Source organism: Bacteroides sp. Phil13, from assembly GCF_001940965.1.
Classification (GTDB): domain Bacteria; phylum Bacteroidota; class Bacteroidia; order Bacteroidales; family Bacteroidaceae; genus Bacteroides; species Bacteroides intestinalis.
On the sequence record NZ_MSHA01000043.1, the window covers coordinates 1 to 43,196 of the forward strand.

Sequence of the window (43,196 nt, forward strand, 5' to 3'; positions counted from 1 at the left end):
AATTACACTCTTTTCGTAACTTCCTTATACAAATTACATGTATATCCTGCACCATCATAAACATTACCTGAAGAAAAAATGGAAGAGTAAACGCCATAATTAGTACGTGCATCCTGATAAGAGTTAAAGCCATGATTTCTTCCAAACTGATAATAGCTACCGTCATCATAAATCGATGCAGCAAATTCATTTGTCACAGAAGCACCAGATGTACCGGCTGTTCTTTGCAAGTTTGTTTTCGCCCACTTCAGCAATGGATTCTTACTATGATCCACCACTTCTTCCTTTCCTGCCTGCGTAAACGTAATTTGCACAAATTCATCCGTATCGTCTTTTTCTAACTTATTTACGGCTTTTATTGTTACGCTTTTGACAGCATCCGTTTCATTAGCGGAGATAGTCAGTGTCCAGTAAGACTTTTCCCATAGGTATTCCGTTCTGGTGGAGACAGGTTCCGTTATCGTCCAGCCATCAGGCAATTCGCCCCATGAAGTCACAGCTTCGATGTTGGCACTCCCTACATAGATTTTATAAGTCTTGGTATCGTCAGCTGCCAATTCCACAGTTACGGTCTTGGATTCATCCGTAGGATATACAGCAATGGCAGTCGACTCAGCAGAGAGTTGCCCATCAACTTCTTCTGTAGCCGTCAGCTTCAACTCTTCGCCTGCTTGCAAATTTCCCGATGCCTCACCTGTACTCCAGTCGCTAACGGTGACGGTCGCTTCTGCGGAATAGAATCCATCAATACGGGCGATCTTCACAGTATAGCGATGGTTGCGCTCAATGGGAATGCCATCTGCATAGGTTTCATTCGTGAAAGGCACAACGAAAGTAACCTCTTTCGTCACTTCACCCGCCTGCACGCTACCGCTGACTTCCACTTTCGTCACCACGCCTCCGGGCGTTTCATAAGGGTAAAGGAGCGAAGTGTAGGCGGTGTTCCCACCTGTATCAGTGCTACCTTCGCCTGCCGTTCCGGTAAGTTCCACAACACCTTCACTGGTATACGGTGCATCGTTAGGGAAAAAATAGGAATTGGCACGGCTTTTCATCTTAATATCTTTGACGGTGAATGTCAGCCCTGCCTGTGGCGCAACCACAAGGTCGATGCGGGCAGACACACGCTTCAGTTGCACGCCTTCTATTTGGGCATTGTTTACTCCATCGGTCCACTCCTTCAGTTCGGCTTCCGCCGTCATAGTCAAGGGTGTAGCGGGATTTTCCTTCATCTCATTCATCAGCAGATCTTTGAAGTCAGCTTCAGAAATATCAGCAGCTACATTGGCAAGTGCAGTGATACCTCCACCGTTGGCCACAAAGTACACCTTCTTGGCTCCACGCTTCGCAATACCGGTCAGGGCAACAGTATGGATAGCATCTTTAGCGTTCCAAGTCAAATTATTGTAAACTTTCTCCAATTGGTAGGCATCTTCTTCATCTTTATCGAAGAGATAAGCACTGAGGCTTTCTACGTTAGATTCTCCGTCGGAAGCTATCTGCATGCGCGTAGTTGCACCGACGTCGGTGGTCTGTAAATTGACGGACAATGTGTTTCCGTCCGTTCGGAGTCCCGTCAGGACATCCGTTTCGTTGGAGCAAGCCGTTGCCAGGCAGACGGCCAATGCTCCAATCAGCATTCTGGAAATCTGTTTTTTTCTCATCATGTCGATTAGTTGTTTAAATAGTTGAATTTGTTACTCCCAGGGGACTACCTCAAAACTGGAACTGTACCCCTCTTCTACATTCACTGTGATTACTTCCACTGCTGGCGGAACATAGCTTTCAGATTCTTCTTTTTCCATAAATAAACTGAATTTGTAAGCCTTCCCAGTTCCTTCCGGGCTTGTGATTTGTTTAAACAACGAAGCGTGGAACTGCTGTGCCGTCTTCAGACTAAGAATGAACCGGAGTTCTTTCTTCATACAGTAAACGGTCAGCAGCCCCACGCTTCTCGGCATGAGAATCAGCAGTGCCATTTCTATATGTGTTCGTTTTGAAAATTTCCTAGGTTTTCTTTAAACAAGAATAGAGCACAACGCTTCGATAAATATGGTTTTTAATCTTATTTTTTTCTGTTTTCCTCCTTTTTTTATTTCGGTCTTCTTGCAGTTCCGGGGTAAGACCAACACTTTTTTTGTTGACGTATGGATACAAAGAAGCGTGGAACTGCGTGTCATTTAACTATAAAGAAGGCCCTAGGAAGCCCGAACACAGCTTAAACGAACAGCAGACCCACGCCTTATAGACGTGAGAAATCCACTGTGCCATCATTTCGCTGTATTCATTTAGAAAATTTCCTAGGTTTTCTTTATAATACCGAAGACACAACGCTTCTATCAATTATATTAGTTGCAAACGCTATTGCAGGTTATTATGATACAAAAGTAAGAAATTATTTTGAATTATATAAATGTATATACTATTTTTTTCTAAACGCTCCGCACGGTACCAAATTCTTCTTTACCTTCCCTTGATCACATATCCGGCTGAACATGTGTTTCATATTATCCGACTTTTAGACCAACCATATAAAGCCCCCGTATCAAGGCCGTATCAAAGCCGTACCAAGGCCGTACCAAATTCGGTTGTATAGATACGGAGATGGTACGGACCGGGTACAGTTTTGATACAGTTCAAAACAGAAGAAGAAAGAAAAAAGGAACAAAAAAGAGTAGCTTACTCCTTATCAAGCATTCATTTACCTAAATAATCCTGTATTAAATTTGCAGATTCACTTTTTTGCAGTAGATTTGCATAAAACAATATCTGATATGATAGAAAGAATATTAAAGACCAGACTATTGGAGCTAACGAAAAAGTATCCGATTGTTACCCTAACGGGACCACGACAATCGGGTAAATCAACGTTACTCAAAACATCATTTCCGGAATATAAATACGTATCATTAGAAAACCCAGATATGAGATTGTTCGCAACCGAAGATCCAAGAGGCTTTCTTGCTACATATTCTGATAAAACAATTATTGATGAGGCGCAAAGAATACCATCTATATTTTCCTATATTCAGACTCATACCGATAAAGAGAATAGAGAAGGAATGTACCTGCTTGCGGGTTCTCATAATTTTCTTTTAATGGAGAGCATCAACCAATCACTTGCAGGTAGAACAGCTATTCTTCGGCTATTACCTTTTTCTCATCTAGAAATGAAAGAAGGTAATATACTTCCCCCTACTGTGAATGAAGAAATTTTCAAAGGTGCGTATCCTCGTCTTTATGATAAAGACATTACCCCTACCGATTACTATCCGTTCTATATCCAGACCTACGTAGAACGTGATGTACGCTTGATGCGGAATATTGGAGACTTGAGTAAATTCATTCGTTTTTTGAAATTGTGTGCGGGACGCATAGGACAACTTCTCAATGTTTCGTCATTGGCCAATGAATGTGGAGTATCTGTTACCACAGCAACCTCATGGATTTCTATTTTGGAGGCAAGTTACATCTGCTATTTATTAAAACCTGATTATAATAACTATGCCAAGCGGCTGGTAAAAGCCCCAAAACTCTATTTCTATGATACAGGATTGGCATGTTCACTGCTTGACATAAGAAACGCTGACCAAACAGCAACTCATTTTCTTCGTGGAGGTTTATTTGAGAATCTTGTTATTAATGAATTTATCAAAGAAGCGTATAACAAAGGAGAAGAGCCCAATCTTTCATTTTGGAGAGATAGTACAGGCAATGAGGTTGACTTATTACGCACAGTAGAAGGCAACCAATATGCATACGAAATTAAATCAGGAGCCACATACTCTTCTGACTTTTTCAAAGGTATCTCTAAATGGGCAAAGCTATCGGGTGCAACACCTGAACAATGTTTTGCCATTTACAATGGTGATAAAAATATGAAAACTTCGCAAGGGGAAGTTATTTCTTGGAAAATCTGTAAATGTATGGCTATCCATACCAGATAGACAGAGCATTATTATGGCTTAGCAGGTGTTCCAATAAAAGCGAATAAATCAACCATATAAAATTGAAAAAAATAATATGGAAATTAAATTAAGATTGGAAGAAGAAAAAGACTATCGGCAAGTTGAAGAAGTAACCCGCGAAGCATTCTGGAATGTTTATGCCCCCGGATGCGACGACCATTTGCTTGTTCATAAACTAAGGGAAAATCCGCAGTTTATTAAAGCGCTCGATTACGTGGCCACCCATGACGATAAAATCGTGGGACATATCATTTATGTGGAAAGTAAAATAATCGCTAACGATGGCACAGAGCATAAAACAGCTGCTTTCGGCCCTATAAGCGTGTTGCCCGAATATCAACATAAAGGTGTCGGCAGTAAATTGATAACCCACACCGCAAAACTGGCAAAGGAGATGGGCTATCCGGCCATAGTGATATATGGCGAACCTGAATATTACAAACGATTCGGATTCAAATTGTCGAAAGAGTATAAGATAACCAATCAGGACAAGAAATATCCGGCTGCCATGCAGGTATGGGAATTGTACCCCAATGCCCTGAAAGGAATTGAAGGAACATATGACGAAGGCGGTATTTACGAAACAGATCCCGCAGAGTTGCTGGAATTCGAAAAAGGATTTCCTGTGAAAGAAAAGAAACATACAAAGACACAGGAAAGATTTTTGGAGATGGTGAGCAAGTTCATATAATCACAATCCTGGAATAAAACGAAAAGAGCCTTTTTGCTGTAAAGTGAATGGCTCTTTCTCAATGTCCGTACAGAAACGGGGGTTAACTGCTAATAAATCACTACCTTTGTACCATTATGAATGCAGATATCCGGACATTTGAATTTAAAGCCCTTCCCATTGAGATCGAGGTTAAAGACCTGAGGTTTGCCAAAGAATTACCCAAACTGCTCGGACAACCCCATAAAGCCACCTTCTACCAAATCATCTGGATTACAGAAGGCGAAGCTACATTCCGTATTGACCTCCGGGATATAACCATACAGTCAAATGAAATCCTGATAATATCGGCAGGTCAGGTCTGCGAATTCGACACAAAATCAAACTATTCCGGTAAACTAATCCTATTCACAGGAACGTTCTTTACGATGACCGAACTCGATTCCAATTTCTTGCATACCGCAGAAATACTTAATCCCGTCAGTCTGAATAAAACAGTTTCCATTTGTCCGCAACTTGCCGAAAACCTCACCGCACTGTTGGATGAAGAACTGAAACACCCTGTCGATAAATTCCAGGCAGGCATCGCCCAAAGTTTCCTACGTGTTTTGTTGCTTGAAACAGAGAGGCAACTGGCAGCAAATCCTTCTTCTTTATCTAACAACATTGGACGTAAATTCTACAATGCGGTGGAACAGCACTTTAAAGAAAACCGCAATACTGAATTTTATGTCAATCTGTTAGGAGTAAATGAAAAAGCCCTATCAAAAAAAGTGAAAGCCCTTACAGGGAACACACCAAAAATCTACATAGATTCGCGTACCATACTCGAAGCCAAGCGGCTATTATCGTACAGTAGCCTATCAATAAAAGAAGTAGGCTTCGAACTTGGTTTTGACGAGCCAACCAACTTCAACAAATATTTCCGTAAGCATACAGGTGTAACACCCGCACAGTTCAAAGATTCCACGAAGAAATAACCCACTAGCGGAGATTTACCATTATACGACGCTGATGTATTATAAACCGCTCTGAACAATCCCGTACCTTTGCATTGTTAAACATTAAAACCAATTTAAAAAGTATAACAATGAAAAAGATTGTATTAATAGGAGCAAGCGGATTCGTAGGTTCTGCTATCCTGAATGAAGCATTAAACAGAGGTATTAAAGTTACAGCAGTAGTCCGTAACCCTGAAAACGTAAAAATCTCAAATCCTGACGTAACTATCGTTAAAGCCGATGTATCGGATGCCGATAAGGTAGCCGAACTATGCAAAGGTGCTGATGCTGTTATCAGCGCATACAATCCGGGATGGACAAATCCTGATATTTACCACCTGACATTGAAAGTATATCCCCAAATTCTTGCAGGCGCTAAGAAAGCAGGTATAAAAAGATTGCTTATCGTAGGTGGAGCAGGTACATTGTTCGTTGCTCCCGGACTTCGTGTAGTAGATTCAGGAGCTATCCCTGCCGAAATTATGGACGGTGTAAAATCACTCGGCGAATTTTATCTCAATACGTTGATGAACGAAAAAGACATCGACTGGGTATTCTTCTCCCCGGCAGGCTCATTGGAACCGGGCGAACGTACCGGCAACTACCGCCTAGGTAAAGATGACCTGATTGTAAACGACAAAGGCGAAAGTAAAATTTCCGTTCAGGATTATGCCAAAGCAATGGTAGATGAACTGGAGGATCCTGCGCATCACAACGAACGTTTCACTATCGGTTATTAATCTATTAAGCACTAATTGAAATACCGGGAAACATATAGTTTTAATGTCTCTTTGCGTTGCAGCCTTCGTTTTTACGGGCTGCAACGGAAGTATCCACAAGGCGGATACGGGACAGCAAGAAAGTACTCAGGTTAAATTGAGCAGTGAAGGAATAAAAGCTGCTTCGTTTAATGACCTGTTCAAAACAATAGATGCAAAGGAAATAAAGGAAGATATCTTTACCCTTATAAACAAAGACTTCTCGTAAGTAATGATAAAATGACCACTACTTCCCTAACTGCGGTACAAACGCCTTCGGGTAATATGACCTATAAGCAAGCCAAACTTATCATAGAACTTGATTTATTTGAAGTTACCGTTTTTGTCCGGTATGGAATCGGTAACGATTTAGGAACAGATTTGTGTCTTTTGAGATCTTTTTGGTGTCTTTTGCACTGGACAAAAAACAAATAAAAAGCCTACAAATCATTGACTTGTAGGCTTTTGTCCAATTACCGTCCGGCGTGGTCTGTCGGTTTCTGCGGAGAGACAGGGAACGATTAACTTTCATATCCCCTACTCATTATCAGCATCTTACCAGAAGACTCTACTCCTATGACACCGAATAATTCACCGCATATATGCTGCAACTTTCTTCCTGTTACACTCTTACTTTTGCAAAAGTAGTAAAAAAGTGGCATAAATACAAATCAAACGCTTGATTTAACGAACATAACTCACGGCTTTTTCATTTAAGAAATATTGTTCATCGCTTGTAGTTGTAGTAAAAATGCTTATATTCGTGCACAGCGATGCGGAAGCACCGCCTTAGGTGTTTCTTCTTATCGTTCATTTTTATTTTTTTTATAGGCGGAATTCAATAGGATATGATGTTGATATTGTCTTCCGCCTTTGTTTTTGCGATAGCAAAAATACGATTTATCTCTTTGATATACAACTTTTTACATATAATACTACTAAAGAAGAAACATTTTGACTGTCTTCGTGGTAGCATCATGACTCATTTGAGAAAATTTGTATCCTCAGTCCCTGAATACCGCAGAACAAGCAGGGGAAACTTCAAACACAAACTTGAAGATATACTCATGCTTGTAATATTGGGCAGGCTCAGTAAGTGTATTACCAGAGCTGAAATACTTCAATTTGGCAAACGTCACTTGAAACGCCTGCAGGCGAAAGGGTTATTTCCCTATGGGTTACCCTCAGAAGCTACGCTTTGCCGTGTGTTTCAAAGCATAGACGATGAAAAGATGGCTGATCGCATGTCTGCTTTTGCCGACGTTTTCCGCAAGGAAATATCCGCTTCGGCAACTGACATCATTTGCATTGATGGCAAGGCCATGCGAGGTACCTTGTACGACAACGGACGTAACCCTGATATCGTATCTGCATATTCACTCCGTTCGGGCTTTACTTTGGCTACTGATGTTTGCAAAGAGAAAAGTAATGAAATCAAATCCGTGCCCCGGCTATTGGACAAACTAGACGTGTCAGGATGTGTAGTCACCGCAGATGCCATGTCATGCCAAAAGGTGATAATAGACAAGATTAGAGATAAAGGAGCAGACTTCGTGATCGAACTCAAGGCGAATCAAAGATCTTTGCGTTATGGGCTTGAAGACTCTATAAAGACCGCTACCCCAACTGATATCTATAAGGAAGGTCCATACTTGGAACACGGCAGGATTGAGTCAAGGATATGCCGTATATACCGTGGGGAAGAACTGATTGCCGACAGGGAAAAATGGAATGGCAATTTGACAGTTATAGAAATACTCACATCTACGGAGAAAAAATCTGATGGCAGGAGTACATCTGAACAGCGACTGTACATTTCAAGTTTGGATAGCAGTGCAGAGCGGCTTAGTCAGATAACCAAACAGCATTGGGCTATTGAAAGCATGCACTGGGATCTTGACCGCAACCTCCGGCAGGACAGCATAAAGCGTAAGGCTGAACGGGCGGCTAGGAACCTAGACACAATTCAAAAAATGGTGTTGGCACTGATTGCCGTTTGGAAGAACAGAAGGAAAAAAATATCAGATAAGCAAAAGGGGACGGCGCAGATAATAAGGGAGCTAGCGGTAAGCTTCACTAACGTGTTGCATTTTATGGCTCAAAAATGAGAAAAAATCAGATTTGATATATTCGTAACGTATTAATTACCAATAACGGTATTCCCGCCCATGCCGCACTGGCATGGGGAGGGGAATGGTACGCCCAATTCAAAGCTTAAATGAAAAAGCCGTGAACATAACTTCTATAATTTTCCTCCAATAACAATTGCAATTTTGAAAGAGGATAAAGAAATTTACCACCTATAGCAGTATAAGCTATCCCCTTTTCATCACGCAATTTTTGCAAAGTTCTGCTTGATATATGCAGCATGCCACATACCTGTTCACCAGTCATATAGACCTCATTAGCTATGGGAACAGGCAAATCCTGAATTGCAAAAATCTCCTTAGAGCATTTCTTGAGCATCTCCATCATCATGATATACTCTTCTGACTGTTTTGTGATTACCCCATCCATATCCTATTTGCCTCTTTGAGTTAATATCCTAGCCAAATCACTTTCCTTGTATACATATTTTCCGCCTATGAAAGAACACGGAATAATGCCATACTCCCTATAACTTTGCAAACTCCGCTTGGAGATATTCAGAACCAGACAGACTTCCTGGGCATCCATTCATTTTTCCTTTTCAACAGATCCAAATTTCTTTTTAACGGCTTCAATCTGTGTGGATAAATCTTCAACCTGCTGTTTTAACCGCAAATACGCATTTTTTTCAATTACAACTAATTCCATAACAAATTTGATTTATGATTTTAATATTTGTGAAGCAAAGTAAGGCACATTTCCACATCCGACAAAACTTCCAGAATCAAAGTCACCCATTGGCGTGTATTGTCCTCCCAAACATACCCGGAAATATTGCCATGTCTTTTCTTTCCCCATATTTACTCAAAGTAAAAACTTTTAGAACCCCGATATAAAAATGAAAGGCACATCACCAACATCCGCCGACAATGCACTTTCCAACCCTCACTTGTTTTCCGTTATCCTTTACATCTTTATACTTTTACTGTTCCGTAAAACTTCTTTTTCCTTTATTTCCACCTTCTGCCGTGTATCTGGAAAATGCTCCTTCAACAGCTTCCCCGCAAGTCTTTTCGCCTTTTCCTGCATCTCATCATACACATCCCATCTGTTCCGGCCCAGCAGCTTGTTTTCAATCCTTTCAAACTTCTCATGAAAACTGAAATTGTCCGGGTACTCGTCTGTCAGTCCGTCCCTCGGATAACCCTTGTCCATGATATAAAGCAGGGTCATCCGGTCATAATTATCCACGCTCCGGGCTAAGCCAAGCCCTTGCTCATTGTCCGTCAGCCGGGCATAATTCTCCCATGTGGGCGAAAGGTCATACACCTCTTTGTCCGTAACGCTTTTCAAAGCCGATTTATCCAGAAAAGCATCCGCCGGAATCTTCTTCAATGGCAACAGGTCATCGTAATTATCATAACAGCGGTTTATCTTCCCCACCATCAGCGAAGGCCACCCCCGAAGCTCATACACCGTCAGCGACTTGCCTTCAAAGTCCGGCTCAAAGAAACGCCTCTCGATATTCGCTTCCATAAAGGCACCGTATTGGCTGTTTCCCTTGTAGTCCCGGCTGAAAAGCAACACCCCCTTATCTGTCTCAACACCCGTATAATACGTGTTTCCGTGCTTCAAGTCATCCAGCATATCCGCCACCACTACGGGTGATGCCTTTATTTCCGCCCATATTTTCGGCGTAAGCCAGCGGGTATAAGTCTCATCCCTCGAGAACGGGTCTATTTCATTTCACAGGCAATACACTACTTCCGACAGACGCTGGTATCTCTGCAACTCTATCCCATGTTCGTCCATCGTCTTTTCTAGCCTTTTCAGATAATCCGCATTGTTTCCTTCCTGCAAGGGAGGTACGATACCCATATCGGGCACATTATAATACATCAGGCCCATAGCCGGCATTTCCCCGCTTTTCAATGCCTTTTCCACATCTTCCTGCATGAATTCCTGATAGCCTTCCTCACCCGTACCTTTCATGCTGATATGCATGGGATTGAAAAATTTGTCCACCGTTATATATACACTGCCGCCTTTTATCGTTCCGTTCTGTTCATTTCCCATATATCAAAGAATTAAATGTTTATACCCTGTCCTTTCTTTTTAAACGGTATCCTCGTCTTCACTTCCGTCTCCGGGAACCGGGCATTATCCGGCCGTGTAACCAGCAGCGAGACAATCCGTTCCTGCTCCTTTGAGAGTGGCGCACGCATCAGTTGCAGGTTTCTCAGCCGGTTGAAGTTTCTCAGTGTGGGTGCCATGTCACAGCGTTTCGTACAAATCCCGTATCGAAGTATGTCCGGTGAGGCAATCTTGCTGTCTCCAATCTCTGCCCTGTACTTTGCATCCAACGGTGCCACCTCATGGAATCTCAATTCCTCCGGTTTTCATTTCCCGTCGAAAAAGTGTCCGGTTAAATCGTTCAGGAACTCTTCCAATACCTTGTCCCCTTTGTCCGTTTTCCCCAGCAACAATACCTTCTGTCCGTATTCCACCGCCGTACACGTAGGAAAAGCCGCCAGTCCGTTCTTTATCACATCCCCGTCCATTCCGAAACGGTGTCCCAAGTGCTTGTAATCATCATTCTCCAATAAAGCCGTATGTTCCGCCGATGATGATAACTGCACGATACCCCTTTCCTCACAGAATGCCGCATCCCTCAGCCTTACCACACCCGAAGGATGAATCCTTTCCTGCTCCAGAACCGGGCACAGCCGTTCCAGATAATCCGCATTGTCCGTTCCGAGTATGGCCGGAATCATGTTCTTCTCCCTAAAATCGAAACGGAACATTCAGTGGTCGGGTACAAACTCCCTGCCTGCGGTATGAAACCGCACGTTATTGCTGATATATCGGGAGAACCCTTCTTCTCCCTGTCCCCGCATACATAAATAAACGGGGCGGTAAAAAGCATCCAGCGTCATGTACAGACTGCTGCTTTCCGCCGCTTGCATTTTCTTCTCTTCCATAAATTCTATATGATTAGTTGTTTCTTTTCCTTTTTATCCGGAATAATGGAGGCCACATGCTTTGCCTGCCGTTGACCGTTACCCCGTTTCTGAGCAGGAGCTTCCCGTATAAGACCTGCATCGGATGATTTACCTGTCTTTTGTTCCTTAGAATACTGATAAGAAGCAGTTTGCATTCTTTCTGTTTTTTCCACCCGGTTGATACTTCTGCCCAACCTGAACTCCCCGTCCGCTATATGGAACTCCGATTGCAGAATATCCCTTGCCATGACCTTCGCTTCCATCTGCAAGGCCCCATAGCCGAAGTCATGTGACGACATCGGCGCCTCTCGTCTGGCATTCGTACTGTCCTTCAGTTTGTCCGCCAGTTCCTTGAATTCATGCTGGTAACTGAATGGATGAAAATATTCAGCCGCAGCAAGTCCGGCATATCCATTCTCCGAAATATAAAGTAACGCAACAACATCGTAATTACACGGGGAAATACCCAAACCGAAATCTTTGGTCAGCCGGTCAAAGTTGTTGAAGTCAGGCCGCAGGTCATATTTATCAGTACAGACAGCACCCACCAGCATCTCCTTCTCCACCATTTTTTCAGAAGTAAAACTGCATACTGACTTCTTCAGCAGAGTATTGTCATTACGCAAATCCGATTTTGAGAGTTTGTCGATACAGGTGTCCGCCAGTGCTATCATTTGCCGCATAGGAATTTCAATTTCATACAATTTCAACGTTTCCACCGTTTTTGTAAAATTGAAGAAACCGTCCGCCAAATGTTGAAGGTAGGTATTACGGGCCTTTAGTCCTTTCGGAGTGTCGGAGAAGAACAGTACACCTTCATCAGTCGCCGCTGCGAACATACGTTTTCTTCCTCCCTTATTTACTGTAGAGGATATATTATCAGTACCACTTCCGGTGCGTTTCAACCATCGGTCAATCAAATCATTCAGTAGTCCCATAAAACATTTTACATGATTAATTGACACAAAGAAAATGTATTGTCTTTTTATCTGCAATAGACATGTAATACAAGTCACCTGTTGTCAGCTTTTGGCGTATTCACTTACATCATCAAGCGCTTTTCCAACATCCGGTTATAACTGACGCGCAACGAATCGATGAACGGGGTGGTATCGGTACAACGGTCAAACACTTTTCCACGTTTGGTGTACAAAGCATTTATTTTCAGATTGAACATTTCTTCAAATACACGTACCAAGTCTATTACAGTTAGTTTTCTGCCATCGGAGGAACTCACCGAACCGGCCGCCATCAATGCGGCAACCAGTTCTATCAAATCACTGTCCGTACCATTCCAAGACAGCATTGTGGTCATTCTCTTCACACAGGCTTTTCCACTGTCCGGCTTTAGCACGGTTGTACCACCATGCCGGCAGATCTCTTTCAACATTTCTATTTCTGTATCCAACAATGCTATTGTCTTATCCATGAACATTTCCACTACATGTTTTTCCCCTGACATGCCATTACTGTTCTGCCGGATAAAAAACAGTTCTATACGGGTATAATTCAACCTTCGCAGCTTGGATATCAGGTCTTCATCAACTGAAAGTTCTGAAAGAACAGCTACAAAATTATCATAAGCAGCATGTAACTCTTCCATACAAGAAATGCCTCCTTGTATATATGATACGAACATTTCGAAAAGCTTCGTGTCTGTCAACGTTTTCATAGCATTAATATTTATGTTAAAACATATGACGGCATATGACCGCAAATACCACTGTCATGAATAACAATTAACGTGCCATCCAGAAATGAACATTATAAAAAGCTGAATACTAACATACAAGCATTTTCATCCTTTAGGCTAGTGTCCATTCCTTTTCCGGTCATTTTTATGAACATGTCCGGTTTTATGGACAATTTTCAGAGCAGAATCAGACCGAATTTCTTTAGCTTCAAATAAAGAGTGCTCCTTCTTATTCCCAACAATCTGGCTGCGGCTGTCCGATCATTTCCCGTAGTGTCAAGCGCTTTTAACAAGGCTTCCCGCTCCATACGTTCTTTTTCCAGTTTATAACTTCCAGAATATTTCACATACACCGGCAAGTCTATCTCTTTACAAGTAATCCAGTCTTCCCTGGCCAATACACATGCACGCCTTACAACACTGCGCAACTCCCGTATGTTGCCCGGCCATGAATATGAACTGAACATTTTTCTGACATCCGGATCAAATCCCTTGATCTCCTTCGAAAACTCCTCATTTGCATAAGAAAGGAAGAAATGGGCTAACGGCAGAATGTCGTCCCTGCATTCTGCCAGTAGAGGAACATAGAGTGGAAACTCATTCAAACGGTGATACAAGTCTTCCCTGAACCTTCCAGTCTTTATTGCCTCTTCCAGATTCTCATTCGTTGCGGCCAGCAACCGTATATCCACCTTGATTTCCCGACTGCTACCAAGAGGTCTGTAGCACCTTTCCTGCAATGCCCGTAATAACAGGACCTGCGTTTCCAAATTCAAATTACCTATTTCATCCAGAAACAATGTACCACGGTTGGCAAAAGCGAACATGCCGGTCTTGTCCTCGGTTGCTCCTGTAAAAGCTCCCCTCTTATGTCCGAACAATTCAGAAGAAGCGAGATCACGAGGTAATGCTCCGCAATCCACTGCTATGAACGGACCTTCCGGACGTCTGCTTAAAGCATGTATCCGACGTGCGACCCATTCCTTGCCAGTACCTGACGCACCACGTATCAGTACTGACATTGTATCAACCGGAGCAACCAGTCCTAGCTTTTTCTGCATGTCAACGGCCAACGGGCTTTTACAGAAATAAAATGCCTGCTCGGGCTGTTTCCTTTTCTGTCTACGCCCCGAAAGTTCACGAATGATACCAAGTACTTTTTCCGTCTGAATAGGCTTGGGTAAATAATTGTCAGCACCCTTCTTTACTGCCTCGACGGCACCCGGTATATCTCCATAGCCCGTCATTATGAGAAACGGGATATGGTATCCGTTCGCTTGCATCCAACTCAACAGTTCTACTCCATTATTGTCACCAAGACGGAAATCAGACAATACCAGATCTACATCATTATCTTTTAAAAAATCCTTTGCCGTATTTAACGACAATACATAACGGGCATTAACTCCGTTATGTATCAGCCAGTTGTTTGTTGCACGCGCATAAGTACGGTCATCTTCCACTATCAGTATAACTCCCATTTATTTCCTCCTTCAGTATTTCCGCTTTCTCTATCGCTTTTCTCACAGCCCCGCTCAAGCGTTCAAACTGTCCTTCAGATACTTCATGCCAGCTTTCCACTGGTAGAGAAGCCATATTCTCCAGTTCCTGCAATGGAATATCTATGCGTATCATAATCCATAAGGGGACAGCCTTATGAATGATACGTTCCACTCTTTTATAATCTCTTGTGGTAAAAGCATCCTGCATACCGGCAAGCTCCTTCCTGGTATCCTCTATGAAAACAGCCAGCAGTTCTTCTACATTCTTTTCACCTTCCAAAATTGCTGTAAAATCCGGTCTTTCAATACTGTAAGTCGCGTTCAGCAACTCTTTTTCGGAAAAAGGCTTGTTAAGACAACCGACAAATCCCATTTTTTTGAAATATTCCTCATTCTCATCAAAACGGGCGGTTACGGCCAATACAGGAACAGTCCTTGACTGTCCGACATTGCAACCCCGAAGCAGGGACAATATTCCGTACCCATCCATATCGCACATCTGCATATCTGTCAAAACAAGGTCATACCACCCTTTACGTAATAATGCAACCAATTCTCCAGAACTCTGACAACAGTCACATTCAATACCGCTACGGGCATACATCTTCCGGGTCACTTCCAGTTGCATACGGTCATCATCTATAAATAATATCTTGATTCCGGATACCATATTCTCATTTGAACGGTTCTCCTGCATATTTTCTGTCTCCTCAAATGGCAGGCAAACCTTAAATGTGCTTCCTTGTTCCGGCAGACTGTCCACATAGATGTCTCCATTCATCAGAGCTACCAATCGGGAAGTGATAGCCAGTCCCAACCCGAAACCGTCTCCATTCATTGACAAACCTCCCTGCTCAAAATCTGAAAATATACATTCCTGTTTCTCTTTATCAATACCTATGCCCGTATCCCTTACAAATAAGGATAATTTCCTATCATTGTACCGCGAACCGACATGTATATATCCGGTATGTGTAAACTTGACCGCATTGGACAATAGGTTGCAAAGGATCTGCATCAGGCGTCCGGAATCTCCTATAACAAGAATATTACAATCTTTGATTTCCATTGTCAATCCCAGTCCTTTTTTTTCAGCTGCCGGAAAAAAAGAGCTGACACCATTTTCCAGTGTTTGTCCCAAATGAAAGATTTCTTTCTCGGTTTGTTCTTTTTCCGTTTCCAGTTTATAATAATATAATAGATTGTTTGCCAGCCCAATAACATACCGGGAGGCATGCTGAATATTTATGGCGTACTTTCTGTTTTGTTCACCATCCTTTTCTTTTTGCATTAACTCGGCAAATTCGCAGATAGTACCTAAAGGCGCTCTTAAATCATGTCCCACTGCTAACATCATTTTTTTACGTATAGTTAACAATTCCCTATTTTTACAATCAGATATTTGTAGTTGCACCTGATATTTATTCATTTTTCTAAAATGACAATATACAAGCACATAAAGCGCAATGAGTAACAAGATTGAAAAAAAAGTTATAAAAAGAATAAGAAAAAATGAGCGTTTTCTAGAAGCTATCATCTCATTTATTTCTTTGGCCGATTGTGCTTTTATAGTTTTTTCCAACTCATCCATTAGATTACCTATCTGCAAATTCATTTCCTTTTTACGTTGCTGCAAACTATCAGAATAAACAGATAATCTTTCCCTATAATTTACATATTGTTCGTAGATTTCTTTTTGTAACGAATGAAGTTTCACTTTTATATATTGAGAAGCATCTGACTGTTCCAATTGTTTTCGAGATGAATAAATAGATTTATCTTTTTTCTTTCCAAATAATTTTCTCAATATATTTTTCTTTTCCATTTCTTTCAACTCCATTCGAGTCGATATATTTGGTACTATAAAAGGAATCTGTTGGTAAAGTAAACTATCCGCACGTGGAAATTTCGAAAATAGAATCATTGCATCTTGTAACAATCGTTCTTTCTCCGATAAAAGCAAAATTATTTTATTTATCTGCAAATGCTGTACATCAGATACATAATAGAGCTTTAACTTATTTAAAGCTTCAATTGTTGTTATATACTTTCTTTTATGGCTATTATATTCTGCACTGTCCCCCTCCAATAATAGATTTTCAGAAAATGAGAAATCAAGTAATTGCTGTAAGACAATATCAACAGCTTCTTTTTTTCTATAAGAATATACTTCCATCTTATTCAGATCTTCTATATACAAGTATTCTTGATAGACAGAAAGAATAGCAATACTTAACATTAGAAATAGTATAGTACACCCTATAATGATTTTATAATAAAACATGAAACACTAATACTTTAGGTGAAAACTTTTTCCTTTTTCTGAAAAACAATTTTCTTACATTATTACAAAACCACTGTTTAATAAACAGACCTTTCAACTTAAACTTGATCACAAAACTCATGCAACATTACCCTCCTTTGCACATCTGTACATTCAAATCACCCTGCCACTCTACCTCAACTTCTTTAGTTACGTAACCGTCTTTTGAAAATATTAAAGAACTATTTTCAGGTACCAATATAGAATATTCCCCTTTCAAATCGGTCTGAACACTGCTTTTCATAGCATTCGAAGTAACCCTTACATTCACAATAGGAGTTGCCTGAATGTCGCGAACTACTCCCTTCACTTGTATCAAATGCCCTCCGATATCTTTTTTCCTCACAACAGTTTCATTAGTCTGATACCCTGCTGGAACCTTTTTCCCTACATAAATAGGTAATTTAAAGCTGATTCGGTCTGAAGATGTACCTATCTGTATCTCAAACTCTCCTTCTTCCAAAAAACGGTTACCGGAATCATCTGTCTGATAAAGTTCTTTCACCGGAATCTGAATAAGCACATCTTTGCTTTCACCAATCCCCAGCTCCACTTTTGCAAAACCTTTCAACTGCTTGACAGGGGTCATCACGGTGCTCACCACATCGTGAACATAGGCCTGTACTGCCTCTTTTCCTCTACAATTTCCCACATTTTCAATCTGAGTAACAACAGAAATAGTATCATAAAGCTGATAATGCTTTTTATCCGTATAGGCTTTCTTATACTTAAAGTCCGTATAGCTCAATCCATATCCGAAAGCCCACAAAGGCGCAGGACTTGAAAAAACATAATCTCTCCCCGGCTTGTCATAGCTACCGGGTTCTTTATAGAAACCTTTATCGGTTGATAAATGATTGTAATATACCGGCAAATGTCCGGTGCTTTGCGGGAAAGAGAATGTCAATTTACCAGAAGGATTCACGTTTCCGAACAGAATATCCGCTATGGAAGCTCCTCCCTGTTCCCCTGCATACCACTGCACCAACACGGACGATACATGCTCTTTTATCCAAGGAATGGCAAAAGGTTTTCCGGCAACAAGCACAACAATGACAGGTTTCCCTGTAGCATATACTGCTTGGACCAATTCATTTTGTACACCCGTTAAGGAGATATCACTCAAGTCTACCCCTTCACCGCTGGTTGGCGACTCTGCATTATAGCGGACAAAAGCCGCGCTGGAACTCCCCACAAATACTACCGCAACATCACTTTGCTGTGCTGCAAAAACGGCCTCTTCAATGCCACTTCTATCCAATGAAGTCAAGGAACAACCTTTTGAATAATTAACTTGTATCCTATCACCGACCAATTGTCTTATTCCTTGAAGAGGAGTGATTCCATCTTTATTATCTCTACTCCATGTGTAATCTCCAAACTGAACACAATCCGCATTAGGACCTATAACCGCTATTGATTTTAATTTATCAGTATCCAATGGCAACAGCTGTTTTTCGTTTTTCAACAATACAACCGATTCATCCGCTATTTTGCGGGACAGACTAACACTCTCGTCAGAATGGAGAGGCAAACGGTAAGGAGCGTGCTCCAAATAGGGATCCTCAAAAAGCCCCATCTCGAATTTGGCTCGCAATACTCTCCTGACAGCCCGATCGATATAGAAAACGTCAAAATCCCCCGAACGCACCTTCTCCTCCAAAACAGAAAAACAGTAACTGGACGCTTCCACATCCAAACCTGCCGAAAGTACTTGTCCGGCTGCTTCCAAATCATCTACAGCCGTTTTATGAAAAGTTTTAAGCATTTCCACTACCCCCCAGTCGGAGTACACATATCCGCGAAATCCCCATTTGTTCCGAAGAATCTCAGTAAGCATAAAATGAGACGCTGAATTAGGCACTCGGTTCCACGAATTATAACTGGACATAACCGCCATTATATTTGTATGTGTCACCACGGTTTCAAAAGGTTTCATATAGATATCAAACAAGTCACGGGTTCCGCAATCTACCGAAGCCAAGTTCAATCCTCCCTGCGGATTACCGTGAGGTCCATAATGTTTCAGCATTGGAGAAATTCCATGAGACATGTAGCCTTGCACCTCGGCAAGTGCCATCATAGAACATATAAAAGGATCTTCTGCAAAAGACTCTTCCACTCTTCCCCAACGCAAATCGCGAACTACATCTACACAAGGAGCCAGCACTTGCTTCACACCTATTTCATTGAGTTCTCCTGCAATATGCTTTGCTTTTTCGTAAGCTAAATCAATATTAAAGGTACTCCCCATTGCTATATTCTGAGGATAAATGGTACAGCCCTCCTGAACCACCCCATGCAACGATTCGGCCACAACAAAGCCGGGAATGCCCAAACGAGTGTTCTCTACCAGATAAGTTTGAATTTTACGAAAGTTATCACGGCAACTGGATGCAGTCAAAGGAAATCCTTCAAAAAATCCATACCCTACTCCTGCACATATATTATGCAGTTTCTTCATATTCAATGTTTGTCCGTCAAACAGATCCCACGAATGCAAATGTCGAATCTGGGCTATCTTTTCTTCCAAAGTCATACGAGCCAACAAATCATCTACCCGCACTTCTACCGGAAGAAGAGGATTTTTATAAGGCAAGTCCTCTTTTGCTTGTATACCGTGAGTAAAAAGTAGACAAGCAGCTACTATCAATATCAAAAATTTATTCATTAACGTACCACCTATTTTATTATAAAAAAATCAATTACAAAACTCTATCCAATAATCCGTTCAAAGGCATCAGAACATAAAGCTACCTTAATCTTGTTTCATATTTGGAAAGCAAATAACGGGCAAACGCTTGAAGTTCTCCCTCCATTTTACGTTCCGGCTTTGTTTTAGAATCCACCCAATCAGATTCAAACTTATCTAAAGCATCATCCAATATTTTTTGATTGAACTCTTGTCCGTTTTCGACCGAACGCACAACTGCGTCTATATACATTTCCCAACGAACAGAATAATAGCCACCAATCAGCCCGGCCCAAGTCCGGCTGGCATAATCATTCAAAATTCCTCCCCACGTAGTTATCAAACTCCGGGCATTTTTCTCATAATAATCTTGAATAGCCTCATCATCGCTATACATCCGAGCCATATCAATCCATTTATGAAGTGAAGTGTAATTATGAAAAGATGTCAGTTTGTCAATATCATTTAAAATTTCACGCATCTCCAAAGCGCGCATCCGCAATGCCAGCAAATCTCCTGTTTTATACATTCGGTCAAACTCATTCTTGACCGTCAGAAAATAATTGCCCAACAGTTGCCTGCCAACCGATATTACATCCAGCTGCAAAGCATCCCGTTTCAAATCAGAAGCCTGCAACAGTCCTTCCCATACCTGCAACAATTTTTTGTTACAATACTCTATATTTACGTTATCGCAATTTGATCCCATGACAGGCCGATAGTTAGGCAATATTCCAGCCGTCTTGGAAACTTGGACATATATATCATTAAACAATAAATTCCAAGCCTCACGAACCGGTTGAGAAACTTCTCCAGCATGGCGATCGGCCAATGCATTTACCCATGTCTGATTATCCTTACCTATGCTCCAGGCTTTTTCCAAAATGTATTCATAAGGAAACTGAATGACATCCAAGCCTTCCAACGTAGAACCGATTCCTTTCAGATTATTGCCACCTTCACTCAAAGCCTTCTCCAATCTATCACCACTATCCTTCACACTCCCTACGAGACTGGTGTTTCCGCCAAAATTGCCCAAATAGCACCAAATGTAAGGCTGTCCGTAAAAGCAATCGGTTTCCTTCCATAATTCAACTTTTTCACAGTGGTAATCCAATAAAGACAAACGATTTACAGGCACTCCTTTCAAGAAAGCCTCAACTCGTGGAGTCGTCCATTTTTTCTTATCAAAATAGAACATCCAGGTCATTTGCAACCACTCTGCCTTAGAATCGGCATTAAGCAAAGTATGATACAAATTAGAAGAAACCTTTTTCAAATAATCAGGCTCCCAACTGGGAGGTTCCACTTCATTAAACGGATCGACCCCATAGATGTGATCTGTTCCAAATAGCCGTTCCTGCTCTTTAAGGAACTTCTTCTGTATGGTTGCGAACAAAGGCTCTTCCGGAGATAAAAAAGAACAATGGTATTCATCTGTAAACCCGGCCCAATTACCCAAACTCTGAATATCCGCATCCGGATAAACCCGTTTTAAGGCTGCCGGAACATGACCGTTGAAAGCCGGCAATACAGGCTTCATGTTCAGCTCCCGCTCGCGCGATAAGATCTGTTGCTGAAGCTTTGTCTGTTTCTCAAGCCATTCCATCGGCAAGGGGCCATTCCATGAATCAATGTTTGCCATACGATGCCAAGGTAAATAAACAGGACCCGTAAAATAGGAAAGAATCTCCTGAGACTTCAGTCCCATATCCTTCCAGACCTTATACCACACAGCTTCTTGACCGGTGATAGCCAAAGGCATATTGACACCATTTAGTGCCATCCAGTCAATAAACCGCTGCCAATCTTTCCAATCCCAAAAAGCCATACTATAGCCAAAAGTACAATAATTCAAAAAGAAACGCCTCTCTACCCTTGCTTTCACTTCCACCGGAGAAGGTATTTGAGGTAAAACCTCCGGCATTTCTACAGATTGGTCTGCATACCAAGATACAGTAGTCAGACAGTAATACTTCAAATAGTAATTCAGCCCTACAGCCATTGAATTTGCATTATTCCCACTAATCAAAATCTTCGAATCAGCAGAAGATTCTATTCTGAAAAAGTCCTCCTTGCTATTCACCTTTTTGAATTGAAACATATCGGCACAATCAGGAATCAAACGTCTCAACATGGATTCCGCAGCTCCAACATCCCCTTTGTTTACCGCCCATAAAGGCATTGCCATTCCCCAAAACATCACTAAAAAACATACTATTTTTCTCATCATCTTTATATTTTTTAAATTTTACGTTTACGCTTAATTATCACACTAACTGATTTTATTCGGAATCTCTTTCTGCGGCTATCTCTATCACTTCACTAAGCACTATATCTTCAGAGGAAGTTCCTATCAGAATCTCATAAAGTCCGCTGTCATAACCATACTGCTTTTTATCCACTTTATAATAAGAAAAAGATTCCTTATCAAGCGATATGCTTACCTGCCTTTTCTGTCCTTTGGGTATAAAGGCTTTCTCAAATCCTTTAAGCTCTTTATAAGGCCTCGATACGAAAGGATGCATAGGTCTAATGTATAATTGAGCAACTTCGGAACCGTCCCAAGAACCAACATTACTAATTGTGAAACTGACTTCCACATCTGTATCGCCCTCTTCTTGTCGAACCTTAAGATCATCATATTCAAATCTTGTATATGAAAGACCATATCCAAATGGGAAACGGGGTTTCACTTTTGCACTGTCGTAATAGCGGTATCCTAAAAATAATCCTTCTTTATATTCCACCTCCTTATCTCCATCGGTGTCATGATAGTATGGAAATGCAGAATTATCTTCCCATTTATATTCAAATGAAACCGGCAGTTTCGCACTGGGATTGATGTCTCCCGAAAGAATATCGGCAACCGCTTTCCCTCCCTCTTGTCCCGGATACCATAAATACAGAAGTGCCGGAACCTGATCCGCCCAACGATTCATATCAATATTTCCACCTGCATTTACCAGCACAATAGTCCGCTTATTGACGGCAGAAACAGCTTGTATCAAACTATCTTGATAGGCAGGTAGCCCAAAATCCCGATCATTGCTTTCGCGTTCAAGGCTCTCATTCAATCCTACATTGATTACCGCAACATCAGCCTTTCCGGCTATTTGAACAGCTTCATCAAATGATACTCGATTTTCCCTCCAACCCAAAGATATATCCACAGGATGGCAGTCCGCAAAATATTCCAATACTACTGGGTACTCTCTCCCTGCCTCTAAAAACAGGATAGATTCTTTCGTCGTAATTCCCTGCTCTCTCCATGCATCAATCACCGTTTCCGAATCAATCCGCAAGCGAAAGCCATCAAAACCTCTGACTGTAAACAGATAATCAGCACTTTTCGGAGGCCGGATGATTCCCCGCCACCGTATAGAGCAGTGATCGAAAGGAGGGCCTTTCTTAAGGGATGCAACATGCCAACCATTTTGAATACAGATGATCGTATCCACTTTGGTTTCAACCGGTCTCCCGGCCAACTGTGTGTTATCATAATATTCTCCTACAAGCCCTCTTTCACATCCTTCTGCACTTGTATAAAACAAAGACTTCTCTACCGCATCCCAATGTCCGGCAATGCCCGACGCATAATAAAACTCTGCATCCCGAAATTTATCTTTTAGTCCATCAAGAACATTCGTACTATGAAAAGGAAATGTATAGGAACTCCCCCCTCCTGCAACATACGAATTTGCATTAGGCCCGATAACAGCCACCGATTTTACCTCAGACCTATCAAGAGGCAACAGATTTCTTTCATTTTTCAACAAAACAATTCCTTCCTGAGCCAGTTTCAATGCCACCTCTCCCCCATCCGGATTATCATAAGGAACAGAAGCGTCCGATTGAGCATTATCATAAAACCCAAATCTAAACATTATCCTCAAAATTCTTCTGACCTTATCATCTATCGTCGCCGTTTTAACATGTCCAGCCTGCAATGCAGGAAGTAAATTAGCCCGATTCATACAGATGGCCTGAGGCATCTCCAAATCCAGCCCTCCGTTGGCCGCTTCAATCGCATTGTAAGTCGCTCCCCAATCGCTCATTACCAGCCCTTGGAAGCCCCATCGTTTCTTGAGTAACTGATTGTTCAATTCATCACTCTGAGTGACATGGACACCATTTACAATATTATATCCGTCCATAATAGCGCCCACTCCCGCTTTCCGGATAGCATCCCTATATACAGGAAGATAAATTTCATGCAATGTTCTTTCATCAATATTGCTGTTTATATTATGACGATCCCATTCCTGATTATTGGCAACAAAATGTTTCAACGTAGCAACAACATGCTGATCTTGCACTCCTCGCACGTAAGCTACGGCTATTTGAGCGTTCAAGTATGGGTCTTCCGTAAAATACTCAAAGTTTCGCCCGCATAAAGGCGACCGAATTATATTGACTGCCGGTCCGAGTAATATATGGGCCCCACGTGCTTTCGCATCTCTACCCAATTGCTTTCCCAACTCATAAACCAGCGACCTATTCCATGTAGAAGCTGTCAATACCCCTGCCGGATAAGCGGTTGCTTTTCCATCTTTATGCGCTCCCAACGGGCCATCCGTCAATTTTAAAGCAGGAACTCCCAAACGCTCAATGCCTCTGATATAAAAATCCCGATAGCCACCTATATAGTCGATTTTCTCTTCCAGGGTCATCTGATGAAGCAAATCTTCAACACGCGCTTCTACAGCAGCCGTCTTATCTTTATATATCTGTGCATATCCACATTCCGCCCAAAGAGCGCCAATGATACATAACACAATTATGATTCTCATATCTCTATCTATTCTATATTCAGGGTTCTATATCAATGCGTCCTACATGCTCCATCCGATAACGGCTTTGATTCCAGTGAAAAGGGACATATTCCGAATTTATATGAATTGTATTTCCCTTAAACAATAATCCGTCCACAGACTTAGCATAGAGTATCGGTGCATCGAAAACATCAAATTTATTATTTATAATCCGAATCGATTCAGCATTTCCTCCATGATAACACCGTTCCTGCTTCTGCAGATTTTTCACAACAGGAGAGATACTGATGACAGCATTCGCTTCCATAAAAATGCTACTCAGCACATTGACAAACCGATTGTTACAAATCAGCACATCCCTACATGCACCACTTTCATACCAATAGGAGCAATCGCCACTAATCAAAATTGCCGCTCCCGACACATGATCAAATACATTTGAGTCCACCACCACCCTCCTCGGAGTAGTAAACAACGCTCCACGTGCCCGATTATTACGAATCAAATTTTCTGCAAAACAGACTTCGGGAGTCCATGTCAGGTTTTCCATACAGAATTGATCTTTCCCGAAAAGTCTTCCATCAAGTGGATTTGCAAAAACGATTTTGAAAGAACGTGCTCCCATGGCAGAACCATTGACGTCCATAGGAACAATATCGACAATCCGATTCATACCGGTAACCACCTCTGAAGTCTCTTTTGAAACAAACTGTACTGTATCTCCAGCAAATCCCCAATCAAATCCATAAGTCTGTTCATACATAAAATGGCCAATCACGGTATAATCATCAACTCGCTCTTCCATATTCAGATAAATGCCATGTACATTGATTGCATCGTCTCCCATATGCTCGTAAAGACCATGCGTTGAAACAATCTTGCCCCGACAATGCGAGAAATGAGTAGCATCAACAACAGTCGTAATATAACGTGAAGGATTCCTTTCACTCAAACAGATTCTGGTGCTATCCAGCGTTACGTTTTCACACAACTGAGCCAATACTCCCATTCCTTCAGCATAATTAATTTCCACATTCTTCAATGTCGTATTCACATTATGATGCAAAAAAACGGCCGGAGCCGGACGGTCCCAAGTACGCAGCAACATGACAAATCCGGGCTTTAACCTTTCATCATGCCACAAAGGAGCATGTATCACCCGCTTCCCTTTTGCCACTAAAGAATGATTGGGAAATTCCAAATCTCCCGTATTATAAGCCACACGCTTCGTCTCTCCCTCATACGCCGTGGCATAGAAAGGACGAATCCCCCATTGCCCCAAAGCATAGATATCCAAAACAGAATCTTTGGCAAGCCGATAATCGACATCCGGAAACACCTCAAAAGTAATACCCGCTTTTCCTTCATTCTTCAATATTCTAATTTGAGGATACACTGCCTCTTGAAAATCAATTTGAATATCCTGAAGCGTACAATTTTTGGAACGAACCAACGAAACAGGCAACATACAACCATGACAGACAAACAGCGCACCGTTTCCTTCCACAGTCAACGACCTGAAGTCTTCCAAAGGAATTGCCACATGCAACGGTTTCTCCAAAGGTTTCTGTTCTCCACGATATTCAGCATGATTGGATATATAGTACATTCTACTGGAAGCATTTTCCTGATAAAAGTCATATCTACCCTTTTGGAAACGTATCACAATACTATCCTCTGATACTCTTTCATGAATTTCATGTAAGGCAGCTTTCATCTTAGCTGATAAGTTTTTCCCTTCCGGTACTATTCCGAAAGATGCCATATCAAACACTTGTATTGCATATACATTACAAATACATACAAAAAGTATTGCACATGCTAACAATTTTCCATACATATTACATTGACATTTTAGTTACTTGATACACTCAAAATAAGGTAACCGCTCAATGGGGACTTGAATTGAGATTGTCCTTCCTCCTTTATAAATCTTTCCCTGGTCATCACGCCATTTTCCGGAAGGCAATTTCACCACACGGGAAGTTCCTTTGGTGACCATCGGAGCAACCATATACTTCTCACCTATCATAAACTGATCTTTACAATTCAGAAATCCTTGTCCCGGATACATATACTCCATATGTCTGACCATCGGCTCACCTGTTTGGGATGACTTCTTGGCTGTTTCCAAAAAATAAGCTCCCATAGTCTCATGGAAACAAGCAAACTTCTGACATATTTCCAAATGCTTCTGATCCAATATACGCCAAGGAGCAACAGAAAATTGCATCATAGGCATAAAAGCATGAATCTGACATGAACGCACAATTAATTCTTGATCAAAACTGTCTTTATCAATATTCAAAAAAGTAGAATAAGCACCTCCACCTATCATATCGGGACACGTATAGGCATGCCCTAAAAGTCCGGCAGCTATCATATCGGGAATAAGCCATGAAACCGCATCCCATGAATAAGGCTTATCGCCTAACCGCTGAACCAAAGGTTGACCTCCCATTTTAAAGGAAGTACGATATTCATTGTAAGGGAAATACAATCCCATCTCAGCCCATTTTTGGGAAAATACCGCTGCTTTGGCAGATGGATTAAAAAACTCCAGGTTATCTCCACACATATACATGACATCTCCCGCATCGAATTTAAACCCATCGACTCCATATTTCTTCTGGGTGTCATACAACTGTTGCTTCAGATATTCAAAAGCTGCCGGATTTGTCAAATCAAAGCAGGCACTCGAACCGTTCCACCAGCGCAAGATAGCCGGTGTATCCTTGCCACGCTCCTTTATCAAATACCCCTTCTCCTCCAAAAAACGAGCCTCCGGGCTATCTGCTGTCACATAAGGAGAAACCCAGAGCATGATTTTAAATCCTGCCGAATGCAGCCGTTCTACCATTCCTTTCGGATTGGGAAATTTCGCAGCCTTGAAATCGAAGTTGCCATAATGATTCTGCCAGTTGTCATCTATCATAAAAATGCCGGTAGGAAAACCATTTGCCAATACTTGCTGTGCATACGCTTCAATATCTGCTTGATTTTGATTGTACATCAGTTCAATCCACGTATTATACTGCGGTTTAGAAAAGAAAAGCTCTTCGGGAGTCTTACCCGAGGCAGGAAAATGCTTGACTGATGCCGCCAAATAAGCCTCACGCAAGTTTTTACCTCCTTGTTCCACAGAAAGCTTTTCAAAATTTGAATGCAGTAGCAATGTATCATTCCGAAAACGGAAACGGAAAGGATGTTCTCCATAGACATAACGTCCTTTGGAAGAAATCAATAACGGAACAATTTGGTTATTCTCATTCTGTCTCTCCAAATTATATTCTTTAGTATTGGAAGCATAGGGCATTTGGTTCCCCAATGCGGTCAAGCCTCCCCACCAACACTCGCCATCGAGTGGAGTAATGATTGTTGTTTCAATCGGTTCTTGTGCTGACAATGCCATTGACAGCCACAAACATACAATAGTTAACAAAGATTTTATGAGTGACATCATACTATATTTATTATTTATCCTATTTCATTATATTTCTGATTATTAGGAATCCCCGGTTTGCCTACCCCTTTTTCCATCAGACTTTTCAGTTCCTCCATATACCACCAATAGACTTCACGAGGAAGCACCCGGTGTTTTCGGCAGATAGATACAGCCATTCCTACTACTTCCCCCATCATGGCAGTAGTTCGCATCAACCGTGTCGAACCAAAAGTGACATGTGTGGCACTGATATTCCGTCCTGCCATAAAGAGATTGTCCACATTGCGTGAATACAGACATCGGTAAGGAATGGGATAAGGCTTGATATAAATATGTTCCGTGGACGACAAGAAAGGAGCATCCGGAAACTTTGCCATATTGGCAGAATCCGGAAAATGCAGATCAATGGCCCAAGTAGTAGTAGCTGTAGCATCCTCATGAAACACCTGTTTATCAATGTCATCTTGTTTCAAAATATAATCGCCCAATAAACGACGTGATTCGCGTTTTCCAGCAACATAAGCCACCCATGACAATTTTCGTTTCATCCATTTATCATCTTTTTTCAGTCTGTTTTTCAAATAGCTCCAATTAGAGTAAACTACTAAGAGTCCGTAATCGCGAATACGCTCTGCCTTCGTTATTTGATTGAGATTCATGCCAACTTCCCATCGCCACTCTCCCATAGTGACTTTTTCGCACTTATTCTCATCCAAGCTCAAGCCGTACTCAAATAATGGAAAAGAATTTTTATAGGACAATTCTTCCGAATACCATTGTACGGAAGCTCCCATTGTCAGGGAATCTGCTTTTTCTGGAGCCAGACTCTCTCCAAAATCCATGCGGCCTTCACGTCCCATACGATAGTCTGCACCTGCCAAAAAGCCAATATTCCCATCTCCCGTGCAATCTGCAAATAAGGGAGCCTCAAACACTCTTTCTTTTCCTGTTTCAATGTGGACAGCCCGGACGGCTTTAATCTGCCTGCCATTCAACTCTACTGCTGTGGCATGGAAATTTAAAAACAATGAAATGTTTTTCTCCGCATTCACCACATCCAGTTTTTTCCAATCCTCATAGTATTCACCCGGCTGTGCATTTCCCCCACGAACAGGTCCGTACTCTTTTACCAAACCTCCCAATTGGGGATAAGGAGGCATTTCGATACTTGCACCTAAATGTACCCGTACCTCAGAGCTATTGTTTCCACCAAGTATCGGCCTGTTATGTACCAAAGCAACCTTACATCCCAGCCGTGCGGCCGACAATGCCGTAGACATACCGGCCGTACCTCCACCTACAACGACCAAATCAAAATGTGCAACTTGCGAATCTCCCAAAGCATCTTTATACATTTGCTTCCTGAAAGATTTCATCTCTGCCACTGAAGCAGGAGGAATTTTATCTGCATCTTGCGTAAAATAAATGGCATCACACCGACCGTCAAATCCGGTCAAGTCTTTCAAACATATTTCTACCTGAGCTTTGTTGATACGAACGCGACCTGCAAATTGCCACATCCAATCCTCGCCCTCGGTTCCTAACGAAGAAGAGACTTCTCGCCCATCAACATACAGTGCGAAACGGCCGGGACCTTTGTTCTTACACCACGGTGATGTCCAATTGTAAGTACGGACATATACATAATATTCTCCCTTATTGGGAACATTGATGTTAGTTACGGCATCTGACACAGGAACTCCCATACCATGAGCTAACAAATAGGGTGACCCCATTTGGTCCATGAATTGTTGATCAACAGCCCACCCTCCTTTTTGAAGAAAGCTTTCTGCTTCTATCAAAAAATCAGCAGCATTCACGTTTCCGATAAAAAGCGAGCACCATATTATAAACAATATTTTTAATCTTTCAATCATTATAATCATCATTTTTAAATTTGTAATTTCTAATCATATTATGAATCCATTTAAGACGAAGTTCCTCTTGTTTTGGATAATTCCAATGACCTGCACCCGGAAATGTAATCATTTGCTTTTCAGCTAGTATGCCATTGTAAGCAGCCATCACAGATGTAGGTGGACAAACTGTATCATTATATCCCATTCCATACCATCCGGGGACCCGAATCCGTGAAGCGAAATTCACAACGTCAAAATAAGACAAAGCATTGCGAACCTCTTCTGTCAAACAAGAATCGCCATACATCCCTAAACGAAATGTATGCGGCCAACCGTCTGCTTGTTTAGCCAACCAAGCTTCCTGATCGCACAGAGCTGGGAAATAGGCTGTCAGAAAGTCAACACGCTTATCAAGTCCAGCAACAACCATGGCCAACCCTCCACCTTGACTACCTCCACAAACTCCTATCGTCTTCCTATCAAACCAAGGCAACGTAAAAAGAAAATCAATAGCCTTGACACAGCCTACATACACCCGTTTATAATAATATGTGTCCCGATTGGTGCTCCCCATCACCGAATAGTTACGCAATCCGGCATTTGTCAATCCTTCATATACTTCAGGAGCAAGATTCTGCGGAATACCATGTATTCCTATATCCAATGTTATAATCCGATCGCCATAATTCGCTCCTCTGTCAAAACGATGAACACCCGCTCCCGGAAGCTGCAAAATAGCAGGGAAACAACCTTCTGCCTTAGGAACAGTAAGTATGCCATAAAAGCGAGAAGCAGGTGCATCATTCTGAAAATCAACCCGATAAACCTGATGAGTAGCAGAACACAACTCCGGCACTTGTATCAAATGAGGAGACAATTCAACCTTACGTGATTCGGCAATAGCTGCATCCCAAAATGCTTCAAAATCTTCCGGTTCCTTCACAACCGGAACTATTTTCTCTTTATCTACAGCCACCGTCGCCACACTTTCACAAACTACATCACCTCCTCTTTTTACCTTTACCTTACAGCGCATAAAGCCTGCTTTATTCATAACAGCCTTTACTACCAGCTTCCCATTCTCTAACAATGCATCTTGTTTCACTATCGTTGGAAAACATTCAGCCCCCAACTCGTAATCCACCCTGTAATTCTCCACCCATTGCCCTCCTTGTGAAACTTCTATCAAAAAGCACACTTCTTCCCCCAATCGGTAATCATAGTCAACGTGTTCCGGTATAATAGCGACCTTTACATCTGTTGAATCTTTTCTGTCAAATGAAGATTGCAACAAAGAAGATTCACTGTCAAAAGGTCCATAAACAGCCTTCACCCGATTTTCCTCATCCTTTGCGGACAATACATAAACGGCATATTTCTTCCCTTTATCAAAAACCTTGATTACTACATGGCCATCTTCCGGACATACCTGCGCCATCCACTTCCGATCAGCATACAACTCTCTGAGATGTTCGGGCAAATTTGTCGGAAAAACCATTCGTTCTGAAGAGTAAAGATTCTTATCCAGCATCCGTTCCATGACCACAGGTTGAATATGCTCATCTTCCCATACAGGAATGACATACTGTTTGGCTCTGATATTCCGAATAAAACCTTCGCTCATAGCGTCTGTCCAAGCATGATGATTGGCTTTGCAAACATCCACCTCCCCACAGACCTTACCCACCAGCGTTTCTACATCCAGTTCATTCCCTTGTTCATCATACACATACGAACTGAGGTCTCCACCGGTATAATAACTAAAAGGTCCATAATCCACTCGGATTGCCAAACTTTTAGTATTTTCATTTTGCTGAGACTCATCAAGGTTCAAAGGGGTGAGTCCATAACATTTCACCGTCTTTTCATCTATGCCTGTCCACACTTCTCCATTAGCCGCCAAATTACGTACGGAAAATACACCCTGATATCGGCTACTATCATTCAGCAAATGGATTTGATTCAGCATACCCACCTTAAATACTTCCCGGCATAGCCCATATTTTTTTGCCTGCCATTGTAGAAAAGAGCAATAATTATCTACATTCCGATCATCTATCGGGAGTGGATATTGATAATCGGGAAATCCTCTGTCAAAGACTTTCCCAAACCGTATATATTCTCCTACTTCCGCTATTCCCGTCAACATATAATCGGGGAACCGCCCCTTGGTACACATGGTCTCATTTTCAACTTCTCCAATATGATCGCTATGGAAATGACTGATCATCAGGTAATCCACTTTCTCTTTATGAGGATTCATCCGTTTCACATAACGTGCTATCCATGCTCCTGCATGTCGGGACGTATCAGGCAACAATTCAGTCATTTTAGGATAATCCTCTGGATCATAATCTCCTGCATCTATCAACAAGGTGGTTCCATCCGGGAAAATCAAAAAACTACTTTCTCCTCTTCCCGTATAGATGTGATGGATTTCCATTTCCCCTTCTTTCCAAGCAGGAAATTCATTTGAATCTTGTTGACAAGAGCACTCCCAGAAAGTGACAATAATGAAGATAATATACCTTATCATCATTTCACCTCCTTAACCCCTTTGATATAAACCGGGCAACAAGTATAAAGTGAAGTATAAGTTCCTTCCTTATTGTCTACCACTTTTCTATTCCCATACATATCATAAATTTCCAAGTAAGGCATATCCGACTTATATGTATAGGTCTTTATCTTCTTGTCCGTCAATAGCCGTTCGTCTCTTTGCCAAAAACAAGCAATCTCTTCACCTTTAGCATTTACAAACATATATGCAAAATGATTACGCTCATCTTCAGCCAGTTCCAGCTCCTCCACATTACCTTTGAAAAGAGCATTTCCCACGATATCGTTGAATGCAGCTACGGTGACAAATGCAGGTTTGGCCGAGAAGGGAGTGCGGTGATTGTGCGAATGGATAATTCCAAAATTACTCTCACTGTTGAAATATCCCACCTCATTGTTTATGAATGAGTAGTGAAAGTACTTGTCCGCACGGTTAGGATCACTGTTGATTATGAACGAACGAGCGTACCAACGTGCCTGCTCATTTTCGGTACACATAAAGAAATTGCGATGTGCTTCATTCTCGCCCATCTCTCCGGGATACGAGCACCAGCCATTCTCTGTAATCCACGCTTGTTTTTCGGGAGCCAAACGCTTCATAAGATCATGAAACAATTGTGTATTGGGAAACATATTCAAATCCGGCTTATTGGTATAGTATGTCTCAGGACCTCCGATAAAATCATAAAGATGAATGCTCGACGCATCACAATAATCATTCAGTCCCAATCGGAAAAGTCCTTCCAGATACGGCTTTTCAAAACGAGACACTGCCCCCGATACAATAAAGGCATCAGCATTTGCCCGCTTGATGGCCGGATATGCCGCCTTGATAATGTCCATGCTCTGATGATAATTCTCGGGATGATGTACCCCTCCCTTTGTCAGGTTGAATTCATTGGGATAAGTGAAAATATGGGTGTATTCTTTCAATGCATCCACCATAAAATAGCAGAAGCGGGCATAAGCTTCCCGCTTATCCTCGTTTTCCAGCCAATAGGGAACCGTATCGTATAAAGGACATTCCTGGCTCAGTATTCCCACCATCTTCAGTCCTTGCTTTTTCAGGCATTGATTGGAATACAATATATTACGGGTCAAGGCAAACTCGCCCTTGCTCTTTTCCATCTGATACCAGCGAAGAGAAGTCCTGACCAAGCTATATCCCGCATCTTTCACTAACTCTGCCAAAAAATCAATGTCTTCATTGCTATAAACAGCCCAATCAAAATGAAGGTTGGTTCCGAAGTGCGTATTAATTTCGTCCGCACGCCGAGAATGAGAAAAATCAACAACAGCCTTCTGATAAGATTGTTCCCCCTCCATTTCAAGTATCAGCTCATACACACCGTAAGGCAAAGAGGGAAGTTCAATACAGGTCCGTTCGCCGGATAAAGACTGTTTTTGGGTATATATGCTTTCCCTGTTCTCGTTAATAATACTATAAGCCAATGTTCTGCAAGCATGTTTACCGGTCATATCCAAACATTCTACTTGAAACTCTATTTTCTCATCTTCAAAAAATATGTTACCGGCCCTTTTGCCTTTCACACTCAACTCATAAGGAGATAGCAATTCTGACATTTCTACCCTGACAGAAGCTATGCCAACCCTGTCTTTAGCCTTACCCATAATATCCATATCGCAGGTGGTCAATACAAAATCAGCCTGATCAATCCCATTGGCTACCAAAGCGTCATATAGCTTAAATGTATGTTCCATCCAAGCACCGCTATTATGTAATTGTACATATTCGCCCCGCTTTATCTCTCCTTGCGCCTTGTAACATAATGCAAAACCGCCATATCCTTTGTCCAAATAACATACTTTTATGCAAAGCGTATGTTCAGGAACCAAGGTACGCAGCATATCATCATCTATATCACAATACAAAGTTGCTGTTTCCTGCGTGGCCGGATTCAACTCCCATCCTCGAACCGCCTGATATTCTATGGAAGAAATAGTTGCAGCAGCCATATATACTTTCATATTAGACTGTTGTACCTCCTGTACATTCCAGCAAGCCGATGCCACCCATGGAGCCTCCCGAGGAGTCTTACAAGAAGATAAAGCCAGTACTCCCCCCAAAAAAAGAAACGATATGTAAACAAATATACTCTTTACACTTTCAATAATCATAAATTTTATTTTATCAGTTTCAATAATTTGTATCATGGGTACAAATCTTATGCATAAAATTTGTACCCAATGAATCAAAACTTACCAGAATATGGTCTCCTCCAATGCCGGATTCAACGCACGTTGCTGTTCGGGTAATGGCCAATAATAGAATTTAGGCTCTTCAAACTTCCGATTGCCTATCTCACTGTTTATTACAATATAGCCATGATCGCCTTCAGACAAACTGACCGTACCGGGCTTTCCTCCCTTTTCCAAATAATAGAATGTATATTTACTGCGATCGGCTTCCGGTATGGTGTTGCTCTCCGCATTCTTAAATATACCGACATCGGGTATTCCATCACCGGTAACATCAAATACTCCCAACTTATCGATATAGATACCATGCTGCACATCACGAATCAGATGGGCCTCCTTCCAGCGAATCAAATCATCCCAACGGAAATTCTCATTCACCAACTCTATTCTGCGTTCGCGGCGAATTTGCAACAAGGCTTTATCCGTTACTTTCGGGTATTGAGCTCTCAGATTAGGGTCGTCCACAATATTGGCTATAACAATCCGCGGCATTCCTACACGTGCACGAATCAAATTGACAGATTTGTCCATGTCATCTTGGGTTAGCCTCCCTAATTCAGCTTTGGCTTCCGCATAAATCAAAAGCACCTCGGCATAACGGCAAATAGGCAAATCCGTGTAGGCCATTGTACTTACAATCTGAGCCGGATCATTCACCATATATTTAATGCAAGGATAACCTCCCAAATCTATATTGGGGATATAGGCAGTAGATACCCCAGGCTTTTTATATCCCGGATACATAAGCGTCTGTTTCATACGGGGATCTCTATTTTTAAAGATATCAACATACCCCATTGTTTCATGACCTTCGACCTGCGAAAATGGAATAGCATTTCCATCAGCATCCAGATATTCATACGATTCCATCAGACTTCGGCTAAAACCTGTAATCCAATTGAATGATTCATTGGGAGCACCATGTTTTATCCGCAATTCATTATCATAATCTTTAAATAGAATTATTTCCTTAGATTTATCCAACGAATATCCGGTAAACAGCCTCTGATAAGCTACATCCGTACCTCCCGTTTTATCAATCTCAAACAGTCCGGACTCCATGACCTTAGAAGCAGCCTCTGCAGCTTTCTCCAAGAAACGGGTAGCCGTATTTTGCAGATTCAGCTCATCATGGTATTTGCGGTAAGTTCCTTCATGCAGACAAATGCGAGCCTGTGTAGCCAATGCATACCATTTGCTCATAATAGTCCGGTTTCCCATATCAACAGAAACATTTGCCGAGGCGTAATCCAAATCAGCCATAATAGAATCTACTACCAATTCACGGGAATCACGAGATTTGTAAAGCATTTCCATATCCGTATCGGTCAATGCATGCGAATACCAAGGTAAAGTATTGTACCATTTTACTTGTTCGTAATACCAACGGGCACGCATCAGGCGGGTCAGACCAATATAATGGGCTATCTTTTCCGGACTTCCGGAAGCTTTGTGCACATTATCCAAAAATATATTATATTTTCGCAATGTTCCCCAGTCGCCCCATCCACCGCAGGTGGACGGAGTCACATTGCCACGGATCATATTATTATTGGCATGGGTATTTGAGTAAGTGGTGTAATTATCAGACACATAATCAGAATAACTGGGAGACAAGGTATAGGTATTGGTATACAATTCCAAGTCTGTTATATTCTTGAAAAATGCTTCAGGTGAGATGGACACAATCGGATAACGCTCCAGAAAAGAGTCGTTGCAACCAGTCTGCACGAGCATTAGGCATGTTGCCGCTCCTGCCAATATATATTTCTTATACTTATTCATTTTATAATCAGTTTTATTATAATGCAATATTTAAACCTAATGAAAACGTTCTTTGGAAAGGATGCGAATTATTATTCAAGCCTTCCGGATCGTAGTTTTTGCAAAGCTTGGTAATTTCAAACAGATTCTCTCCACTAAAATAAAAGCGCACGCTTGAAAGGCCTATTTTAGAAATCAGTTGTTTAGGAAGAGTGTAACCAAAAGTTATATTTTTCATCCGCAAATAAGCTGCATTTTGCAGATAACGTGTCTGGTTGATAGACATATCTCCCGAAGTAGCCGTATATGACTTCAAACGCGGGAAATAACCATTAGGATTTTCTTCAGTCCAGTGGTCCAAATTGTTTTCAAGAACATTTCCCCAAGGTGATACATAGATTCCAAAGAATTTATAATCACTGTTTTGCGGATACCATTGTTTTTTACCTATTCCCTGTACGAAAACACGCAAGTCGAATCCATTCCAATCTGCATTCAAGTCTAAACCGAACGGCAAGCGACTACGATTATTGCCTATGATTTTAAAATCACCCGGTTCATCTGCCGTAAGTCCTTTCTCAATTTTGCCATTTCCATCCAGATCTTTATATTTCAAGTCGCCCGGCTCAATTTTCCGGTCACCGGGATAGGAAGTCACATTCCATTGATCGGCATGCGAATCAATGTCTTCCTGATCTACAAAAAATCCTTCCGTTACCAATCCCCATATTTCTCCGATTTCCTCACCAACTCGATAATCAGACAACAAATTCGTAGGATTATCATAGCGAGTAATCCAAGAACGGCTATCTGAAAGAACAAAAGTCGCACTATAATTGAATGGTTTGGAAGCCAATCTAAAGCGGTCTCTCCAGGTGACAGAGACTTCCCAACCACGTGTCTTCATGTCTCCACTATTGGCTTTAGGAACAGCTGTACCCAATACGCTGGGTAACGTTTTACCCGGAACCAACATTTCTTTCGTATCCCTACGATACACATCTCCTGACATGACTAACCGATTATCCAACATGTTGATGTCAATTCCACCATTAGTAGTGTAAACTTTCTCCCAAGTCAACGCATTTGATATTAATCCTGCCGGCGAAACAGTCATTGGCAACTTACCATTCAGCAACACTCCTGATTTAGAGGCATTCATTGAGGCTATATAAGAATAGTACCCCACATTCTGATTGCCCAACGAACCATAAGAAGCTCTTAATTTCACATGATTAAGCACTTTCTTCAAAGAAGCGAAAAATGATTCTTCCGAAATGATCCAAGCACCCGATACAGAAGGGAAAAAACCGAATCGGTCTTTCTTGGAGAAACGAGAACTGCCGTCATATCTTCCATTTGTCTCCAATATATAGCGGTCCTTAAACATGTAGTTCACACGATAAAATCCGGAACGAACAGCCCACTGATAAGCATCTTCCTGCATGGTCATATCGCCAGTGGCCAATTGTACGGTCGGGTAAGATTCTGAAATCAAATCTGTACGCTTACTTTTAAGGTATTCATACGACTTATATTCCTGATTAAAACCGGCAACAGCAGACACACTATGTTCTCCCCAACGCTTATGGAAATCTGTATAAAGATTCAATACGGTATACATCGAATAGTCATTGACGCGCATTGCATAATTCTGGTCGCCCACATAGGTGGCCGCCAGTTCCGGGCCACGTTTATAAGTATATTCGTTGTCCGAATTCCATTCATTGGAATGCTTGTTATATATCGTGGCCGTAAAATCTCCCTTCAAACTCCATACATTCTTTAATACATCAATTTGTGCCGTGAACTGCGAGTTGAGATTTAATGACTTATCTATATGATTACCACCATGCAGCAAGCGTCCGACCGTCTGCGCTCCTACTACCGTATATGTACCGTCAGGATTATAGACCGGTATCATACAGTTCTTCTCATACACTTCCTTAAAATAATTGCTGGAAAAATGAGTCGGACGGTCATAGGTATAATAAGACCAACTGGTATTATTTCCTACTGTCAGCCATTTCCAAGGATGATACTCCACTTTGCTACGCACATTGTAGCGGTTATACTCATCTTTATTATATCGCAACAGTCCATTCTCTCCATAATATTCCATACCTAAATAGTAAGTCGCCTTACTTGAACCTCCGGACAAACTAAGACTATGCTGATGAGACAATGCCGTACTTTCAAAAATATCCTCATAATAATTATGGGCGTCCAAGTAAGTATATTGGCTCTTGTCTTTGGTAGAAGGTATGGCAGACGGCAAAGAAGGGTCTTCTACACGCTGCTGTGCATAGTCTATCTCTTCATCTGTGTACAGGTGATACCAAGGAGCTCCCATAATGGTTTTGTATGAAGCCTGAATATAAGGGTCTTCTACCACTTGAACAATTCGGGTAGGAGTTCGCACGTTGAATGAATTATTGAAATTCACCTTAATCGCTCCTTCCTCTCCTTTCTTGGTGGTCACCAGAATGACACCAAAAGCCGCACGTGCTCCATAGACTGCAGCCGAAGAAGCATCCTTCAGGATGGAAATATTCTCGATATCCAATGAGTTCATACGGCTAAAATCGGCAGCGGTGACCGGCACTCCATCCACCAGAATCAGCGGTTCGCCCCCATTGATAGAGGTTTCACCACGAATATTGAACGTAGGTGTATAGTCAGCTCCACCACTTGACATCGTAATATTCAAGTTAGGAACCAATCCCTGCAGAGCCAAACCTACATTATTTGTAGCACGATTGGAAAGTTCTTTTGCTGTAACCGTTTCTACAGCACCACTCAAGTTCACTTTCTTTTGCGTACCATATCCCACGACAACTACTTCGTCCAGCATGGCATCGTCTACAACCATTTTGATATTGATCACCTGCAAGTTACCGACCTTCATACTTTGCATCTTATACCCAATGTATGAAAACTGCAACTCTGTATTTGCATATACCTCTATTGAAAAACTACCATCTATCCCTGTGATGGTTCCTCTATTTTCACCTCGTACCATAATGCTTACTCCTACCAACGGTTCGCCAGTAGAAGCATCCGTTACAGTACCCGTCAATTTTCGTTTCTGTTGTTGTTTATCCTGTGGAAACTGTTGTATCGGCTCCTTCTTTAAAGAAATTTGCCTATCTCTTATTTCATACCGTACATCCGTACCCTGAAATAATTGGTCCAAAATTACCGTAATGGGTTTATCTTTTATAGACAAACTGACATTCCGTTCCGTATCAACGGCTTTATTATAATAAAAGAAGATGAATTCACTGTTCTTTTCTATATAATCAAGTACCTCCTTGACAGTTTTATTTTGCACTTCTACCGTCAACATTTTATTCTGGACATATTCGTCTACATTTACCGCATAAGAATACAAAGAAAGAAAACAAAAACTAAAAAGAAATAATATGCGAGCAACTCTTGTTCCCGCAGAAAATATGCTACCATTATTTTTCATATATTAGCAACGAATTTTATAAAATTAAATAACTAGATGTTGTTTGATTTCTCGGCTGAATGATAATTGCAGTATCATTCAGCCTTTTTTTAAGGACTTTTGTTTCTCATAAATATACATTAAAGGGTTAACTATAAATTCTCCATATCTATTCTTTTCTCACATATATACTATCATTTATTTCTTCAAAATATATGGGAACAGAAAAAGAAATGGTATGTAAAACGTCTTCCAACTTTCCTTTCAAATCCAGTTTCCCGGAGACTTGCAACTCTGCCACACCGGATTCTAAAACGAATTCTTTACCATAATACAAGTTTAATTTCCTAAATACTTTGTCCAAAGGTTCATCTATATACATCAGCATATTCTCCACCCAACACACGTATGGCTTAACATCCACATTTTTAGGAGAATGCAACTTCCCGGTTTGTATATTCACCAATTGTCCGGGGGCGAGTTTCACTTGCTCTTTTTGCTGATTCCTGATATTAACACTACCCTCAACCAGCACAACAGAAGAAATATGTTCCGATGGATATGCCGAAACATTAAAAGAAGTTCCCAAGACTTGTATTAAAAAATCCTTAGTCCGAACTATAAAGGGAGAATCTTCATTACGAAATACATCAAGATATATTTCTCCCTCTACATAAATCTCACGATATTTTTTCTCAAAACAATTAGGATAAATGACACGTGTCCCCGAGTTTACCCACAAACGAGTTCCATCGGATAAAGTCAACTGTGTTCTTTTTCCCTTAGGAATTATCAATTGATTAAAATCCTGTTTCTTCTCCTCTATCCCCCCCCGATTTATAGTATCTGAATTTACTACTATGGCTCCATTGTTTGAATAGACAATATTTGCGTCTGTATCTTTTACTTTTAAGTCTTCCTTACCTGGCCTTAATAATAGAATTTCCTTACTGAGCGTTTCTTTTATTTGTGTATATTTTGCAAAATCAATGATTAAATCATCTTCCATATAGGAAGGGATAAATTGTTTACCCAACCCAAACATACACAAGAAAATAATAGCAGCAGCTGAAGCTGTAGCAAGATAAAGAACATGTCGTCGAGCCGTTCTTTTTCTTTTCTCACTATACACACGCTCTTCTACAGATCTCCACAATTCATCCAGTTCTTCTGGAGTTACATGTCTCTCATGTTTTCTGGCATGTTCAAGCAATTTTCGTGCAACGTAGTACATTTTAAATTTTCCTTTCTCCATTTTCACTGTCTTTTATATTTAAAACGATGACATTATAAATATCTACTCACTTTTTTTTCGAAAAAAGTGAGAGAACTTATAAAAAAGAGCAAAATGTAATCAGGAACAGAATAAAATCATTATCAGTAAATACTCGTCAAGAGTCATTTTTGACCGTAAACTGGTCAATGCACGAGAAACTAAATTCATAGAAGACTGGGGATTTACGTTCAAGACAATTGCCATTTCCTTATAGGATAATCCCCTAACATAACGAAGATAAATTGCCATCCGTTGATTATCAGGCAGACTTTTATAAGCGTTTATCAGTTTCTTACTCAATTGAAGGTCTTCATCATTGTCTTTAAAAAGGGTTTCTAAAACAGAATTTTCTTCTATTTCCAGTTCAAAGAAATGCTCATCTAATTCTTCCGTCACTTTCAACGAGGACAATTTATCAAATATAATATGCTTCAAAGAAGTTAAAAGATAAGATCGTACATATTTTGTTGAAGACAACCGCTTGCTCGCGCAAAGTTTCACAAAAACATCCTGAATGCAATCTTTGACGAATTCCTCATCTAGAGTATATTTAAGACCAAAATTAAGCAATAACTCGTAATGCTTCTTATACAATAAAGACATAGCTTTCATATCGCCTTTCAATATAAGATCCCATAAAACCACATCACTCATATTTTGATATGAAGTATATTGCATTAGAAAGATAAAAGTTATTGCGTTAACAAATCAAATCAGTAATCTACCGCAAATATAATTAAATTTTCAAAAGAAAAAAATAATTTCTCCTCCCTCTATTACCACTAATATATCTTTTGCTATTTGTTAAATTATTCTATAGTATAAACGAGAGTAAACAAAGCAATAAAAAAGCCAATTACTTTTCTAAGAAAAATAAAGATAGCTATAGATTAATTATGTAGTCACAGTTATAAACTATTCATTTATTTAAATGTCTCATATACCATGGAATAGTTCTCACCATATAAATAATACTCAAATTGACAGATAACCTTGAATCTACCAGTATATCTGTTTCCTTTTTTCCTCATATAACGATTTTCTCATTTTTATCATCCTGTCATGACTTCACCTTGCGTGATTCAGGGTGCGAAGCTACGGACGGGGCCCCTAAAAATCTGCAAGGCCGCTTCGCGCCCTATAGGTTTTGATGAAAATTTTTCAATCCGTCCAGCGGGGCGGTTGAAAATTTTTCACCAAAAGCCTTGCATATTTTCTCCCCGTCCGTATCTGCCCCCTGAAACGAGCAAGGTGAGGCCACCGACAAGGCATAAAAAAAAAAGTCAATGTTATGAAAAAGAGAACTGAAATACAACAAGATTTGAAACGAGGTTTCGACTCCGCTCCAATCGGCATTAAAAACTTGGTGAAGTGGTTGTCGGTCGGCTTTGTGGTCTATGTGGCGGTACGTTTTGTATGTGCCTTTGTCGGTGGTGTGGCGGCCTTTTGGGGCGGTTGGTTGCCCATGTTGGCAGTTTTGGCGGTGGTGGTTTTCCTCGTCCGTTCCGTGTGGCGCATCCTTTCCGCTTTCCTTTCCCTTTGCGTGCTCGCTCTTCTCATCCTTGTTCTTTGCGTGATACTCTGACAGAATATTAATCATTTTAAAATTAAATCATTATGACTAAAGTGCATTTATTAGGAGCTAACAAAAGTTACGAAAGAAGCGTTCAGACCGTTTCAGTCAATCAAGTGGTAGTATTGGAAGGCTACAGCTATGACAGCTATGTTGTGTATGAAGTAACCCGTGACAAGTGGGGAATAACCTATCATCTTATCAATTTGCGAACACACGAGTTTCACACTTCCGACCTTATCCGGCCATTATCGGAGAAATTCGGAATAGGCATCTACTACGATGATGCGAACCCCAAGTTTTTGGATCCGTTGGAAACAGCCGCTTTACTAACCAAAGCGAAAGAGAAGAAAGCCGAAGCGGAACGGAAAGCGAAGGAAGCAAGTAAAGAATACGAGCGTATCGCAAAAATCGGTGCGGAACGTTTACGCCCCCTTATCCCGACGGATGCAAAGGCGGTTATTATCGGCACATTGAGGGTGAACGAATGCGACAGTTATACGGACTATTACGACTATAGTATAGCAAGAACCGTCATTTTAGGCTTTTCCAAACATACACGCAACCTCTTTTC

General features: G+C 41.2%; 30 protein-coding genes and 2 pseudogenes. 8 read left to right on the forward strand and 24 right to left on the reverse strand.

Translation table 11 applies throughout. The features are described from left to right. Positions 1-2: 2 nt before the first annotated feature. Both BWI44_RS07840 and BWI44_RS07845 read right to left on the reverse strand, forming a co-directional pair. Entirely contained in the window at positions 3-1,667 is a 1,665-nt protein-coding gene (locus BWI44_RS07840) for a fimbrial protein (protein WP_286812860.1), read from the reverse strand. 30 nt (positions 1,668-1,697) lie between these two features. Then, on the reverse strand, positions 1,698-1,979 hold the full coding sequence (locus tag BWI44_RS07845) for a hypothetical protein (RefSeq protein WP_195209745.1): 282 nt from the start codon (positions 1,977-1,979) through the stop codon (positions 1,698-1,700). A 795-nt stretch (positions 1,980-2,774) separates the two neighbouring features. Here BWI44_RS07845 and BWI44_RS07850 point away from each other — a divergent pair. The 6 genes from BWI44_RS07850 to BWI44_RS07875 all read left to right on the forward strand — a co-directional run bounded on the left by BWI44_RS07850 (position 2,775) and on the right by BWI44_RS07875 (position 8,505). Then, positions 2,775-3,947 carry an ATP-binding protein gene (locus BWI44_RS07850; protein ID WP_195209746.1) on the forward strand — a complete coding sequence of 391 codons (1,173 nt, stop codon included), beginning with the start codon at positions 2,775-2,777 and terminating at the stop codon, positions 3,945-3,947. Between the two features lie 76 nt (positions 3,948-4,023). Further along, positions 4,024-4,659, forward strand: a complete 636-nt coding sequence (locus BWI44_RS07855; RefSeq protein ID WP_195209747.1) for a GNAT family N-acetyltransferase — start codon at positions 4,024-4,026, stop codon at positions 4,657-4,659. 116 nt (positions 4,660-4,775) lie between these two features. Continuing rightward, positions 4,776-5,618, forward strand: coding sequence for a helix-turn-helix domain-containing protein (locus BWI44_RS07860; protein ID WP_195209748.1), 843 nt, complete (start codon positions 4,776-4,778; stop codon positions 5,616-5,618). A 110-nt stretch (positions 5,619-5,728) separates the two neighbouring features. Then, entirely contained in the window at positions 5,729-6,379 is a 651-nt protein-coding gene (locus BWI44_RS07865; protein ID WP_195209749.1) for an NAD(P)-dependent oxidoreductase, read from the forward strand. A gap of 43 nt (positions 6,380-6,422) precedes the next feature. Beyond that, entirely contained in the window at positions 6,423-6,626 is a 204-nt protein-coding gene (locus BWI44_RS07870) for a hypothetical protein (RefSeq protein ID WP_195209750.1), read from the forward strand. A gap of 619 nt (positions 6,627-7,245) precedes the next feature. Continuing rightward, positions 7,246-8,505 (forward strand): ISAs1 family transposase, encoded by a 1,260-nt coding sequence (locus BWI44_RS07875; protein WP_171032114.1) that lies wholly within the window; start codon positions 7,246-7,248, stop codon positions 8,503-8,505. A gap of 106 nt (positions 8,506-8,611) precedes the next feature. On the opposite strand, the gene BWI44_RS07880 is transcribed toward BWI44_RS07875, so the two are convergent. The 22 genes and pseudogenes from BWI44_RS07880 to BWI44_RS07985 form a co-directional block, all read right to left on the reverse strand. Continuing rightward, on the reverse strand, positions 8,612-8,914 hold the full coding sequence (locus BWI44_RS07880) for a helix-turn-helix domain-containing protein (protein ID WP_225694608.1): 303 nt from the start codon (positions 8,912-8,914) through the stop codon (positions 8,612-8,614). Positions 8,915-8,917: 3 nt separating this feature from the next. Then, positions 8,918-9,073: a helix-turn-helix domain-containing protein gene (locus BWI44_RS07885; RefSeq protein ID WP_225694607.1), complete on the reverse strand. Its 156-nt coding sequence runs from the start codon at positions 9,071-9,073 to the stop codon at positions 8,918-8,920. A 378-nt stretch (positions 9,074-9,451) separates the two neighbouring features. Then, the gene (locus BWI44_RS07890) at positions 9,452-10,174 is read right to left on the reverse strand and encodes a DUF6047 family protein (protein ID WP_286812927.1); all 723 of its coding nucleotides are present in this window, start codon (positions 10,172-10,174) and stop codon (positions 9,452-9,454) included. 57 nt (positions 10,175-10,231) lie between these two features. Further along, positions 10,232-10,561 carry a hypothetical protein gene (locus BWI44_RS07895; protein WP_225694605.1) on the reverse strand — a complete coding sequence of 110 codons (330 nt, stop codon included), beginning with the start codon at positions 10,559-10,561 and terminating at the stop codon, positions 10,232-10,234. 11 nt (positions 10,562-10,572) lie between these two features. Further along, positions 10,573-11,289, reverse strand: a pseudogene (locus BWI44_RS07900) (DUF6047 family protein). Beyond that, positions 11,290-11,466 carry a hypothetical protein gene (locus BWI44_RS07905; protein ID WP_225694604.1) on the reverse strand — a complete coding sequence of 59 codons (177 nt, stop codon included), beginning with the start codon at positions 11,464-11,466 and terminating at the stop codon, positions 11,290-11,292. A 5-nt stretch (positions 11,467-11,471) separates the two neighbouring features. Beyond that, entirely contained in the window at positions 11,472-12,425 is a 954-nt protein-coding gene (locus BWI44_RS07910; RefSeq protein WP_225694603.1) for a DUF6047 family protein, read from the reverse strand. 104 nt (positions 12,426-12,529) lie between these two features. Next, positions 12,530-13,159 carry an RteC domain-containing protein gene (locus BWI44_RS07915; protein WP_225694602.1) on the reverse strand — a complete coding sequence of 210 codons (630 nt, stop codon included), beginning with the start codon at positions 13,157-13,159 and terminating at the stop codon, positions 12,530-12,532. A gap of 197 nt (positions 13,160-13,356) precedes the next feature. Continuing rightward, positions 13,357-14,661 (reverse strand): sigma-54-dependent transcriptional regulator, encoded by a 1,305-nt coding sequence (locus BWI44_RS07920; protein ID WP_225694601.1) that lies wholly within the window; start codon positions 14,659-14,661, stop codon positions 13,357-13,359. Continuing rightward, entirely contained in the window at positions 14,633-16,966 is a 2,334-nt protein-coding gene (locus BWI44_RS22290; protein WP_353744910.1) for an ATP-binding protein, read from the reverse strand. Before BWI44_RS22290 ends, BWI44_RS07920 begins: the two co-directional genes overlap by 29 nt. 127 nt (positions 16,967-17,093) lie before the next feature. Continuing rightward, positions 17,094-19,676 carry a glycoside hydrolase family 3 C-terminal domain-containing protein gene (locus tag BWI44_RS07930; protein ID WP_286812866.1) on the reverse strand — a complete coding sequence of 861 codons (2,583 nt, stop codon included), beginning with the start codon at positions 19,674-19,676 and terminating at the stop codon, positions 17,094-17,096. A gap of 82 nt (positions 19,677-19,758) precedes the next feature. Then, positions 19,759-21,930 carry an alpha-N-acetylglucosaminidase gene (locus BWI44_RS07935; protein ID WP_286812868.1) on the reverse strand — a complete coding sequence of 724 codons (2,172 nt, stop codon included), beginning with the start codon at positions 21,928-21,930 and terminating at the stop codon, positions 19,759-19,761. Positions 21,931-21,982: 52 nt separating this feature from the next. Beyond that, complete coding sequence (locus BWI44_RS07940) at positions 21,983-24,490, reverse strand: glycoside hydrolase family 3 C-terminal domain-containing protein (protein ID WP_225694597.1); 2,508 nt, start codon at positions 24,488-24,490, stop codon at positions 21,983-21,985. Between the two features lie 19 nt (positions 24,491-24,509). Continuing rightward, positions 24,510-26,312 (reverse strand): alpha-1,3-galactosidase B, encoded by a 1,803-nt coding sequence (locus tag BWI44_RS07945; RefSeq protein WP_502688829.1) that lies wholly within the window; start codon positions 26,310-26,312, stop codon positions 24,510-24,512. Between the two features lie 18 nt (positions 26,313-26,330). Further along, on the reverse strand, positions 26,331-27,932 hold the full coding sequence (locus tag BWI44_RS07950; protein ID WP_225694737.1) for a glycoside hydrolase family 31 protein: 1,602 nt from the start codon (positions 27,930-27,932) through the stop codon (positions 26,331-26,333). A 17-nt stretch (positions 27,933-27,949) separates the two neighbouring features. Next, on the reverse strand, positions 27,950-29,794 hold the full coding sequence (locus BWI44_RS07955) for an FAD-dependent oxidoreductase (protein WP_225694595.1): 1,845 nt from the start codon (positions 29,792-29,794) through the stop codon (positions 27,950-27,952). Beyond that, complete coding sequence (locus BWI44_RS07960) at positions 29,787-32,315, reverse strand: acetylxylan esterase (protein WP_286812872.1); 2,529 nt, start codon at positions 32,313-32,315, stop codon at positions 29,787-29,789. The genes BWI44_RS07955 and BWI44_RS07960 overlap by 8 nt, the downstream gene beginning before the upstream one ends. Beyond that, entirely contained in the window at positions 32,312-34,474 is a 2,163-nt protein-coding gene (locus BWI44_RS07965) for a hypothetical protein (RefSeq protein ID WP_286812873.1), read from the reverse strand. The genes BWI44_RS07960 and BWI44_RS07965 overlap by 4 nt, the downstream gene beginning before the upstream one ends. Before the next feature lie 81 nt (positions 34,475-34,555). After that, positions 34,556-36,340, reverse strand: a complete 1,785-nt coding sequence (locus tag BWI44_RS07970) for a RagB/SusD family nutrient uptake outer membrane protein (protein ID WP_225694592.1) — start codon at positions 36,338-36,340, stop codon at positions 34,556-34,558. Positions 36,341-36,356: 16 nt separating this feature from the next. Next, complete coding sequence (locus BWI44_RS07975) at positions 36,357-39,668, reverse strand: TonB-dependent receptor (RefSeq protein WP_225694591.1); 3,312 nt, start codon at positions 39,666-39,668, stop codon at positions 36,357-36,359. A 274-nt stretch (positions 39,669-39,942) separates the two neighbouring features. Next, on the reverse strand, positions 39,943-41,028 hold the full coding sequence (locus BWI44_RS07980) for a FecR family protein (protein ID WP_225694590.1): 1,086 nt from the start codon (positions 41,026-41,028) through the stop codon (positions 39,943-39,945). Positions 41,029-41,127: 99 nt separating this feature from the next. Next, entirely contained in the window at positions 41,128-41,703 is a 576-nt protein-coding gene (locus BWI44_RS07985; RefSeq protein WP_225694589.1) for an RNA polymerase sigma factor, read from the reverse strand. A gap of 637 nt (positions 41,704-42,340) precedes the next feature. Between BWI44_RS07985 and BWI44_RS07990 the strand changes: the two genes are divergently transcribed. After that, positions 42,341-42,634, forward strand: coding sequence for a hypothetical protein (locus tag BWI44_RS07990; RefSeq protein ID WP_225694588.1), 294 nt, complete (start codon positions 42,341-42,343; stop codon positions 42,632-42,634). Between the two features lie 32 nt (positions 42,635-42,666). Then, positions 42,667-43,196 (forward strand): annotated as a pseudogene (locus tag BWI44_RS07995) (fusion protein); the annotation flags it as partial.

Coding starts and splice junctions, on each gene's coding strand:
- BWI44_RS07840 (WP_286812860.1), bottom strand. CDS start 1,667: ATGATGAGAAAAAAACAGATTTCCAGAATGCTGATTGGAGCATTGGCC.
- BWI44_RS07845 (WP_195209745.1), bottom strand. CDS start 1,979: ATGGCACTGCTGATTCTCATGCCGAGAAGCGTGGGGCTGCTGACCGTT.
- BWI44_RS07850 (WP_195209746.1), top strand. CDS start 2,775: ATGATAGAAAGAATATTAAAGACCAGACTATTGGAGCTAACGAAAAAG.
- BWI44_RS07855 (WP_195209747.1), top strand. CDS start 4,024: ATGGAAATTAAATTAAGATTGGAAGAAGAAAAAGACTATCGGCAAGTT.
- BWI44_RS07860 (WP_195209748.1), top strand. CDS start 4,776: ATGAATGCAGATATCCGGACATTTGAATTTAAAGCCCTTCCCATTGAG.
- BWI44_RS07865 (WP_195209749.1), top strand. CDS start 5,729: ATGAAAAAGATTGTATTAATAGGAGCAAGCGGATTCGTAGGTTCTGCT.
- BWI44_RS07870 (WP_195209750.1), top strand. CDS start 6,423: ATGTCTCTTTGCGTTGCAGCCTTCGTTTTTACGGGCTGCAACGGAAGT.
- BWI44_RS07875 (WP_171032114.1), top strand. CDS start 7,246: ATGATGTTGATATTGTCTTCCGCCTTTGTTTTTGCGATAGCAAAAATA.
- BWI44_RS07880 (WP_225694608.1), bottom strand. CDS start 8,914: ATGGATGGGGTAATCACAAAACAGTCAGAAGAGTATATCATGATGATG.
- BWI44_RS07885 (WP_225694607.1), bottom strand. CDS start 9,073: ATGGATGCCCAGGAAGTCTGTCTGGTTCTGAATATCTCCAAGCGGAGT.
- BWI44_RS07895 (WP_225694605.1), bottom strand. CDS start 10,561: ATGGGAAATGAACAGAACGGAACGATAAAAGGCGGCAGTGTATATATA.
- BWI44_RS07905 (WP_225694604.1), bottom strand. CDS start 11,466: ATGGAAGAGAAGAAAATGCAAGCGGCGGAAAGCAGCAGTCTGTACATG.
- BWI44_RS07910 (WP_225694603.1), bottom strand. CDS start 12,425: ATGGGACTACTGAATGATTTGATTGACCGATGGTTGAAACGCACCGGA.
- BWI44_RS07915 (WP_225694602.1), bottom strand. CDS start 13,159: ATGAAAACGTTGACAGACACGAAGCTTTTCGAAATGTTCGTATCATAT.
- BWI44_RS07920 (WP_225694601.1), bottom strand. CDS start 14,661: ATGGGAGTTATACTGATAGTGGAAGATGACCGTACTTATGCGCGTGCA.
- BWI44_RS22290 (WP_353744910.1), bottom strand. CDS start 16,966: ATGTTTTATTATAAAATCATTATAGGGTGTACTATACTATTTCTAATG.
- BWI44_RS07930 (WP_286812866.1), bottom strand. CDS start 19,676: ATGAATAAATTTTTGATATTGATAGTAGCTGCTTGTCTACTTTTTACT.
- BWI44_RS07935 (WP_286812868.1), bottom strand. CDS start 21,930: ATGATGAGAAAAATAGTATGTTTTTTAGTGATGTTTTGGGGAATGGCA.
- BWI44_RS07940 (WP_225694597.1), bottom strand. CDS start 24,490: ATGAGAATCATAATTGTGTTATGTATCATTGGCGCTCTTTGGGCGGAA.
- BWI44_RS07945 (WP_502688829.1), bottom strand. CDS start 26,312: ATGTATGGAAAATTGTTAGCATGTGCAATACTTTTTGTATGTATTTGT.
- BWI44_RS07950 (WP_225694737.1), bottom strand. CDS start 27,932: ATGTCACTCATAAAATCTTTGTTAACTATTGTATGTTTGTGGCTGTCA.
- BWI44_RS07955 (WP_225694595.1), bottom strand. CDS start 29,794: ATGATTGAAAGATTAAAAATATTGTTTATAATATGGTGCTCGCTTTTT.
- BWI44_RS07960 (WP_286812872.1), bottom strand. CDS start 32,315: ATGATGATAAGGTATATTATCTTCATTATTGTCACTTTCTGGGAGTGC.
- BWI44_RS07965 (WP_286812873.1), bottom strand. CDS start 34,474: ATGATTATTGAAAGTGTAAAGAGTATATTTGTTTACATATCGTTTCTT.
- BWI44_RS07970 (WP_225694592.1), bottom strand. CDS start 36,340: ATGAATAAGTATAAGAAATATATATTGGCAGGAGCGGCAACATGCCTA.
- BWI44_RS07975 (WP_225694591.1), bottom strand. CDS start 39,668: ATGTTGACGGTAGAAGTGCAAAATAAAACTGTCAAGGAGGTACTTGAT.
- BWI44_RS07980 (WP_225694590.1), bottom strand. CDS start 41,028: ATGGAGAAAGGAAAATTTAAAATGTACTACGTTGCACGAAAATTGCTT.
- BWI44_RS07985 (WP_225694589.1), bottom strand. CDS start 41,703: ATGAGTGATGTGGTTTTATGGGATCTTATATTGAAAGGCGATATGAAA.
- BWI44_RS07990 (WP_225694588.1), top strand. CDS start 42,341: ATGAAAAAGAGAACTGAAATACAACAAGATTTGAAACGAGGTTTCGAC.